Below are 57,671 nucleotides of genomic sequence, written 5' to 3' on the forward strand. Positions count from 1 at the left end.
AGTGTGGAACTGGGTGGAGAACGTCCGCACCGCCGTGCGCCTACTTTTCGCAAACTGCGGTGGTGATGCCTACCAACTGATCAGCGGCCACATGCCCAACCCGATCGACCAGCGCACCCGCGCGGTCTTCCAGCGGGAGACGATCCGCCGCTACAACGGCGGCCGGGAGTTCCAATGGAGCGGCACCACCTGGGAGATCCAGCCGAGTCTGCAGTATCGGACGGCGGACGACCCGGCCTCCGGCCCTAACCGCAACCTGCGCTACCCGAACCAGGTCCTGGCCCACGCCGGCGTCCCGGCCATCACCTACTACACCGACGCCGCGGGTCGCCCGAACGTCGCCGACGGGATCAACACGGTCTACAACCGGCCGGCTGCCTTCACCGCGGCTCACTACGGACCGGAGACGGCATGACCGACGACGGCAACTTCCAGACACAACTGCTCGGCGAGATCGAGGCGCTGCTGTCGCCGATCACCATGGCCGCCACCAGCCAGTGGCGTCGCTCCGGCATCCTCGACTCGCTCGGGTGGGACCTCGCCGCGCTGGCCGGGATGCCGCCCGAGGAGTTCGAGAAGTGGTTGACCGACTGCGCCGAGGCGGTCGACGGCGTCCGCCAGATCATCGAGCACGGGCCACCAGAGACGCTCGACGACCTGACCGCCGCGCTGGACACGGTGTCGTCGGCGGTCGCGGCGGTCAGCGGGCTGCCGCCGGCGCTGAACGCCGGTGCGGCGAACCTGCCGCCCGCCGAGGTGCTGGCCGAGGACCTGATCACCTTCCTCACGGTCAACTACCTGCAACGCCAGCACCCGGTGGCGTACCAGGTGGCGATCCTGTTGACGCTGCTCACCCCGGCCGGTGAGCCGCCGGTGAGCGCGCCGATGCCGACGACCGGCGCCCCGGTACGGCTGCCCCGGTCCCGACCGCAACTGCACCTGGATCGGCTCGGTGACCTGCTAACCGATCCGGTCGGCACGCTCCGGGCCGAGTACTTCCCGGACGGGCTGGCCGCCACGGCGGCGGCGGACGCGGCGGCGGCGAAGCTCTTTCCCCGCATCGCCGCCGTACTCAAGGAACTCGGCGTGCCGGCGCTGTACGGCCTGAACCCGGCCGACGGGCCGGACCTGGGTGCCGTCGGCACCGCACTGGCCGCCCGGATGCTCACCGTGGCCGCCCCGGTCCGAATCGGCGACGCCCAGGTCACCGTGGGGGCGAGCGCGGCGCTGTCCGCCGCCGACCGGGGCGGGCTCGGCCTGGTCCTGGCGCTGCGGGGCGCCCTGGAACTCGACCGGATCGTCGCCGGCTGGGCGTTGCGGTTGGCGGTCCAGGGCGCCGGTGCCGGATTCGCGATCGGACCGGACGGGCTCACCCTGCCGGCCGGCCTGGATTCAATGGTGCGGATCGCACTCACCGCCGACCGGGTGCCGGACGGGACCGGGATGGCCCTGCGCATCGGCAGCGCCACCGGCACCCGCCTGGAGGCCCAGGGCCTGCGGCTGGCCGCCGGCGCGGCGCTGGGCGGCGGGGTGGACGACATCGAGCTGTCGATCTCGGCGGCCCGCGCGGCGCTTGTCGTCGCGGCCGGCGACGGCGACGGGTTCCTCGCCCAGGTGCTGCCGCCGGAGGGGTTGCGCGCCGAGTTCGACCTCGCGCTGACCTGGTCGCTGCGCAAGGGCCTGACGTTCCGGGGCGCCGCCGGGCTCGACGCGGACCTGCCGCTGCACATCTCGGCCGGCCCCGTCGAGATCTTCGGGCTGCACGCGGCGCTCGGCGTACGCGGGGAGGGGCTCTTCGCCGCGCTGGCCGCCTCGGCGACCCTGCGGTTGGGGCCGCTGCGCGCGGTGGCCGAGCGGATCGGTGTCGAGGCGGGCCTGACCTTCCCGCCGGGAGGCGGCAACCTCGGCCCGGCCGAGACGGCGCTGGCGTTCAAACCGCCGTCGGGCATCGGGCTGTCGCTCGCCGCCGGGCCGCTTGTCGGCGGCGGCTACCTCTTCGTGGACGCCGACGCCGGCCAGTACGCCGGTGCGCTGCACCTGCAGTTCGAGTCGATCGCGGTGAGCGCGGTCGGCCTGCTCGCCACGAAGAACCCGGACGGGTCGCCGATCCGGATGCCGGACGGCAGCGACGGATTCTCCCTGCTGGTCATCATCTCGGGCGAGTTCACCCCGATCCAGCTCGGCTTCGGCTTCACCCTCAACGGGGTGGGCGGCATGCTCGGCGTGCACCGGACGGTCAACGTCGAGGCGTTGCGGTCCGGGGTGCGCAACGGGTCGCTGAACTCGCTGATGTTCCCCACGGACCCGGTGGGCCGGGCCGCGGAGACGGTGGCGGCGGTCGGCACGATCTTCCCGGTTGCCGTCGGCAGGTACGTCTTCGGCCCGATGGCCCGGATCGGCTGGGGCACGCCCACCCTGCTCACCTTCGACCTCGGTCTGGTGCTGGAGTTGCCGGCGCCGCTGCGGCTGGTGGTGCTGGGCCGGCTGCGGATGGCCCTGCCCGACGAGAAGAACCCGATCGTGAAGATCAACATGGACGTCCTGGGCATCGTCGACTTCGGCGCCGAACAGGCCTCCATCGACGCCTCGCTCTACGACTCGCAGATCGCCGGCTTCCCGATCAGCGGGGACATGGCGATGCGGATGTCCTGGGGTGCGAAACCGACGTTCGCGCTCGCGGCCGGCGGGTTCAACCCGCGATTCCAGCCGCCGCCGAACTTCCCGCAACTGCGTCGGCTCGCGATCGCCCTGTCCGAGAAGAACAACCCCCGGCTGCGACTGGAGTCGTACCTCGCGCTGACCTCGAACACCGTGCAGTTCGGCGCCCGGCTGGAGGTCTACGCCGAGGCGGCCGGCTTCAACGTCTCCGGGATGCTCTCCTTCGACACCCTTGTGCAGTTGGCGCCGTTGAGCTTCGTCGCCGACATCGGGGCGGCGGTGGCGCTGCGCCGGGGCAAGCGGGAGCTGATGGCCGTCGCGCTCAGCGTGACGCTCAGCGGTCCCCGGCCGTGGCGGGCGCGCGGCAAGGCAAAGTTCAAGGTGCTGTTCGTCAGCGCCTCGGTCTCCTTCGACCTGACGATCGGGTCGCGTACGCCGCCGCCGCTGCCCAGCCCGGTCGACGTGGGCGGGCAACTCGACGCGGCGTTCGCCGACCCCCGCAACTGGACGGCGCAACTGCCGCCGCACGGGGAGGCCCTTGTCACCCTCCGCAAGATCGAACCGGCGCCCGGGCAGCTCCTGGCCCACCCACTGGGCGCGATAGCGGTCACCCAGCAGGTCGCTCCGCTGGGCCTGACCATCGAGCGGTTCGGCAGCGCGCCGGTGACCCAGAAGACCGGGTACTCGATCGCGTCGGTGCGGTTCGGCGGTGTCGACGCCACCGACGCCGGCGCGGTCACCTACGAGCATTTCGCGCGGGCCCAGTTCCAGAAAATGACCGACGACCAGTTGCTCTCCACCCCCTCGTTCGAGCGGATGGAGGCGGGCCGCAGCTTCTCCTCCCCGGAGGTGGAGTACGACCCGGTCGCCCCGCCACCGGTGGCGCTCGGCTACGAAGTGCTGATCATCGACGAGCCGGACGTCGCCGCCCGTACCCCCCGCGGTGCCGGGCGGGCGAAGAGGTGGGCGGTCGACCCGGCACCGGCCATGCGTCCGATGGACGGAGCGACCCTGAAGCGATTGACCCGATCCAGCGCGGCCGCGCTGGCCCCCGCCCGGGCCGCCGGCCCGGCCGCCTACCGCGCCGGGCTGACCCCCCTGGTGCGGTTCACCGAGCCGGTCGCCGGTTCGCGCACCCCCGAGGAGGCACGCCGGTGACGGCGCAACTGCATTTCCTGGCGTACGTCCGGCAAGGGCTGGCCGCCGCCGGAGCCGTGGCCGACCCGCTGGAGACGGACATCCCCGCCCGGCAGCCGGTCACGGTGGGCGTCCGGCTGGCCGGTCGCACCGAGCGCACGTTCGACATCCGCCTGTACGGGCCGGGCGACATCCGGGGCATCGACACCCGGCAGGTCATCCGCACCGACCCGCCGGAGCGGGCCAGTGACTTCGAGCCGAACAACCTGGTCACCATCGAGTTCGATCGGCCGGACTTCCCGTGGCTGTTCACCCCGGCCGCGCCCGGCAGCCGGCAGCGGCTGCGTCCCTGGCTGTTCCTCGTCGTGGTGCCGGTGGCGAACTCCGAGCTGCGTACCGACACGGGCGCCCCGCTGCCGGTGTTGCAGTGCGCGCTGTCGGACCTGCCCGACCTCGCCGAGTCGTGGGCCTGGGCACATGCCCAGGTCGCCACCACCGGGACGGGCGAGCCGGTCGCCGACGTGCTGGCCGGTGACCCGCGACGCACCCTGTCCCGGCTGATCAGCCCGCGCCGGCTGGCCGCCGGCATCACCTACCGGGCCTGCCTGGTGCCGGCGTTCGAGGCCGGCCGGCGGGCCGGGTTGGGGCTGCCCGTCCACGACGACTCAGCCCTCGCGCCGGCCTGGGCGCCCGGTCTGGGCGCCGCGCCGCCGCTGCCCGTCTACCACAGCTGGGAGTTCTCCACCGGCGCCGACGGCGACTTCGAGTCCCTGGTCCGGCGGCTGCAGGCCCGGGCTCTGCCCGCCGACGCGGGGCTGCGCCCGATGCTGCTCGGCCCGTCCGGCGTTCCCGGGCTCGACCTGTCGGTGCCCACCGTGACCCTGGGCGCCGAGGGCGCGTTGCGCGGGGCGCTCACCATGCCGACCCTCTGGCCCGCGCAGTCCCGGGAGGCGTTCGAGGAGCTGCTGCGCGCGCTGATCGCCGACACCGGCACCCGCCTCGGCCCGCCGCTCTACGGCGGCCGGTACGCCGGGGTCGACCGGGTACCCGGCGACGCGGCCCACCCGCACTGGCTGCGGGAGCTGAACCTCGACCCCCGGCACCGGATCGCCGCCGCGCTGGGCACCCGCGTGGTGCGCGAGCAGCAGGAGGAGCTGATGGCGGCGGCCTGGGAGCAGGCGGCCGAGGTGCAGCGGGCAAACGAGGCGATCCGCCAGGCCCAGCTCGCCGCCGAGGTCAGCCGCTCGACGTACGAGCGCCGAATCGCCGGTCCGGCGGCGGCCGCCCTCGCCCGGTCCGGCACGGACGCGGCGTCCGCCGGCCGGCTCGCCCTCGGCGGTCCGCTGCCGCCCGGCCGGCTGTTGCAGGTCTCCGGGGCGGTGCTGGACGCCGTGACGGTCACCCCCCGCGCCAAGCGGCTGATCAGCGGCGAGCTGCTCCGCAACCCGACCGCGACGGCGGCCCTGTCGGCGGCGTTCCGCCGGATGACCCGGCCGGACGGTCCGCTGGCCCGGCGAGCCGGCGCCGACGCGCTGGATTCGGTGGTCGAGGCGGCGGCGAGCAACGAGGTGACCGCGACGCCGCCGGAGCAGCCGCCGGCGGGCACGGTGCTGTTCGACGACGTCGCGGGCGACGACATCGCCTTCCACCTGATCAACCGGACCCGCATCGACCGCGCCGACCCCTGGTGGCGGGGCCGCACCGCAGCCGCAGCCACCGGGGCGAGCCCCGCCCCGGTGCCGACCGCAGCAGGGGATGCGCCGGCCCCGGTGCCGGATGACGCCCGGCCGACTGCGCTGCCGGAGGTCACGCTGGCTGCGCCGACGGACGGCAGCGCCGCGGCGCTGCCTGGCCCCCTCGACACCCCGGTCGGCAAGGCCACCGCCGAGCAGTTCGGCGAGACGTGGATACCGGCGCCGATGCGACCCATCGAGCCGAGGCTGCCTCCGGACGACCCGAACTGGCCGCCGCGGGACCCCTACCCGGAGCCCGATCCGGAGCCGACCCCGGAACCGCCACAGCCGTCGCCGGTGGTGTACCCGGACGCCGGCCCGCTGAGAGTGGGCTACCCCGCTGCCCCGACCGGCCAGCCAGGCATGGTGCTCAGCCCGCCCGGCTGGGCGTTCAACGACCGGCAGGCCTTCGTCACCACCAGCGACGGCCGGTTGTTCGAACGCTCCTACGACGGCACCCGGTGGCTCTGGCTCGACCACGGCGCACCGACCAGCACCCAGGCCGCCGGGGTCGAGCCCGGCGGGATCATGGACGGCGGCCGGCGAATCTTCATCGCCTCCGTGCACGGCAGACTCTTCGAGCACTACCGCGAGGAGGATCGCTGGTACTGGCGCCAGCACCCGGACCCCCCCGGCAGCTACGGGCTCGGCAGCTCACCGTTCCTGGTGCTCAACAACCAGAGCATCTTCCTGACCACCGCCACCAACGACAACGGCAACCGGCTCTGGGAACGGCGCCGCGACGGCAACCAGTGGAGTTGGGTCGACCACGGCAACCCCAGCCACTACAGTGGCGAGAGGATCGTCAGCACCCCGGGCAGCGCTCGGGGCAACACGAGCTTCTTCGTTACCAGCAGCGCCGGCCGGCTCTGGGAGCGCTACTGGACCGGCAGCCGCTGGCAGTGGCGCTGGCACGGGCACCCGACCGGCGCCCCGCTGCGGCACGTCGCGCCGCGGACCGCCCCGGCCAGCGTATTTGCCGTGTCCTATGACGGGCGGTTGATCGAACGGGTCCTGGCCAACAGCACCTGGGGCGACCACGGCACCCCGCCGGGGACCGTGCTCACCAACGCCCCCGGCGACATCATCGTCAGCGGCAACGAAGTAATGATCTTCTGCGGGGCCGCCGACGGGCGGCTGTACATCCGGCTGTGGAATGGTTCGGCCTGGTCGTGGCAGAACCTGGGGTTCCCGCCCGATACGAGGGTCATGCAGGTGCCCGGCGCGGCTATGCAGAGCCGACTGGCGATCTTCGTGACCGGCAGCGATGGCCGCCTCTTCACGGTGAGCCGCACCAGCAGCGGATGGAGCTGGACCGACAACGGCCTGCCGGTGGACTCCCGGGGCACCGGCCCGATCGGCGCGTTCGCGGCCAGTGACGCCCGGTGGCAACTGCCGCTGGGCTTCATGTCCAATCTGGTCGCCGCACACGTCGACAACGGCGCGACCGACAACGTCGTCTACCACCGGGTGGGCCGCGACCTCGGGTTCGAGGCCGAGGTACGGGGCGGCTGGACCGCGCAGATCGACAAGCCGGGTCCGATCGGCTGGGAGACCCAGGGTCTGGGTATCGCGGTCGCCGACGTCAACGGCAACGGCCAACCCGACCTGATCCTGATGTGGGTGGACAACCCGGCTGGCGCCAACGCCGTCTCCTACCAGATCGGCTGGAATCTCGACGCCAACGGCGAGGTGACCGGCGGATGGAGCCCGGTGCACCGGCTGCCCGACGAGGTCGCCGCCGAGATCCAGGGCGCCGACCTCGCCGTGGCGGACCTCGACGGCGACGGCCATCCCGAGCTGATCCTGGCGTACGCCACCGGCGGCGCCACACCAGGACTGTATTACCGGGTCGGCTGGCGGCTGGATGCCCAGGGGGCGATCAGCCGGGGATGGTCCGACTCGGTGTCGGTGCCCTGGACGCCAGGACCGGTACAGGGCGTCGGAGTGGCGGTCGCCGACCTCGACGACAACCTGGTACCGGACATCATCGTGCTCACCATCGAGCCGGCCGGCGACACCAACCGGGCGGTCTACCGGATCGGATGGCAGTTCAACGCCCGGGGCCGGGTCAGCGCCGGCTGGACGCCGGCCAGAGTGGTCGGCGGCGACCCGCTGCCGGCGGCGCACCAGGGGGCCGGCATCGCCGTCATGGACGTCACCGGCACCCGCCGGGCCGACCTGGTGCTGTTCCACGTGGCCAACCCGGCCCAGTCCAACCGCGGCTACTACCGGGTCGGCTGGGACCTGGACCGGCACGGGGTGGCCCGGCGCTGGAGCGCCGACGCCGAGGTCCCCGGATGGTTCGGATGGGAGGGGCAGGGGGCGGCGATCGCCCTCGCCGACCTCGACCCGGCGTTGACCGCCACCCGCACCGCGATGGGTGACCGGTTCACCGCCGCCGCCGGCCGCCACCAGGACCGGGTCCTGGCGGCCCAGGAGCTGGTCGACACGAAGCGCCGGGTTTCGGTCGACACCGCCACCCTGGCGGCCCGGATGACCACCGCCCTGGAGCCGGTCGGCGGGATCACCGACCAGACCGCCGGTCGGATGAAGTTGGCGGGCGTCGAGTCGGTGCAGGAGCTGCGCGAACTGGTGGTGGTACCCCGGTTCACCCGCCCGATGTACGAGGCGCTGCGGGACCTGTCCCAGGAGTTGCTCTTCCCCGGGGTGTCCGCGATCCCGCCGGAGACGGTCACCCTGTTGCGGGTCAACGCGTCCTTCGTGGAGGCGTTCATGGTGGGTCTCAACTCCGAGTTGGGCCGGGAGATGCTGTGGCGGCGCTACCCGACGGACCTGGGTGCCACCTTCTTCTCCCAGTTCTGGGACGTGCGGTCCGCGCAGCCGTCCGTCGGCCCGCTCTCCGACATCCCACCGATCCAGGGCTGGAAGCCCGGCAACGGGCTGGGCGAGAACGCCACAGCGGTCGGTGCCGGCGACCTGCTGGTGGTGCTGGTCCGCGGCGAGCTGCTGCGCCGGTATCCGGGCACGGCGATCTACGTGCAGAGGGCCTTCTTCGCCGAGGACGGCAGCCGGCAGTTGGCCGACGAGACGCGCGAGCCGCAGTTCGCCGGCCGGCTCGACCCGGACATCCAGTTCTTCGGCCTGCCGCTGGGGGTGTCCGAGGCCCGGGGCAGTGACACTGACGCCGGCTGGTTCATCGTGCTGCGGCAGCCGCCGACCGATGCCCGGTTCGGGTTGGACGCCCCGCCCGACGGGGCGAGCTACGGCGGTGCCCCGACCCACTGGTCGGACGTGCACTGGCGGCACCTGACGGGCGACGCGTCCGAGGAGGAACGACTGCGGCACGCCCAGGCCTCCGGACGGCTGAGCAGCCTGCGGCTCGGTGGCCTGGAGTGGGGCTACAACAGCGCCCACCAGGCGCAGATCACTCTCCAACGGCCGGTCCTGGTGGCGATCCATGCCAGCGACATGATCCCAGCCATCGACGACACCTGGCAGATCGAGGCCGTCGCCCGGCACGCCGCCGGGGTGCCCCAGCACCGGATCGTCGCCGTCGGCGGGCGCCGTGCCGACGGCACGCCGTGGCGGATGAGTACCGAGGAGGTGATCGCCGCGATCGGCCGGCACGAACGGTTCTTCGTCGAACGCCCCGTCGGCGACCAGGTCCAGGTGCTGGTGTCCCGGACCGCCACCGGTCGGCCGTACCTCACCACCGAGGCCGACGGCGACCTGCCCAACAACCTGCTATTCCTGCCCGAACTGGCCGAGGACGCGTGATGAGTACACCCAACCCGCCGTGGCACCTGCCCACCCAGTGGCCGGTGGCCCTGCTGCCGGTGCGCGTGGAAACCCGATTCGTCGACACCGGACCGACAGGCACCGAGCTGTGGCTGCGGGTGCTGCCGGACGTGCTGCACGTCGACACCCACCAGCCCGCGCTGACCGACGACGAGGTGGCCTGGGGCAAGCAGTACTGGATCGACGTGTGGCGGGCCGGGCGGGTCTCCGCCGACGAGGTCATCGCCTGGCGACGGCTCTGCCAGCTCGTCGACCCGCAACGGGCCGCCTGGATCGCCCGAGCGCTGGAGCCGGCGCCGGACGGCCGCCCCGGCAAGCCGGTCCCACCCGGCCGGCCACTGCTCCGGGAGCCGAACTTCCCGCCGGTTACCGGCGGCGCCGAGGCCTGGGACCGTGCGCCGGTCGCCCGCGCACTGCCGAGCCAATGGCACGCCACCCTGTGGCGGGCCGGCGTCGCACCGGTGTACGCACAGTCCGCGCCGGTACGCCGCCCGCTGGTCGTCGGCCCGTCACCCGTGGCCGACCTGACCTCCCTCGGCGACGACCAGCCGCCGGTCGACGAGGCGAGCCGGTGGCTGGTCGACTTCCAGGCCGCCGTCGACGCCGGTATGGCGATGCGAATTCCGCTGCCCCTGCAGATGGCCCAGGGTGGCATCGACCGGCTGGTGGTGTTCGGCGTGGACACCGACGAGACGGTCGCGCCGGAAACCCCGGCCGGGCGGGGCGCCCGGATCCTCGGTGAACTCTTCGACGCCCACTTCCACACCCACGGCCTCGGTTTCGTGCCGCCGGGCACCCCGACCAACAACACGGCCGGGGCCCGTTCCGGCCACGACCCCGACGACCCCGAGCGGATCGACAGGCTGCGGATCCTGCCCGGCCAGGAACCGCCGACCGGGGTGGACGGCGACGCGCCGGTCACCGCCCGGGCGCTGGGCGTCCCGCTCGTCGCGCAGCCGGGCGACCCGCTGCACCTCGTCCGAGGCGGCGCAGCCACCGGGTCACCCCGGGCGCTGGCCCGCGCCGCGCTGGGAGGACAGGGGCCATCCGACACCCCGGAGCGCGCCGCGGTGTCCCAATCCGCCGGCGCCCGCCACATGAACACCGTCACCTGGGCCGCTACCTGGGGATACCTCCTCAGCGACATGATGACCGGGGTGGTCACCGAGGACGACATCCGGCACGGGCGGCGGCACTACATCGACCATGTGCGGGCCGCCGGGCCGGTGCCGGCGCTACGGGTGGCGGAGCAACCGTACGGCGTGCTGCCGGTGACCGCGCTGGACACGTGGACCAGCACCAACGCCCGGGACAACGCCCTGGTCGGATTCCTTCGGCTACTGCGTGACCGGGTCTGGCGTCCGTCGGCCACCGAGATCGAGCCGGAGACCGGCCTGCCGGGCGTACCCCGGCTCGGTGGTGCCGGTGACCAGCGGCAGGTGCTGCTGCGGATCCTGGCCCAGGGGCCGCTGGGGTCGCAGTGGCAGGCCCGCAGTCTGCTCGGCATGGACTACCTGACGCACCTGTGGCGGTTCATGCGACTGGACATGGACGAGAACTGGCGGGTGTGGCAGGCCTTCGAACCCAGCCAATTGATGACGTTGCTCGAACTCGACTGGGAGACCCGCCTCTCCCAGGCCACCTACGCGAAACGGGCCTTCACGATCGGTGGACCCCTGGTCGCGCCGCCCGAGGGCGCGGGACCGGCGGACTACCTGCCCTGGTTCGCCGCCCTGGAGCGCACCTGGACCAACCTGCGGGACCAGGCGGAAACCGACGGCACGCAAACTCCGCTGCTCTACCGGCTGCTGCGCCAGTCCGCCCTGGCTGAGTACGCCACCGCCGCCCGCCGACTCCAGCAGACGGTTGCGCCGCTGCCCGCCGAGGCGTACCGGGAGGCGGAACTGATCGACATCCGCCCCGACCGGACGAGCTGGACGCTCTGGCGTCAGCTGGCCCGCCAGATCCCGCTGCCGGGTGGGTCGACCGCCGAGGTCGGCGAGCACCTGCGTACCGCCCCCGGCACGGACCTGTTCGCGTTCCGGGAGAGCGCGCTGGCGCTGGCCGCGTACCCGGCCGCCGACCTGGAACGGTTGCTCGCCGAGTCGTTGGACCTCTGCGCGTACCGGCTCGACGCCTGGATCACCTCGTTCGCGACCAAACGACTCGCCACCGTGCGCAAGACCCAGCCGACCGGGGTGCACCTGGGCGGGTACGGCTGGGTGGAGAACCTGCGTCGCAGCCGCACCGCCACCGCGCCCGTGCTCTTCCCGCCGCCCGGCGAGCCGGGTCCGCTGCGGGAGGGCGCCGCCGACGCCGGATACGTGCACGCCCCCTCACTCGGCCAGGCGGCCACGGCCGCGGTCCTGCGCGCCGGCTACCGCGCCCACCGTTCCAGCGGTGACAACCCGCTGGCCGTGGACCTCAGCTCCGACCGGGTCCGGCTGGCCAACTGGCTCCTCGACGGGGTACGTCAGGGGCAGCCGCTCACCGAACTGCTCGGCTACCGGTTCGAACGCCAACTGCAGGACCACCCCCGGGTGCTGGAGCAGTACCTGCCCCGGCTGCGGGAGATCGCGCCGATCCGGGCACTGCGGGTGCAGCACGACGCCGACGTCGAGCCGGTCGTCGCCTCCGCCGCCGTCGTGGACGGCCTCGACCTGTACCAGCGGTGGCGCGACGGCGGGGTCGACTGGAACGGCGACCCGGAGTTGCCCAACGCCGGCCACGCCGACCAGGTGGCCCTCGCCGAGGTGCTGACCTCGCTGGGCGAGGCGATCGACGCGGTGGCCGACGCGTTGATGGCCGAGAGCGTGCACCAGGCGGCGCAGGGCAACCCGATGCGGACCGGGGCGACTCTGGACGCCGCGTCCCGGGGCGACGTACCCGCCAGCGAGTTGGAGTTCGCCCGGACCCCGCGTACCGGCCTCGCGATCACCCACCGGGTGGTGCTGCTCGGCAACGACTGGCCGGCGGCGACGCCGGACTGGCCGACCACGGGACCCACCCCCCGGGCGGCGGCCGAGCCCCGGCTCGACGCGCTGGTCGGCGGGCTGCTGCCCCGTCCGGCGTCGGTGCGTGCCCGGGTGGAGTGGGCCGGGCCGGGCGCCCCGCTCATCGGAGAGGTCAGCCTCGACCGGATCGGCCGGTCGCCACTGGACCTGCTCGCGCTCACCGACGCTGAGGAGATCTCCGCCGACGGCGAGCTGGTGGCCCGGGTCCTGGACGCCGCGACCCCGCCCGCAGGCGCGACCGGGTCCCGGCCGCAGCGGGTGCTGCCGGGCCGGGGCGGGGACTGGGCGGCCGACGTGCTGGCGCTGGACGAGTTCGTCGAGGTCGCCCGCGCCGTCCGTACCCTGGTCGCCTCGGCCCGCCCGCTGACCGCCGCCGACCTCACCCCCGGCGGTGCCGAGGCGGACACCGAAGGCACCGGACCGGACGCGGACCCGACTCTGCCCGACCGCGCCGACGACGCGGCGGACCTGCTGGGACGGCTCGTCACCGACCTGGCCAGCGAGGACCCGGCCGTACTCGGTCCGGCGCTGGCGACCGCCGCCGGCATCGGCGTGCTGGGCGCGTACGTCGGTCCGGACGCGACGCCGCCGGCGCTGCTGGCCCGCGCCCGCGCGGTCGGCGCGGAGGTCGGCGCCCGGCACGCGGCCCTGCTCGGGTTGACCACCGGGTTCGACCGGGCCAGGGCGACCGCTGAGCAGCGCCGGGACCACGACGTGGCCCGGTTGCAGGCGGTCTTCGGGGCGGACTTCCGGGTCCTGCCGGCGTTCACCCTCGCCGACCCGGCGGGCCTGACCGCGGCGCTGGCCGCGAGCACCGACCTGCAGGGCGGGTCGCCGCACGAGGCCGGCGACTGGCTTGCCGATTCGGCGCCGGTCCGGGCCGGCGCCGACCGGCTGGAGACGGTACGCGGCTACGCCCAGGCGGTCCGCCCCGACCGGTACCAGGACCTGCGGGTGGCGCAGCTGCCGTACGCGCCCGGCGACCGGTGGGTGGGGCTTCGCTTCGGTGCCGACCGGCCCGCCGGGTCCCGGTTGTCGATGGTCGTCGACGCCCCGGCCACTGTCGATGCGGCTGCGTCGCTGTGCGGCCTGCTGGTCGACGAGTGGGTCGAGGTGGTGCCGAACGAGGCCGAGACCACCGGTGTCGCCTTTCACGCCGAGACGCCCGGCCAGGCGGCACCGCAGGCCATCCTGCTGGCCGTACCGGCGGACGACGCGGCGCTGTGGACGCGGGACGCACTGGAACGCACCCTCGTGGAAACCCTCGAACTCGCCCCGCTGCGCGCCATCGACGTGGCGACCCTCGGCGAGGTCGGCCAGTTCCTGCCCGCCCTCTACTTCCCGTTCAACACCGACGGGGAGACCGCCGCGACCGACTTCACCCGCACCGTTCCCGCCGGCTAAGGACTCACGATGTCTTCTGTCACCTCATGGACCCGGCTCGAACCGGGCGCTCGTAGCGACGATCTCGCCCCCGGCCTGCAGGCCCGGATCCACGACCCGCTCTGGATGCTGGCCCGGCAGTGGCAGCTGGGGGAGTTCACCGGCGAGGACGCCGGCTCCCCGGTGTCGGTACGCCTGCGGGCGGAAGTCGCGCCGGTGGCCCGCTACCGCCCGCACGGCGGGACCGCGCGGCCCTACGACCGAAACCGTCCACTGGAGACGGCCGTGGAGGCGGGCTCCTCCGGTCGCCTCACCGACCTGCGGATCGCGGCCCGGGCCGGGCAGCACTTCCTGCGGCTGCTCGGGGGAGACCCGGCACTGGCCGCCTACCGTGACCGCTTCGCGGCGGCGTACCCGCTGAACCTCGACGACGGCGGTGACGGCCCGCTCGACCCGCAGAGCCGGCGCTGGCTGTCGGTGCTGGGGCCGAGGACGCCGAGCGGTGCCCAACTGCTGCCGGATCTGCGCGCCCTGGCCGAAAACGGCACGCCACCGACCCGAGTGACGGTGGCCTTCGCGGACCAGCGCGCGATGCGGTCCAGGGCCCGGTCCTGGCTCACCTGGCTGGACTCGCTCGGGCTCACCCCGGACGGCACGGACACGGCGCCGCCGGCCTGGGACCCGTCCAGGATGGAGTACCGGTTCGAGGTGGCGGCCCACTCCGGCGGTGTCGACACGGTGTTCTCCGCACCCGAGTACGACGGCGGCAGGCTCGACTGGTACTCGTTCAACGTGGACACCGGTGCCACATTGCCGGCGGCCGATCCGATTGAGGAGCCGGTCGAGGAGATCGTCCGGACCGTGTTGCCGGCTCCGGCCGGCTACCCGGGTATGCCGGCGGCGCGCTGGTGGGAGTTCGAGGACGCGCGGGTGGATTACGGGCGGGTCGAGGCGGAGCCGACCGACCTGTCCCGGCTGCTGCTCATGGAGTACGCCACCGTCTACAGCAACGACTGGTACCTGCTGCCGCTGACCCTGCCGGTGGCCTCCGTGGTGCGGATCGGGTCGCTCGTGGTCACCGACACCTTCGGGTTCCGGACCCTGATCCGCCCCGCCGGTGCGCTGCCCGGCGACGGCCAGGACTGGAGCCTGTTCCGGCACACCGTCACCGGCCCGCGGGCGGCGGCAGGTGCGCGCTCGGACCGCTTCCTGGTGGCACCGGCGATCGCCGACAGCCTGGAGGCCGAGCCGGTGGAGGAGGTCCGGCTCTTCCGGGACGAGATGGCGAACGTCGCGTGGGCGGTGGAGACCATTGTGGCGGGGGCGACCGGCCGCCGGGTACGCCGGCACGAGACGACGGAACTGACAGGCGCCGGCGCTCCGACGGGCTCCGGCGGCTCAGCGGTGGGGCCCGGCGCGGCGGGAGCCGACCACTACCGGCTGGCCACCAGCGTGCCGGAGCACTGGTTCCCGCTGCTGCCTGTGGAACCGGTGCGGGGCGCCTACCTGTTGCGCCGGGGCAGCGTCCCCCGACACGACGCGGGCCACACCGTCGACCCCCGGCCGCGGGGCGAACTGCTGGAACCGGGGCGCGACCTGACGATCCACTCGGAGGAGGTGCCGCGCGAAGGGCTGCACGTCACACGCGTACACCAGCGGGCACGCTGGTCGGACGGGTCGACGCACACCTGGATCGGCCGCCGGAAGCGGCCGGGGCGCGGCGAGGGTTCGAGTGGCCTGGTCTTCGACGTCGTCGAGCAGGGCCCGGCGGGATAGGCGCGGTGGGCCGCCACCGGCTCCGGCCGGTGGCGGCTACCTCTCGACGGCCGAGAATCCCCTGAAGAAGCCGCCGGTGGGCCCGCCGTCGGGGAGGGTTGCCAGCCACACCGCCGCCGAGGCGAGTGGCGTGGGGGGAACAGCCCGCCCGGTCAGGATGCCCGCCCGTTCCGGAGTGCAGGCGTTGACCAGGATGCCGTCGTCGGCGAGCTCGGCGGCGAGCATGCGGGTCAACGTGTTGACCGCGGCCTTTGACAGTCGGTACGCCGGCAGACCGCGCCCCGGCGGTGGAACGCCGTCACCGTCGCTGGACATGTTGACGATCCGGCCGTACCCACAGGCCCGCATCAGGGGCACGACGGCCTGGGTGAGTCGCCACGTGCCGAGCAGGTTGGTGTTCAGGGTGCTGACCACCACGTCCAGGTCGACGGCGGTGGCGTCGATGTCGTCGTCGTCGAGGAGCACTGCAGCGTTGTTGACAAGCACGTCGCAGCGACCGAGCCGCCGGTCCAACCAGGACGTGAGCGCCGCGACACTGTCCGGGTTGGTGATGTCCAGCTGGCGGACCGCGACCCGGTCCGCGAGGTCACCCAGGGACTCGATCGCGTGACGGCCGCTCTCCACCGAGCGGCTGCCCAGCACCACGCGCATGCCGCGCTCGGCGAGCATTCGGACGACCTGAAGCCCCAGCCCGCGGTTGCCTCCGCTGACGAGCGCGACCCTGCCGTCCTCCGGCTCTGGCGACGAGGGCGGTGACTCGGCCGGCCAGGCGACGTACAACGCTGGGGATCCTGCGGGTGCCCGCTTCCGTGCTCTCGGGGTGCGGCGCGCCATCGCGCGGCCGCTGTCCTCGCCGTCACTCGGGGCGGGCTGGTCACCCCTGGGCCTACTCTGGCGCGTAGCGTCGTCCAGTGAAGTTCCACGGGTCATCGGATGTGGTGCGGCTGCCTGACCGTCATGCAGCCCCCTTCGGTGTTCGGCGTACTGGAAGAGTCTAGGTGGCAGGTTGGATAGCAGCCTGTTATCGCGACACTACCATCCGGATTCGCCTATTTGTTAAGTCAATTGAATCAAGCCAAGGCCTGCTCGTGCACGGGAAATCGGTCGGTGCCCCTGCAGCTCTGGTCGTCGTCGGCTTGGCTGACGAGGGCATGGGCGTGTCGTCGGAATAGACATGCGCGGCGCGTCGTCGAACCTGCGCGCGGTGCCGTGAGCTCGGCGCGACACGTCACGTGGTAATGAGTCGTGGCGTAATGCTCGCATACGCTCGCCGCGTCGCGCCGCCCGGCCGCAGCCCGCGGTGAGGTCGCCCGCGAGCGTGGGCAGCAGGGCGTCGAGCAGGGCCGGCTCGGTGCGGACGGCGGTCGGAAGGCCGCCCATCTCAGCGCCGGTGGGATGCCACCGCCGGACGCTCTGCTCGACGAGATCGTCCACAACGGTGTCATCGTAGGTGCCGCTCCCGGCTGTTCGGCCGGCCCTCAGCTTGTGCTGGGGCGCCCGTCGCCGCCGCGCCAGATCGAGCCGATGGCGCTGGCCTCACAGGCAGCGCCCTGATAACCAGTCGGAGCGCGGACCGCGCCGTGATGGCTGCGGATGCCGGGCCGCGAAGCCCAATCGAACCGAATAGGGTTCTGTCTATCTGGTCACACTCCATACCGTTGTCCATGACAGTTGCGCGAGCAAAGGTGGTGATGACGCGCACCGCGGGCCTGAGAACGTTCTTCGACAGGCAACTCAGCGCGGACAGCAATTCAGGAGGCATCTCGGCATAGGTAAGAGAATTCACACCGTCACCGGCTTGACTACGGCCAGTATCACGGCATCGGTCCAACCCGCGAAGCCATCGTCACTCGGAGTACGGAAAGGATGCCGTTGCGGTCGTGCCGGCCCGAGGATGGACACTGTGACGATGCGAAAGGGCCTGACCATCGGCGAGTTCGCCACCGTGAGCCACCTCAGCGTGCGGACCCTGCGCCGCTACCACGAGGCGGGCCTGTTGGAGCCCGCGACGGTGGACCCGCACACGAACTACCGGTACTACCTGCCCGACCAGATCGCGACCGCACAGGTCATCCACCGGCTCCGCCAGCTCGATGTGCCGCTGGCCGAGGTCAGGTCGATCCTCGCGACGGACGACACCGCACAGCGCGCCGAGCTCATATCGGGTCACCTGCGGCGACTCGAGGCCGAACTCGACCGCACCCGCGCCGCCGTCGTGTCGCTGCGCCAACTGCTGCACCCCGACGCCGCGGCGCTCGACGTCGACCTGCGGTCCGTGCCCGCCCGGACCGTGGCCGCCATCCGCGAGCAGGTTCGGCAGGAGGACGCGCTCGCCTGGTTCGACACGGCAATGGACGAGCTGGACGAGGCGTTCCCGCCCGCCGAGCGCAGCGGGCCTCCCGGCGGGCAGTACACAAACGAACTGTTCACCGACGGAGTCGGCGTCATGACGGTCTTCCGGCCGGTGCGCGAGCCCTGCGGTGGGGGCCGGATCGAGGTGGTCGAGCTGCCGTCGGTCGATCTCGCCGTGACCGTCCACCCGGGGTCACATGACGACATCGACGTCACCTACGGCCGCCTCGGCGCGTGGGTGGTCTCCCACGCGCTGGGCGTCGCCGGGCCGGTCCACGAGACGTACCTCGCCGGCCCCCGGGACACCGGCGACCCCACGCGGTGGCGCACCGAACTGGGCTGGCCGGTCTTCCGCGTAACCCCGCCTGACGCCTGACGGGCCGAGTCGACAGGGTGGCGCGGCGGTAGCACCTACGCTCGAAGCGTGATCGGACGCCGGCGTGAACTCGCCGCCGTGCACCGGATGCTGGACCGCGCGGTCGCCGGTGCGGGGGGTCGCCTGATCGTGGTGGGACCTCCCGGGTCGGGGAAATCCGTGCTCGGCGACGCGGCGGCGGACCTTGCCCGGCAGCGTGGCCTGCCGGTCGAGCGTACGACCGCGGCTGGCCGCACGGGTGCCCGGCTGGTGCTTCTGGACGACCTCGACCAGGAGAGTGAAGCGGCTCACGCCCTTGACTCTCCCGCTGGGGGAGACCTGACGGTGGGGACATGGAAACGAACGCAGGCCGAGGCAGCGTCATCTCCTGGGACGAACTTCCGGCCCCGATCGCGGCGTACCTTCCGGCGCACCAGGCCCGTGACACGGAGACCGCGATCAGCGCCTTCGCCGCCGACGCCGAGGTGACCGACGAGGGCCGCACCCACCGGGGCCGCGACGAGATCCGGTTCTGGCTGGACAACGGGGCCAGCGAGTACACGTACACCACGGAGTTCGTCGGCGCTTCCCGGACGGGGGAGGGGCATGTCGACGTGCTGCAGCACCTGGAGGGGGACTTCCCGGGTGGGTCGGCCGACCTGCACTACCGGTTCGACCTGGAGGGCGCCCTGATCCGCCGGCTGGTGATCGAACCGTAGCGGCGACGCCGCAACCTTCCCTTGACCCTCTCCCGAGGAGAGGGTCGACGATTCGTGGGTGCCGCGGGCTGGTCAGCCGGCCACCGGTGCCTCTTCTCAGGCGAGGAACACACCAAGAATGAAGACCTGGTTCATCACTGGCGGCACCCCGGGCGGGTTCGGCATGGCGTACGCCGAGGCCGCGCTGGACAACGGTGACCGTGTGGCGTTGACGGTGCGCCGGCCCGAAGAGCTGCGTCAGTGGGCGCAGCGGTACGGCGAGCGCGTCCTGATCCTGCCCCTGGACGTCACCGATCCGACGGCCGTCGAGCAGGCCGTGGGTGCGGCCGAGGAGCACTTCGGCGGCATCGACGTGCTGGTGAACAACGCGGGCCGAGGCTGGTACGGGTCGATCGAGGGCATGGCCGACGCCGACGTCCGACGCATGTTCGAGCTGAACTTCTTCGCCGTACTGTCGGTCATCCGGGCCGTCCTTCCCGGGATGCGTGCCCGAGGCAGCGGCTGGATCATCAACATGTCCTCGGTGGCGGGGCTGTGCGGCATCGACGGGTTCGGGTACTACAGCGCCTCCAAGTTCGCGCTCGAAGCCGTCACCGAGGTCCTTCGCGCGGAGGTCGCGCCGCTGGGCATCCGGGTGCTGGCGGTGGAGCCCGGCGCCTTCCGCACCCGCGCCTACGCCGGCTTCGCCGACGATGCCCTTCAGGAGACCATCACGGAGTACCTGCCGATGCTCGACAACGTCCGCAAGGCCATGATCGACGAGGACGGTAAGCAGCCCGGTGACCCGCAGCGTGGCGTACGAGCGGTGCTGGCCGTCATGGCCCAGGACGCGCCTCCGCACCGGCTCGTCCTCGGCAGCGCCGGATTCGACGCGGTCGTCACCACGCTCGAGAGCGCCCTCGCCGACGTCCGCGCCTCCGAAACGCTCGCCCGGAACGCTGACTTTCCCGGCGCCTGAAGGGGCCAGCGAAATGGTGTACGCGCCGTCGGGACGGCGAAACCAAGTCGCGCCGCTTGATTGACGCTGTTGAGTAGTGGCGATCCCCTCGTTGACGGTTGGTTCCACGCGGTGTGGAATATGTTGCATGCCGATCCCCGAGCGTCAGGGTGTCATCCCGCGTGCCCTACTGCGGGAAAATGCGTTCCGGACCATCCGTGACGCGATAGTCGACGGCACCCTGGCGCCGGGGGAGCGGCTCAACGACGCGGAGTTGGCGCAGTGGCTCGGGGTGAGCCGCACCCCGGTGCGCGAGGCGCTGGCCCGGCTGGAGGAGGCAGGCCTGGTCCAGACCAAGCCCGGCCGCTACACGATGGTCACTCCACTGGACGTCCAGGCCGCCCGGGCGGCGCAGTCGGTCACCGCGGCGATGCACGAGCTTGCCGTACGTCAGTCGGTGCCCAATCTGTCGCCCGAGGAGATCGAGACGATGCGGGCGGCCAACCGGCGGTTCGCGGAAGCACTGCACACGGGCGATGTCGACGCGGCGATCGCCTCGGACGACGAATTCCACTGCGTCACGGTGACGGCCTCCGCCAATTCGGCGATCTCCTCGGTGCTGGAGCAGTTCACGCCGATTCTGCGCCGGCTCGAACGGCTCCGATTCTCCTCGCTGAACGCGCGCGACTCGGTTGCCCTGCACGACCGCATCATCGATTTCTGTGCGGCCGGCGACGCCGAGCGGGCAGCGTTGGCCGCCCGCGACAACTGGTTGAGCCTGGATCCGCTCTTCGATGTCGAGTGCCCGGACGACCCGCCCGCGCAGTGAGCGCATCGGGCCCGTCGTCTGTTCCGCCCCTGGAAGGGGCGGAACAGACTCGGCCGCGGTGCCGTCAGTCCCGGGCTGTCCTCACAGGATGCGGAGGTCGTTGACGGTGTAGGACAGCGAGCCGCGGAATCCCACGCCGACCCGCCTCGGCGTGAGGTCCGCGAGTTCTTCCCGGGGCGCCGGCAGGAATCGCAGTTCGCCTGTGCCGATCCAGGTGTTCGCGAACTTCAGGTTGGCGAGCACCGACATGGTCAGCTCGTGTACGGCCGGGTTGTCGTGCTGCCCGGCGGAGAGTCGCGGGAAGTGACGCAGGTTGACAAGGGGGCGCGTCAGCGCGGGCAGCCGGTCCGTGGTCCGGTCGAGAGTCACTGTGGTCTCGGCCAGACGCCGGCCACCGGCGGACATGACCGCCGCGAAGCGGCCACCCTTACCGACCGTGGGCGCGGCAGGACTGTCGATGGCGAAGGCTCGGGTCTGACGGATGGAGCCCATCTTCTTGGGGAATCCCTGCACCCAGCCGCGCGCGAGCGAGGCGTCGTTGTCCACCCAGATGAAGGGGCACCAGGCCACCGGGGTGCCCTGCCACTGCGCGTCGAGCAGCACCAGGAACTCCGAGTACTGGCTGAACGGCGGGTCGAGGTAGTCGTCGGTGGCACCGTTGAACTGCCAGTCGATGAACACGGCGTAACCGTGGCCGGGGTTGGCCGGATCCGGGTCGAGGCCGGTGGGCAGGGATGCGGCGGCCGCCTCCGGGCTGGTCCAGAACTCCACGCCGACGGCGTCGCCAACGTAGTGCCACGGTGGCTTGCCGGCAAGGTTGGCCACGCCACGCGGGCTCAGCGGATAGGTGTAGCCCTTCAGTCGCTCGGGCGTCGCCGGGGTGGCGTTCGCGCCGGCCGGTGTCGACGCCGCGATACCGACAGTGGTGCCCGCCATCGCGGCAAGCACGGCGCGCCGCTGAAGATTCTTTTCCATCCTGGTCCTTCCGTGGGTCAACTTCCACCTACCTGACGCCACGGAGGGCCAGTGGTTCATCGTTGTCTCTCCCGGATCCTTGACAGGCCCCGAGTGGCACGCAATATATTGCATGCCGGAGCGCCCGTGACGCTGGCGGAGCGGCGGCCAATCCGCGTCGTCTCGCCTGATCTGACTCTCCGTCTCGTGAGCCGCTCCAGCTCCGGATCCTGTGGAAGGAACGACATGCCCCTCGACGCGTTCGAGCGTTACCCGCTGCTGTTCGGCCCCAGCCCCATCCACCCGCTGGACCGGCTCAGCGCGCACCTTGGTGGCGCGCGGATCTGGGCGAAGCGCGAGGACTGCAACAGTGGCCTTGCCTTCGGTGGCAACAAGACCCGCAAGCTGGAGTACCTGCTTCCGGACGCGCTGAAGCAGGGTGCCGACACGCTCGTCAGCATCGGTGGAGTGCAGTCCAACCACACCCGTCAGGTGGCCGCTGTCGCCGCCCGGGCGGGGCTCAAAGCCGTCCTCGTCCAGGAGAGGTGGGTGGACTGGCCGGACCCGGTAAACGACAAGGTCGGCAACATCCTGCTGTCACGGATCATGGGCGCCGACGTACGCCTCGCGCCGGCCGGTTTCGGCATCGGCTTCAAGCAGAGCTGGCACGAGGCTCTCGACGACGTCCGTGTCGCAGGCGGCACACCGTACGCGATCCCGGCCGGCGCGTCCGACCATCCGCTCGGCGGCCTCGGTTTCGCGAACTGGGCCTACGAGGTGCAGCAGCAGGAGCGTGAGCTCGGCGTCTTCTTCGACACGATCATCGTGTGCAGCGTGACCGGCAGCACCCACGCCGGCATGATCGCCGGGTTCGCCGGTCAGGACCGGCCGAGGCGGGTGCTCGGCATCGACGCCTCCGCCACGATCGACGAGACCCGGTCCCAGGTGGCGAAGATCGCCCGCAACACCGCCGAACTCATCGGACTCGGCCGTGACCTGCGCGACGACGAGATCACCGTGCTGGAGGGCTGGGCCGGCGACCTTTACGGCATCCCCGTGCAGTCCACTCTGGATGCCATCCGGCTCACCGGCCAGCTCGAAGGCGTGATCATCGACCCGGTGTACGAGGGGAAGTCGATGGCCGGGCTGATCGACCTCGTCCGCAACGGCGACATCCCCCGGAACTCGAACGTCCTGTACGCGCACCTCGGCGGACAGCCGGCCATAAACGCCTACAGCAGTGTGTTCGAGCAGCACCTGACGTGACGCCCCGCCGATTCGAACGGGACCACCGCCGCCCCGGCTAGGAGGGCTGCTTCGCCCGCTTCGCGGCGCCCCAGAGCGAGCCGGGGTTGAGCCGCCGTGGATACCTGTCGAGCATCGCGGCGTACAACTCCTCGGCCGTCGCGGTGCGGGCGTCGAGCGCGTCGAACTCGCGCAGATAGGCTGCCGTCTCGGCGAGAATTCCCGGGTCGTCGGGCAGGTCCGGATTCCCGTGCCCGGCCACCACTGCGGCCGGGTCGAGGTCACGCAGCCGATCGAGCGTCGCGGCCCACTCCCGCCGTGTCGCGGCAGTGGATTCGGACTGGTACGGGTGGGTGTCGTTGTAGGCAACGTCGCCGGCCGCAATCAACCGAAGCTCGGGCACCCAGACGACAGTGCTGCCCGGCGTGTCGGTGAAGCCGGTCTCGACGATCTCCAACCGCTGACCGTCGAGTTCGAGGTGATCGTCGGCAAGTGGTTGCGGAGTGGTCAGCCGGGCCGGGATCTGACCGGGGAACAGCCGTTCCCAGAACGAACCCACCATGTCGGTCCCGGCCTGGACCTCCGCCGCGGCAGCGGTCGCCTCGGTGGCCACGGCCCGCACACCCGGGAACGCTTCAGTTATCTGGCTCAGGCCGAAGAAGTGGTCGCCGTGGCCGTGAGTGACGTAGACGTGGGTGAGCCTACGGTCAAACGACCGTATCCAGTCAATCAACTGCTGGTTCTGCTCCACCGTGACGTAGGTGTCGATCAGCACCGCGTCGCTGGCACCCAGCACGAGCGTGGCGGCGTTGCTGACCCACAGAAGGTCCTGCGGGCCGTACGGCAGGTCCCGGGTCAGACCGGGCCGGCGTACGTGGTGAACGGCGTACTCCATGGCAGCTCCCCGGTTCGTGATCAGGACCCGTCGGCACTTCCCCACCCGGCCGCACCTTATGCGTGCGGATCCCGCGCGAGCGCGCCGGCCGCCGGCGCGGAGGGCGCGCTCTCCGCGCCGGCGGCTGCGGTGACGCGACAAGGGTCAGCAGTCAAATGGCAGATGCCCGCTGGCGTCCTCGGCCGGCAGTCTCGTCGGAAAGATCCGACTGAGGAGGTCCGATGGCCACGATCGACGCTTTCGACGGCACGCCGATTTTCTACAAGGACTGGGGATCGGGCCGGCCGGTCGTGTTCAGCCACGGCTGGCCGTTGAACGCCGACGCCTGGGACGCTCAACTCCGGCTCGTCGCGGACAACGGCTTCCGCGGCATCGCCCACGACCGCCGTGGTCACGGCCGGTCCGGGCAGCCCTGGAACGGCAACGACATGGACACGTACGCCGACGACCTCGCGGCGCTGATCCAGGAGCTCGACCTCAGGGATGCCGTGCTCGTGGGTCACTCGACAGGCGGTGGCGAGGTGGTCCGGTACCTCGGTCGGCACGGTACCGGCCGAGTGTCAAAGGCCGTGCTGCTGGGTGCGGTGCCGCCGTTCCTCCTGCAAACCGCTGACAACCCGGAGGGCGCGCCCATCGAGACCTTCGACAGCATCCGGAACGGCGTGGAGAGCGACCGCTCGCAGTTTTACAAGGACCTGCCCACCGCGTTCTACAACGCCAATCGCGAGGGCGTCACGATCTCGGACGGCACGCGCGACGCCTTCTGGCTGGCCGGCATGCAGGTGGGCCTGAAGGCCGCGTACGACTGCGTCGCGGCGTTCTCGGAGAGCGACTTCCGCTCCGACCTCCCCACGATCGACATCCCGGTCCTGGTGGTGCACGGCGACGACGACCAGATCGTGCCGGTCGCCATCTCCGGCGTGAAGACCGCCGAGCTGCTCAAGGACGCGACCCTGAAGGTGTACGAGGGTGCGCCGCACGGCATCGTCGGCAGCCCCTACCAGGCGAGGTTCCACGCCGACCTGCTGGACTTCATCACCTCGTAGCGGCGGTCGCGAGCGCAGCCGTACGCCGCGTGGCGTTTCTCAGGGGGTGGAGCTGACCCCGGCCGGGTTTGTGGGGATCTGGCCGGGGTCGGTCTCCGTGGACCGCCGTTCGCCGCACCGAGGGTGCTCCTCGACCGATATCGTGCCGACCGCCTACCGTGCGTGGATCCACGACTCGGACAGCCGATGGACAAGGTCGAGAGGATTGCGGATCATCTATTTCATGACAACCCGGTCGACCGGCGCCCCACCAACAGACGAGCACGCGAAACCCGAGCAGGCCTCCGATGACCGGAGACCTGGCGATCGGGGTCGATGGCGCTGGCCCCGCCTGGAATGGACAGTGGCGACGCTTGGCAGTCTGCTGTTGGCGGTGGTGCTGACCTGGCCGACGCTGCGACACCCGGCGACCACGATCCCCGGCGACCTCGGCGACCCGACATTGCAGGCCTGGCAGGTCGCCTGGTCCGGGCACGCTCTGCTCAGCGACCCCACCAACCTCTGGAACTCCAACACGTTCTATCCGGAGAGATACACGTACGCCTACAGCGACACCCTGCTCGGGTACGCCCCGTTCGGGATGCTCGGCTCCGGCTTCGAGGCCGCCGTCATCAGGTACAACGTGCTCTACGTGCTGCTGCACGCGCTTGCCTTCCTTGGCGCGTACGCGCTGGCCCGGCAGCTCGGGGCCAACCGGTGGGGCGGGGCGTTCGCGGGCATCGCGTGGGCGTACGCGCCGTGGCGGCTGGCGCACTCCGGCCACCTGAACATCCTGTCCAGCGGGGGGATCGCGCTGGCCCTGGCGATGCTGGCCCGTGGCCACGGTTGGTCGCTGCGCCACGGATACCGGCCGGAGCGACGACGTCCCGGCTGGGCACTTGCCGGGTGGCTCGTCGCCGCCTGGCAGATCAGCCTCGGCTTCGGTATCGGGCTGCCGCTCGTCTACTTCCTGCTGGCCGCCGTGCTCGTGGCGGCCGGCTGCTACGGCTGGTCGTGGTGGCGCAAGCGGGAACGCCCGCCGTTCGGCCGGCGACTGCTGCTCGCGGACCTGGGCGGTGGGGCCGTCTTCGGCGCGGTGACGCTGCTGCTCGGCCTCGTCTACCTGCGGGTGGTCGACCTCAATCCCCAGGCCGAGCGAACGCTGGACTGGACGAAGATGTTCTCGCCTCCGCTCATCGGTTTCGTCACCGCGCCAGCGGACTCGTGGCTGTGGGGCGAGCGCCACGCCGCCGCACGGGAGCAGTTGTCCTGGCCACCGGAGATGGCGCTGCTGCCGGGGATGACCGTCATCGGGTTGGCGGCGGCGGGGCTGTTCGTCTCGGCGTTCCCGTTCCGGCACCGGATCGCGCTGGGGCTCGGCGTGCTCGGCACCGTGCTGCTGGGCCTGGGCGCGACCCTCGGCGGCGACGGGGATCCCGGCTACCTGACCCTGTCCACGCTCCTGCCCGGCTGGGACGCGCTGCGTACGCCGGGCCGGATGATGCACTGGACGAGCCTGCTGCTGGCGGTGCTGGCCGCCGGGCTGGTGACCGCGCTGGCCCCGTCGTCGGACAAGGCGTCGGACAAGGCGTCGGAGCAGCCCTCGGACCAGTCGTCCGACTCGCCATCGGACCCGCTGCCGGACCAGTCGTCGCCCCGGCGCTGGACGCGGATGCTCATGCCGGTGCTCCTGCTGGTGCCGCTGGCCCTTGTCACCCTGGAGGGCGTCAACCGGACACCTCACCCGACGGTGCCACGGCCGCCGGCCGCGATGCAGGCGGCGCCGGAGCCGATGCTCGTGCTCCCTGCCGGCGGTGTGGGCGACCTGACGGTCATGCTGTGGACGACCGACGGGTTTCCCCGGGTGACGAACGGGCTGGGGGGCTTCGAGCCGGTCACCCAGGCGCAGACCCGGATCGCTGTGGCGTCGTTCCCCGACGCGGGCAGTGTGGCGTACCTGCGGGGGATCGGCGTCCGGTCGGTGCTGGCCGTGCCGAGCCGCGCCGCGGGGACGCCGTGGGAGGGTATCGAGGCCCGGCCCGTGGACGGGCTCGGCATCACCCGGGAGGATCATGATGGTGCGCTTGTCTACCGCCTCTGACCGACCGCGTGCCGACGGAGGCCCGCGCGCGGGCCGGGCGGGGTGACGACGATGCGTCTGTCAGTGGTGGTGCCCTGCTTCAACGAGGAAGAGTCGGTGGAGCGGCTGCACGAGAGCGTGACCGCCGCGCTCGCCGACCTGTCCGACGTGGAGATCGAGGTGGTGTACGTCGACGACGGCAGCGAGGACGGCACCCTCGCGGCGCTGCGCCGGCTCGCCGCCGCCGACCCCACCGTCTGCTACACGTCGCTGAGCCGCAACTTCGGCAAGGAGGCGGCGATGCTCGCCGGCCTGCAACGGGCCACCGGCGACGCGGTCGTCATCATGGACGCCGACCTCCAACACCCGCCCCGGCTGCTGCCCGAGATGGTCGCGCTGTACCGGCAGGGCTTCGACCAGGTGATCGCCCGCCGGGACCGGCGCGGTGACCGGTTCATCCGGATGGTCGCCTCCCGGTCCTTCTACCGGGTGGTCAACTGGTGGATCGACGTACGCCTCCAGGACGGCGCGGGTGACTTCCGGCTGCTGTCGCGGCTCGCGGTGGACGCGATCCTGGCGATGCCGGAATACAACAGGTTCTCCAAGGGCCTGTTCTCCTGGATCGGGTTCCGGACGGTGGTGGTGGCGCATCAGAACGAGACCCGCCAGACGGGAAAGAGCAGGTGGACGCTCAGCAAACTGTTCAACTACGCGTTCGACGGCCTGCTGTCGTTCAACAACCGGCCGCTGCGCCTGGCGATCTACGGCGGCCTGTTCCTCACCCTCATCGCGGTGGCCTACATGGCCTGGGTGGTCGCCGACGCCATCGAGAAGGGCATCGACGTTCCGGGCTACACCACGATCATCGTCAGCGTGATCGGGCTCGGCGGCATCCAGATGATGATCCTGGGTGTGATCGGTGAGTACATCGGCCGGATCTATTACGAGACCAAGCGCCGACCGCACTACCTGGTGCAGGAAACCGAGCGGCTGGCCGCCGAGGCAGGCGAGGGGCCACGGCTGCCGACCCAGCACGCGGCGCGGTCGACGGAGGCGGGCAGGCGGGCGGTTCCGGTCCCGGAGGATCCGGCCCGACGCGACCCCGAGGGCGGCCGGCCGGCCGGTCCCTGACCGGCGTCCTGCCCGCAGGGCACGGCTGACGGCCACAGGTGGAGGGGAGGTTTCACTTTCGCGTCCTGGGTACTCATGCGGACCGCCGCGGCCGGCGGGTGGACCAGCCACGACGTGAGGAGCGCACGCCATGACCGATCCGCAGCCCACAATTGTCCTCGTCCACGGCGCGTTCGCCGAGTCGGCGAGCTGGAACGGCGTGATCGATCACCTAGGTGCCGCGTACGACGTGGTGGCCCTCGCCAACCCGCTGCGGAGCGTCCCGTCCGACGCCGCGTACCTGCGGGACGTGATGGGCTGGATCGGCGGCCCGGTCATCCTCGTCGGTCATTCCTACGGCGGCATGGTGATCACGCAGGCCGCAGCCGACGATCCGTCGGTGCGAGCCCTCGTGTACGTCAACGCCCTCGCACCGGACACCGGCGATTCGGCGCTGTCGCTGTCCGGGAAGTTCCCCGGCAGCACGCTTGCCGACACGCTCGTGCAGTATCCGGTGTCCACTGGCGGTAACGAGGTGGCGATCGGCCAGGACCGCTACCATGCGCAGTTCGCCGCGGACGTGTCGGACGACATGGCCGCGCTGATGGCCCGGACCCAGCGGCCGATCACCGAGCAGGCACTGGGTGACGGGCTCTCCGGCGACCCCGCCTGGCGATCGCTGCCCAGTTGGTTCGTGTTCGGCGACGCCGACATGAACATCCCGGTCGCCGCGCACCGGTTCATGGCCGAACGCGCGGCAGCTCGGGGTCAGCGTGAGGTCGCCGGCGCCTCCCACGCGATGGCGGTGTCCCAACCGAGCGAGGTCGCCGAGACGATCATCGACGCGGTCCGTGGCGTGGGTGGCTGACGAGCCCCACGAGCGGTGGCACCGGCCTCTCAGCGGTCGAGACAGCCGAGCTGGTCGCCGAGTTCCGGCGGGATGCCGAAGGGGCTGCACTCCAGCGCGCTGCCCTCACCGAGCTTCTTCCACCCGCCGTCGGCGTACGTGAAGAGCAGCACCCCGTCGCCCTGTTGCGCGGGGTCGACGGCGATCACGCCAGCCGTGGCCCATTGCCCGGCGCACCTGATGTGATCGGGGTCGATCCGGTGGGTGGTGCTCGCAAGCCCCGACGCCCGCTGCAGGGTCGCCGCGCTGACCGGACAGATCTTCGTGCCGGCACCAGGCGACGCGGCGGCGGGCGTAGGCGACGCGGCGCCGCGGGTCGGTGCCGCGTCGCCGGTGGCCGAGGGCAGCGCCACACCAGAGGTGGGTGTGGCGCTCGCCCCGGCAGTGGGGGAGGAGGCGCTGGTGCAGGCCGCCAGGCCGGCCAGGCCCGCCAGTAGGGCGAGGGGCGCGAGGGCGCGGAGCGCGGTCGGGGTCATTGTTCCTCCGGGATCGGCAGGGGCGGCGATTTCCCACAACACGTCCACAGGTCCACAGAGGTTGCGATCGACGCGCTGTGCGTCCGATCTCCGACTCGGTGACGCCGCCCCTACGCCGCGGCCGCGTGGGGATCGCCGGCGGCGTCATGCGCTGCCATGGTGTCCTGCCGGCGTGGTTCCTCGCGCAGCATCGTGCAGTGCAGCCACGCGTCCGGGATGGCGAAACCGTCCACGAGCGTGCGCATGTACGGGCGCAAATCCTTGAGCAGACTGTTCACCACCGCGGTGATCGCCTTGGCGCGGGCCGGGGTGAGCCGGCCGTGCTCCAGGAACCAGCCCTTGTTGGCCTCGATGACGCTGAGGGCGTACAGGTCGCAGACCCGGGAGAGCAGCGCCTGGACCGCCGGGTCCGCGGTGTCCTCGATGCCGGCGACGAACGCCTCCAGGGTGACGCGGTCGATGTGCGCGGCGGCGACGGTGAGGACGTGGTCCTGGACGTCGTTGAAGATGTCGAAGGGGCGGTCCTTCTTCGTGGTCGCGCCACCGCGCAGGCGGCGGACCGCGCCGTCCAGGAGGTGCTTCTCGCGGTCCTCGAACGCCTTGAGTTGCCAGCCCCGGTCGGTGACGGCGACCTCCTCGTCGCGGCCGGGCACGGCGCCGATGAGCCGTTCGATGAGCGACCGCGCGGCGGTGCGCTCCAGCACCATCTCGCGGACCTGCTCGGCGACGAACGAGGCGCGCCCCCAGCCGTCCAGCGAGCCGAACTCGTCCCGGTAGCCGGTGAGCAGCCCTTTGGCGACCAGTTGCAGCAGCACCGTGTTGTCGCCCTCGAACGTCGTGAAGACGTCGGTGTCGGCCTTCAGGCTGGGCAGCCGGTTCTCGGCCAGGTAGCCGGCGCCGCCGCACGCCTCGCGACACGTCTGGATCGTGCGGGTCGCGTGCCAGGTCTGTGCGGCCTTGAGACCCGCCGCCCGGGACTCCAGCTCCCGTTGCCGGTGCTCGTCGACCGGCCCGTCGCTGCCCTGCACCTCGTGCAACGCGGCTACCAGCTCGGCCTGCGCGAAGTGCAGCGCGTACGTGGTGGCCAGGGCGGGCAGCAGTTTGCGCTGGTGGGCAAGGTAGTCGTTGAGCAGCACCTCGCGGTCGGAGTCGGGCGTGCCGAACTGGCGGCGGATGTCGCCGTAGCGCACCGCGATGGCAAGCGCCGACTTGGTGGCCGCCGCCGCGGCACCGCCCACGCTGACCCGTCCACGGACCAGGGTGCCGAGCATCGTGAAGAAACGGCGGGAGTCGTTCTCGATGGGGCTGGAGTACGTCCCGTCCTCGGCGACCTGACCGTAGCGGTCCAGCAGCATGTCGCGGGGCACCCGCACGTGGTCGAAGCTCAACCGGCCGTTGTCGACACCGAGCAGACCGGCCTTGGGGCCGGCGTCGCCGATCGTCACGCCGGGCAGCGGGTTGCCCTCGGCGTCGCGGATCGGGACCAGCCACGCGTGTACGCCGTGCCCCTCACCGTTCGTGATCAGCTGTGCGAAGACCACAGCCATCCGTCCGTCGCGGGCGGCGTTGCCGATGTAGTCCTTGCGGGCCGCCTCGTGCGGGGTGTGCAGGTCGAAGGTCTGCGTCTGCGGGTCGTACGTGCAGGTGGTGCGCAGCTGCTGGACGTCGGAGCCGTGGCCGGTCTCGGTCATCGCGAAGCAGCCGAAGATCGTGCCCGAGATGATGTCCCGGAGGTAGGCGTCGTGGTGCCGACGGGTGCCCAGGGCGGCGACCGCGCCGCCGAACAGGCCCCACTGCACGCCGGCCTTGACCATCAGCGACAGGTCGACCTGGGCCAGCATCTCGGTGGCGACGATCGAGCCGCCCACGTCGGATCCGCCGCCGTACTCGGCGGGAAAGGCCGACGCGATGCCCAGCTCGACGGGGAGTTCGCCGAGTAGCCGGGTGATCCGCTCACGTGCCTGATCGCCTGTCTCGCCGTACACCGGAAGGAAGCGCTCGTCGAGGTGCTCCCGATGCGCGTGGCGGACCTTTGCCCACGGCCCGTCGAGCGTCTCCTGCAGGCGTGTGACGTCGATGCGATCGGGCATGGTCACCCCTCCGGTGCGGGACATATACGTACAGTCTGGACCCGATCAAGACTACCGGGTGGTCACAGCGGCCTACCGGAGAAGACCACGGTGAAACATGACACCATCCTGCGATGTTTGACCCGGCCTGCGTGCGGGATCGCCCCGTTCAGTCGGCCAGCCCCGTCTCGTACGCCACCGACCAGGCCTGAGCGACGAGACGGTCGACGACGGCACGGTCCGGCAGGGAGCCCGGCAGCGCGGCGTTCGCCGGTTCGTCGAGCGCGCGGCGGTACACGCCCTCCAGGATGATGGCGACCTTCCACAGGCCGAGCACGTGCCAGAACGGCAGCGCGGCCAGGTCACGGCCGGACCGTTCGGCGTACGCGGCGCTCACCTCGGCTCTTGACGGGAACCCGGGCAGGCGGGAGGCGTTGAACAGGCCCAGGGGCGGGTCGTCCGGCTCCTGCCAGTAGGCGAGCAGGCTGCCGAGGTCGGCCAGCGGGTCGCCGAGAGTGGAGAGTTCCCAGTCCAGCACCGCGCGGACGGCACCGGACGACGGATCGACGATCTGGTTGACCAGGTGGAAGTCGCCGTGCACGAGCACCAGGTCGCCGGGTTCGGGAATCCGATCGTGCAGCAGGGCTGTCAGCTTCTCCACTTCGGGCAGTTCACGGGTACGGCTGGCGGCCCACTGCCGGGACCACCGTTTCAACTGCCGTGGCGCGTACGGGGAGTGGCTGGCCAGGTCGTGCAGGCCCACCTCGGCCGGGTCGACGGCGTGCAGGTCGGCGAGCACCCGGCCCAGTTCCAGGCCGACGGCGCTGCGCAACTCGGGCGTCATGGCCGCCGCGGTCTCCACCCTGTCCACGACGAGGCCCTCGACGTGCTCGACGATCAGCACCGGGACATCGGCCACCTGCTCGTCGCGGCACAGACCCAGGACGCGGGGGACCGGCACGTCGGTCCGGCCCAGCGCGGCGAGGATGCGGTGCTCGCGGGCGACGTCGTGCGCCGAGGCGAGGAGGTGCCCGAGCGGCGGCCGGCGGGCCACGGCACGCCAGCCCGCCGCGTCGGTCAGCAGATAGGTGAGGTTGGACTGGCCGAGGCCGATCCGGGTCGCGGTCAGCGGCTCGACCACGGGCTGCCCCGACTGCCGTAGCCAGCGCCCGAGCGCAACGACATCCACTGCCATCTCAGGCGCCGACCGGCTCGACAGCGGAGCCGGTGAGCAGTTGCCCACCGTCGACGAGGACCGTCTCACCGGTGATCCAGGACGCCGAGCGGGAGGCCAGGAAGACCACCAGCTCGGCCACGTCGAGGGGCTCGCCGATCCGCCCCAGCGGTGTCACAGCGTTCACGTCGGCCTCGTTCTCCTTCCACAGCGCCTCGGCCAGCCGGGTCCGGACCACTCCCGGCGCGACGGCGTTGACCCGTACCCCGGGTGCCAGTTCCAGAGCCAACTGCCGGGTCAGGTGGATCAGTGCCGCCTTGGAGACGTGGTACAGACCGAGATCGGGGCTCACCGCCAGCCCGCCCAGCGACGCCACGTTGACGACCGCGCCACCGTTGTCCCGCATCCACAGCCGCCAGGCCAGCGAGGTCCACAGCAGCGGACCCCACAGGTTGACGTCCATCAGCTTCGCGAAGCGCCCGTGGTCCTGTTCGACCACCGGCCCGAACGCCGGGTTGGTGCCGGCGTTGTTCACCAGCAGGTCGATGCGTCCGAAGCGTTCCAGTGTGGTCTCCAGGCACGCCTGGGCGCGGTCCTGGTTGGTGACGTGCGCGCCGAAGCCGAGCGCCCGCTCGCCGAGCGTCGCGGCGGCGGCTTCGGCGGCCTCGGCGGTGCGGGCGGTGAGCACCACGTTCCCGCCCTGCTCGTGCCAGTGGCGGGCCACGGCGAGACCGATCCCGCGCGACGCGCCGGTGACCACAGCGGTCCGGCCCTCGAAAGAATTCTGCACGCGATTCGCTCCTGTTTCTGAGTTGCGGATCAGGGGACGAGCAGCGAGATGGCGGCGACCACACATGCCGGCGGTCCGCCCGTCTCCAGGTCGATCTGGATGTCCGAGGTGACCTGGAAACCGCGACGGGCCTCGTGCACACCGGTGAGGGTGATCCCGGCACGGATCCGCGACCCGACGGGCACCGGCGCGGGGAACCGCAGCCGGTCCGAGCCGTAGTTCACGCCCATGCTCATCCCGTCCACCCGGTACACATGTGCGGCCAGCGTCGGAATCAGGGAGAGGGTGAGGAAACCGTGCGCGATTGTCGCACCGAACGGCCCGGTGGCTGCCCGCTCCGGATCGACGTGGATCCACTGGTGGTCACCGGTGGCCTCGGCGAACGTGTCCACCTGCTGCTGCGTGACGAGGTGCCAGTCGCTGTGCCCCAGGTGCTCGCCGACGGCCGCGCGCAACTCCTCGATGCCCGTGAAGACCCTCATCGCTGCGGCCCGCCCGCCACGTCGAGCACCTGACCGCTGATGTAGCCGGCCCGTTCCCCGAGGAAGAACGAGACCGCCTCGGCGATGTCCTCCGGCTGCCCCACCCGGCGTACCGGGATCCCGGCGGCCGCCTCGGCGATCAGCTCGTCGAACGGGCGGCCGATCCGCCGCGCGGTAGCGGCGGTCATCTCGGTCTGCACGAAGCCGGGCGCCACCGCGTTCGCGGTGATGCCGAACGGGCCCAGCTCGACGGCGAGCGTCTTGGTCAGGCCCTGAAGCGCCGCCTTCGCCGCCGAGTAGTTCGCCTGGCCACGGTTGCCGTACGCCGAGGTGCTGGACAACGACACGATCCGTCCCCACCGCTGCTGGACCATGTGTGCCTGCACCGCCCGGCTCATGAGGAAGGCGCCCCGGACGTGCACTCCGAGGACCGTGTCCCAGTCCGCTGAGGACATCTTGAACAGCAGGTTGTCACGCAGGACGCCAGCGTTGTTCACAAGCGCCACTGGCGGGCCCAGCCGCTGCGCGATCTGCTCGACACCGGCCACGACTGCCGCCTCGTCGGACACGTCGGCGACCACCGCGTACGCCGGAACGCCCTTCTCGCCCAGGTCGGCCACCATCTTGTCGCACCCGTCGGCGTCCAGGTCCCACACGGCCACGGCGAAACCGTCAGCGCCGAGCCGGGTGGCCGCCGCCGCCCCGATTCCGCGTGCCGCGCCGGTCACGACAGCTACCTTGCGCTCAGCCATTGTGGGTCACCGCCGCGTCGTCGAAGCGCTTCTGGAGCTTGCGCATGCCGGTCAGCCAGGCGTCGGTCCGGCCCGCGCGGGTCTCGTAGTACCGCTGGACCTCGGGGTGCGGCAGGATCAGGAACCGGTCGTCGTGCAGCGCCTCCCAGACCACCTCGGCGACCTGCTCGGGCTCCAACGCGACGTCATGGCTCAGCAGATCCCGGAACTCGCCCGAGTCGTCGAGCATCTTCGTCCGTACCCCCTGCGGGCAGAGCGCCTGGACGGTGATGCCGCGATGCCCGTAGGTGACCGAGAGCCACTCCGCGAACGCGACGGCCGCGTGCTTCGACACCGAGTACGGCGCGCTGCCGAGCATGGTGAGCAGTCCCGCCGCGGAGGCGGTCACCACGAACCGGCCGCCGCCGGACTCCAGCCAGTCGGGGATCAGCGCGCGGGCCGCACGGACGTGCGCCAGGACGTTCACCTCGATGGCGGTGTGCCAGTCGGCGTCGGGGGTGTCGATGCCCTTTCCGACACCCACTCCGGCGTTGGCGAAGAAGATGTCGACGCGTCCGGCGGCGGCGCTCAGCAACCGCCCCACGCCCTCGTCGGTCGACACGTCGCCGCCCACGGCGACGCCGCCGACCTCGGCCGCGACCCGCTCGGCTGCGGCGGAGTCCAGGTCGCCGACGACGACGCGGGCACCCTGGGCTGCCATTTTCCGGGCGATCGCCCGGCCGATACCGTTGCCGCCGCCGGTGACCACCACGCACCGGTCGCGGACCAGATCCTGTTCACTCATAGGTACGTCCTCAGATGGGGTTGTTGACGAGCACGACCTTGCCGACGGTGCGACGGTCGCCGAGGTTGGCCAGGGCAGACGGTGCGGCGCTCATCGGGAGCACTTCACTGACCAGGGGATCGACGAGGCCCTGGTGCCACAGCTCGACAAGCCGCTCGTGGGTGCTGGCGATCACTGCCGGGTTCTTGACGTGGTACAGCCCCCAGTACAGGCCGACAACGCTGTAGTTCTTGATCAGGGCGTGGTTCGTGGGCGCCTGGGCGATCCGGCCGCCCGCGAAGCCGACAACGACGATCCGGCCCTCGAAGGCGACGCACCGGCGGCTCTTGTCGAAGACGTCGCCGCCTACCGAGTCGTAGATGACGTCTGCCCCGGCCCCGCCGGTGACCTCCTTGACCACCGGCACGAAGTCCTCCGACAGGTAGTCGACGACCACCTCCGCGCCGAGGTCCCGGCACACCTTCACCTTGTCCGGTCCGCCCGCCGTGGCGATCACCCGGGCACCGGCGGCCTTGCCGATCTGGATCGCCGCCGACCCGACGCCGCCGGCCCCGGCATGCACAAGCAGCCACTCGCCGGGTTGCAGGCGGGCGCGGGTGTGCAGGCCGACGTACCCCGTCTGGTAGGTGATCAGCATGGAGGCCGCCTTCTCGGCGGGCATGTCGTCAGGGATGGCGAACACCCGGTGCGGCGCGACGACCACCTGCTCGGCGAGCCCGCCGTACGGCAACTCGGGCGCGGCGAGCACCCGTTCGCCGGCCCGCGGCCCGTCCACGATGCGCCCGCACACCTCAGCGCCGGGCGTGAACGGGAGCGCCGGCTTGTCCTGGTACTCGCCCCGACACAGCAGCACGTCGGGGAAGTTCAGCGCCACCGCCTCGACAGCCACCCGAAGGGCGCCGTCGGGTGCCGGGGGCTGCGGCACGTCGGTCCACTCCAGAACGTCCGTGGGCTCGCCCAACCGGGTCACCTGCCACGCCTTCATCCGACCTCCTCCTCGTCGTGCCGGCCCGGTCACCATGCGGGGACCAGGGGTCGCTTCTTCCCGGACCGGGGTGCTGGCGGCGGAGCCGCTTCCAGCACGCCGACGATCCGGTTGCGGGTCTGCGCCGGGTCGATCACGTCGTCCACCTCGAACACGCTCGCGATGTTGAGCGCGCTGCCGCGCTCGTACATCTGCGCCACCAGCCGCTGGTAGAGCGCCTCGCGCTCGTCCGGGTCGGTGACCGCGTCCAGCTCCTTGCGGTAGCCGAGCCGTACCGCGCCCTCCAGGCCCATTCCGCCGAACTCGCCGGTAGGCCAGGACACTGTCAGCTCCGGCTCGTAGAAGCCGCCGCGAGCCATTGCCTGCGCGCCCAGCCCGTACCCCTTGCGCAGCACCACCGTCACCATCGGCACGGTCAGGCTGGCGCCGGCGAGGAACATCCGGCCGAAGTGCCGCACCTGCGCGCTCTCCTCGGCCGCCGGGCCGACCATGAAGCCCGGTGTGTCGCACAGCGAGACGATCGGCAGGTCGAACGCGTCGCACAGCTCCATGAACCGGGCCGCCTTGCTGCCGCCCTCGGCGTCGATGGCACCGCCGAGGTGGCGCGGGTTGTTGGCGATGAGCCCCACCGGGCGGCCCGCCACCCGGATCAGCGCGGTGATCATGCCGACGCCGTGCTCGCGCCGGAGTTCCAGCACCGAGTCCCGGTCGGCCAGCGTGTCGATCACGGTACGCACGTCGTACGTGCGCCGCCGGTTCTCCGGCACCGCGTGGCGCAGCGCCCGCTGGTCCGGCTCCTCCCAGGTGTCGAGCCGACCCTGGAAGTAGGAGAGGTACTGACGGGTGGCGCGCACAGCCGCCGCGTCGTCGGGGACCACAAGGTCGACAACGCCGTTGACGGCGTGTACCGCTGTCGGCCCGATCTCCTCCGGGCGGTACACGCCGAGGCCGCCGCCCTCGATCATCGCCGGTCCGGCCATCCCGATGTTGGCGTCCGGGGTGGCCACGATGAAGTCGCTGCACGCTACGAGGGCGGCGTTGCCGGCGAAACACTTGCCGGTCACCACCGACACCGTCGGCACGAGCCCGCTGAGCCGGGCGAGCAGGGCGAACGCGCGGGTGTCCAGGTTGGCCACGCCCGGGTTCTCGGTGTCGCCGGGGCGCCCGCCGCCGCCCTCGGCGAACATGACGACCGGCCACCTGTTGCGTTCGGCAAGCTCGAAGAGCCTGTCCTTCTTGCGGTGCCCGTTGTAGCCCTGGGTGCCGGCCAGCACCGTGTAGTCGTAGGCCATCGCCACGCAGCCGGTGCGGTTGATCTGGCCGACACCGGCCACCAGGCCGTCGGCGGGGGTCCGGTCGATCAGGTCGTCGAGGCTGCGCCGCGCCCGCTGGCCGGCAAGGACCAGCGAGCCGTACTCGGAGAAGGTGCCCGCGTCGCAGAGGTCGTCGAGGTTCTCCCGGGCGGTGCGGTGCCCTCGGCCGTGCCGCTTCGCCACGGCGTCCGGCCGCGCCTCGTCCCGGGTCTTGTGCTGCCGGTCCAGGACGCGCCGCAGGTCGGGGCGGATCAGGTCCGGGTCGGCCTCGGCCACCGTGTCGACAGTCGTCGCCGCGACCTCGCCGGCCAGCAGTGAGGCGAGCAGCGTGCCGGGGTGCACGGTCTGGCCGACGGTCACCGGCAGACGGTCCACCACGCCGCTCGCGCCAGCCACGACCTGGTGCTCCATCTTCATCGCCTCGAGCACCACCAGGACGGACGTCGCTGTCACCTGGTCGCCCTCGGCAGCCGGGACCGCGATGACAGTGGCCTCCATGGGTGCCCGGACCGCGATGCCGTCCGTTCCCTCCTCCGGCTCGGGTGCGGCGGCCGGATCGACGTCGGCGCCGGGGAACCACAGCGGCTCCCGAGCCGGCGCGGTGGCCAGCCCGGCGGCGTGCTCGTCGAGGAAGGCGGTCGTCGCGGTCCCGTCGGTCACCTCCGGATGCTCCAGAAGCCGCCCCAGTACGCCCAGATTCGTGTCCACGCCCTCGACGCGGAACTCCGCGAGCGCCCGGGACGCCTTGCGCCGCAGCACCGACGGGTCACCGCCGGGCTCGTGCACGACCACCTTGGCCAGCAGCGAGTCGTACCCGGTGCCGACCCGGTAGCCGGCGTAGCCGTGGGTGTCGGTGCGTACGCCCCGGCCAGCGGGCGGGTCGAAGGCGGTGAGTACGCCGGTGGCGGGCAGGCTGCCGCCGTCGGGGCGGACCGTCTCGGTGGTGACCCGCAGCTGGATCGCCGTTCCGGCAGGCTTCGGCGAGGGCCCGTCCAGACCGATGTCGGCGAGGCTCGCTCCAGCTGCCAGGCGCAGCTGGATCTCCACGAGGTCGACGTCGAACACCTGCTCGGTGACCGTGTGCTCGACCTGCAGGCGCGGGTTGGCCTCCAGGAAGACGAAGTCGTCAGTGCCGACGAGGAACTCGACGGTGCCGACCCCGCGGTAGCCGAGTCCGGCGGCCAGGCGTACCGCCGCGTCGTGCACCGCGTCGCGCAGTCCAGCGGTCAGTCCGGGCGCCGGGGCGAGTTCCACCACCTTCTGCCGGCGCCGCTGGAGGCTGCAGTCCCGGTCGCCGAGGGCGACGGCCGCGCCGGTGCCGTCGCCGACGATCTGCACCTCGATGTGCCGGCGGCCGGTGAGCAGATGCTCGGCGTAGAGGGTGCCGTCGCCGAACGCGCCGAGCGCCTCGGACCGGCAGCGCTCGAACGCGGCGGCCAGGTCGGCCGGGTCGGTGACCGGCCGCATCCCGCGCCCGCCGCCACCGGCAACGGCCTTGATCATGATGCCCTCCGGCGCGCCGGCCAGGAACTTCGCCGCTTCGTCGAACGTCGCCGGCCCGGTCGCCGGCACCACAGGGATACCTGCCGACTCCGCCGCCGCGCGGGCTGCGGTCTTGTCGCCAAGCACCCGCAGCACCTGCGGCGCCGGACCGACGAACACCAACCCGGCCTCGGCGCAGCGGCGCGCGAACTCGGCGTTCTCACTCAGGAACCCCCAGCCGGGATGCACGGCCGTGGCTCCGGCCGCGTGGGCGGCCTCGATCAGCGCGTTGTGATCGAGGTACGCCCCGACTCCGGCGCCGGGCAGCGGCACCGCCTGGTCCGCCCGGCGTACGTGCAGGCAGCGGTCGTCGTCGGCGGCGTACACCGTCACCGACGGCACGGCGAGGTCGGCGAGCGTCCGCAGCACACGGACGGCCACCTCGCCCCGGTTGGCCACCAGCACGCGGTCCGGGTAGATCCCCACGGTCAGCTCCTCTGCCTTGTCGCCCACGCCGCCATCGTTCCGGTCAGGCTGATGTCTGAGCGTTCAGCTCCGCACGGGCGATCGAGCGCCGGTGCACCTCGTCCGGGCCGTCGGCGAAGCGCAGCGTGCGCTGGTGGGCGTACATGCTGGGCAGTGGGGTGTCCGGTCCGAGGCCGGCGGCGCCGAACGCCTGGATGGCGTGGTCGAGCACGCGGAGCGCGACGTTGGGGGCGATGACCTTGATCCCGGAGATCTGGGTCCGGGCGGCCTTGTTGCCCTGGGTGTCCATCAGCCAGGCGGTGTAGAGCGTGTAGAGCCGCGCCTGGTCGATCTCGATCCGCGCGTCGGCGATCCAGCGCTGGATCTGACCCTGCTCGGACAGCGGGCCGCCGAACGCCACGCGGGACGTCACCCGCTGGCAGAGCAGCTCCAGGGCGCGCTCGGCCGCCCCGAGGGACCGCATGCAGTGGTGGATCCGGCCCGGTCCGAGCCGCGCCTGGGCGATCGCGAAGCCGCCGCCCTCCTCGCCCAGCAGGTTCGTCACCGGCACCCGGACGTTCTCGAACGTGATCTCGCAGTGCCCCTCCTGGTCCTGGTAGCCCATGACGGTGAGGCTGCGGACGAGCGTGACGCCCGGGGTGTCCAGCGGCACGAGGACCATGCTCTGCTGCCGGTAGGTGGGGCCGTCGGGGTCGGTCTTGCCCATCACGATGGCGATCTTGCACCGGGCGTCGCCGGCACCGGAGATCCACCACTTGTGGCCGTTGATGACGTACTCGTCGCCGTCGCGGACGATCGAGCACTGGATGTTGCGGGCGTCGGAGCTGGCCACCGCCGGCTCGGTCATCGCGAAGCAGGAACGGATCTCGCCTTCCAGCAGGGGCTGGAGCCACTGCTTCTGCTGCTCCTCGGTGCCGAACATGGTGAGCAGTTCCATGTTCCCGGTGTCCGGGGCGGAGCAGTTCAGCGCCTGGGAGGCGATGTGCGAGCGGCCCAGGATCTCGGCAAGCGGCGCGTAGTCGAGGTTGGACAGGCCCTCGGTCCACTGGGTCTTGTGCGGCAGGAACAGGTTCCAGAGGCCACGGGCGCGTGCCTCGCGCTTGAGCTCCTCCATCACCGGAGGAAAGAAGTGCGGGTCACCGCTGTCGGCGAGTTGCTGCCGATAGACCGGCTCGGCCGGGTAGACGCACTCGTCCATGAACGTCAGCAGGGTTTCGCGCAGGGCGGCGGAGGTGGGCGAGTAGGCGAAGTCCACGGAGAGCTCCAAGCGTCGTCGATCGGACCGGGGTCGGAAGCGGAGGTGAGTCCGGGTCTCCGACGATCCGGATGGTTGCGTCGGCCCGGTACCGGTGCTCAAATTAGAGCCGACGTCGACGTCGGCGTCAAGAAATCGGACAGGTCCGTTGGTGGACCTTTTCGCGACGAATGGAGACGACGTGGCGCCAGCCCGCGAAGCAGTCATCGTGGCCACCGCACGGACGCCGATCGGTCGTGCGCACAAGGGGTCGCTCCGCCAGGCGCGGCCGGACGATCTGGCCGGATTCGCCATCGCGCAGGCCCTGGGAAAGGTCCCCGCTGTCACCCCTGACCAGATCGGCGACGTGATCGTCGGTACCGCAAATCCGGCGGGGGAGCAGGGCCTGAACGTCGGACGGTTGGCCGCGCTGCTGGCCGGGCTGCCCGACACCGTCACCGGGACCACAGTCAGCCGGGGATGCGCCTCCTCGCTCGACGCGATCCGGATCGCGGCGAACGCCATCGTGGCCGGCGAGGGCGACGTGTACGTCGCGGGCGGCGTCGAGAGCGTCTCCCGGACCTCAAGCGCACACATCGACGACGCCGCCATGAACCCGCGGTTCGGCACCGACCCCCTGCCGGACGCCTACGTCACCATGGGGCGCACGGCCGAGAACGTGGCCGACCAGTTCGACATCTCCCGCGCCCGGATGGACGAGTACGCCAAGCTCTCCCAGGACCGCGCGGTCGCCGCCCGGGACCGTGGTTTCTTCGCCCGGGAGATCAGCCCGTACCGGCTGGACGACGGCACGCTCGTGGAACAGGACGACTGCCCGCGCGCCAACGTCGACCTCGACGTGCTGGCCGGGCTTCCCACCCCGTTCAAGGTCGACGGACGGGTCACACCCGGCAACTCCTGCCCACTCAACGACGGCGCGGCCGCGGTCGTCGTGATGTCCGCCGAGCGCGCCCGCGACCTGGGGATCCAACCCCTGGCGCGGATCCTGGGCTGCGCCACCACCGGCCTGGCACCGGAGATCATGGGGGTCGGGCCGATCGAGGCGGTACGCCGGCTGCTCGACCGCACCGGGCTGGCCATCAGAGACGTCGACGTGCTGGAACTCAACGAGGCGTTCGCGGCGCAGGTGCTGGCGGTCGTGGACGCCCTGAAGATCTCGGTGGAGGACCAGCTCAACCCGCACGGCGGCGGGATCGCCCTCGGTCACCCCTTCGGCATGACCGGCGCCCGGATCATGACGACGCTGCTCAACGGGCTGGAGGCCACCGGCGGTACGGTCGGCGTCGAGACCATGTGCGTCGGCGGCGGGCAGGGGATGGCCATGGCTGTCGAGCGGATGGCGTGACGCGATGACGTACCCCACGGCGCACGCGCTCCGGTGGCCGGACCGGCCGGCGGTGGTGATCGCCGAGACCGGCGAAACCCTCACCTACGGTCAGCTGGACGACGCCTCCCGCCGACTGGCGCGGGCGATGTGGAACGCCGGCCTGCGCCCCGGAGACCACGTCGCCCTGATGATGGCCAACCACCTGAGCTTCCTGGAGGTGTACTGGGCGGCCATGCGGTCCGGGTTGGTCCTCACCCCGATCGGCACCTCGCTGACCGCCGACGAGGCGGCCTGGATCGTCGACAGTTGCGGGGCCAGAGCCCTTGTGGTGGACGCGGCGGCACCCGCTGCGGGCGCCCTCGCCGCCGTACCCGCAATGGTGTTGAGGCTTGCCGTCGGTGGCCCGCTGGCGGGCTTCGACGACTACGCCGAGACGCTCGCGGCGTCGTCGGCCGAGCCGCTGGAGCACGAGCCGCTGGGCGTCGCGATGGTCTACAGCTCCGGCAGCACCGGGCGGCCCAAGGGGGTACGCCGCGAGCTGTCCGGCCGCACCGTGCAGGAGGGACACCCGCATTTCCTGCGCTGGCTCAGGGAGCTGTGGAGGTTCACCGACGACTCGGTGTTCCTGACTCCGGCCCCGCTGTACCACGCCGCGCCCCTCTCGTTCTCCAGCACCGTCACGGCGGCCGGCGGCACCGTCGTGCTGATGCGCAGGTTCGACGCGGACGCGGCGCTCACGGCGATCGAGCGGTACGGCATCACCCACGCGCTGATGGTGCCCACGATGTTCGTCCGGCTGCTGCGGCTGCCCGCCGAGCGGCGTAAGGCCGCTGTGCTCGACTCGCTGTCCGTCGTGATCCACGGTGCCGGACCGTGCGCCGTCGACGTCAAACGCCAGATGATCGACTGGCTGGGGCCGATCCTGCTGGAGTACTACGCCGGCAGCGAGGACAACGGCACCACATTCATCGATTCGCAGGAGTGGCTGACGCACCCGGGGTCGGTGGGCCGCGCCATCGCCGGCTGCCGCGTGCACATCTGCGGCCCCGAGGGGGACGAGCTGCCGGCCGGGCAGGACGGCCTTGTGTACTTCGAGGCCGAGGGCGGTCGGTCCGACTTCGAGTACGTCGGCGGGGCCGACAGCTCGGCGGCCCGCCACCCGATACGCCCGGACTGGTCCACGCTCGGCGACATCGGCCACCTCGACGACGAGGGCTACCTCTACCTCACCGACCGACGGGACTATCTGATCATCTCGGGGGGCGTCAACATCTCGCCCCAGGAGATCGAGAACGCGGTGATCGGCTACGAGCCGGTGGTCGACGTCGCCGTGTTCGGCGTTCCGGACGAGGAACTCGGCGAGCAGGTCGTGGCGGTCATCCAGCCCGTCGACCCGGCCGCCGACCGGGACGAGCTCGTGGCCGGGCTGCTCGCGTACCTGGCCGGTCGGCTGGCCCGGCACAAGATTCCGCGGTCGGTGTTCGTGGTGGAGGCCCTGCCGCGACTGCCCACCGGCAAGCTCGCCAAGAACCGCCTGCGGGAGCGGTACCTGCCGGCCCGCACCCTGGACACGACCGCCGGGCCGCAGGAGTTCCGGGCCTCCGTACGCGCGCTGTTGGAAAGGGAACTTCCGCCCGGCTGGAGCGGGCTCGGGGCGCTCGGGGAGGACGAACTGCACAAGTGGATAGCGCGCTGGCGAGCGGTGCTGGCCCGGCACCGCCTGCTCGCCCCCGGCTGGCCGGTCGAGCACGGCGGGCTCGGTCTCGCCCCGGACCAGCAGGTGGTGCTCCAGGAGGAGTTCGCAAGGGCCGGAGTGCCAAGCGGCAGCGGCAACGACCCGTTCGGCATCGACATGCTGGGCAACACCCTGCTCGCCCTCGGTACGCCCGAACAGCAGGCCCACTACCTGCCCCGGATCCTCGACGGCACCGACGTGTGGTGCCAGGGCTTCTCCGAGCCGGGTGCCGGATCCGACCTGGCAGCGGTGCAGACCCGTGCGGTGCTCGGCGCCGACGGGCGCTGGCGGCTCACCGGGCAGAAGATCTGGACGTCGAACGCGCACCTGGCGTCCTGGATCTTCGTGCTGGCCCGTACCGGCACCCGCGCCGAACGGCACCGTGGCCTGACCTTCCTGCTCGTGCCGCTGGACCAGCCGGGCGTCGAGGTACGCCCGATCCGGCAGCTCTCCGGCGCCTCCCACTTCAACGAGGTGTTCTTCACCGACGCGGTGGCCGCCGACGTGGTGGGCGCCGTCGGTGGGGGCTGGGCGGTGGCCATGGCGCTGCTCGGCCATGAGCGCGGGCAGTCCGCCACGACCCAGGCGATCCGGTACCGCGCGGAGTGGGAGCGGCTGGTCCGTACCGCCCGGGAGCACGGCATGCTGGAGCGGGCCTGGGTACGCGACGGCCTTGCCGCCGCGTACGTCCGGATCGAGGTGATGGACGCGCTCGGCCGGCGGCTGGCCGGCGGCGGCCTCACCGGTGCCGACGCGGCGGGGGACGCCGCCCTGTTCAAGTTGCAGTGGAGCGCGCACCACCAGGCGGTGACCGAGCTGGCCCTGGAGATCCTCGGGCCGGAGGCCACCACGCCGACCGGGCGTGTGCTGGAGCTGGGCTACGGCGGCCCGGACGCGGCCGGCGCGCCGATCAGCTCGGCCTCCTGGGTCGACATCTTCTACAACGCGCGACCCGGAACCATCTACGCCGGCACCACCCAGGTGCTGCGCAACGTGGTGGCCGAGCGCCTACTCGGGATGCCGAAGGAGGTGCGACCGGCAGGCCCCGGCTGAGGTCAGTCCTTCTTGAGCCCGATCGCGTTGGCCCACAGGCGGGTCAGGCCGTCGACGGCGGCGTCGAGGTCGAACTCGTAGTCGGGGCCGGCGTCGGCGCCCATCCACAGGTACGCGAAGCGGCTGAGCATCGAGGTGAGGGCCACGGCGCTCAGGTGCGGGTCGAGGTCCGGGTCGGCGAAGCCGTCGGCCTGGAGCCTGCGGATCGAGCGTTCGGTCCGGCTCATGGTCTGCTGCGCCCGGGACTCACGGATCTTGTGGATGTCGTCGTTGAACGTGGACACCTGCTCGATGATCGCCATGATCCGGCTGTGCCGGCGGTAGGACTCCAGGTAGCGGCGGTTGGCGGCCTCGATCCGTTGGTACGGGGTGAGGTCGGCCGACCCGCCGCGCTGGCCGTCGAACATCTCGGCCTGGATCTGCTCCGCGACGACCCGGAAGATCTCCTCTTTGGAGGAGAAGTAGGTGTAGAACGAGCCGTGCGCGAGGCCGACCTCCTTCGCGATGTCGGTGATCCGGGCATCGATGAACCCGTCCCGCTCGAAGACCCGGTGGGCGCCCTCCACCAGCTTGGCGCGACGCTCGAGATAGCGCTTCGACTGCGTCGCCGCGCCGTCCGGACTCGCCGGCGTGGTGGTCCTGTTTGTCACTCGTCGCCCCATTCGATCTCGTGTCGCCCGGTCGGTCGCTGTCGACCGGCCGTGTGAACCGAATCATAGAAAATCCTGGACACCGGGTAGTGCCTCGTCTTACCGTCCTGTGCAGCGAATCTGACCCCGACGTCAGAGTCAACCCTAACTCCCCTGCTGGACGCGCGTCGCGGGTCTCCCAGGATTAACGCGAGAGAGGTGACGGGATGCGTGCCTTCCTGATTCGCAGACTGGCCACCTTCGTGCCCACGCTGCTGCTGATCACCCTGATGGTGTTCGGGCTGCAACAGATCGTGCCGGGCGGCCCCGCCGAGGCGATCGCCGGCGCGGGATCGACCCAGGAGTCGATCGACGAGATCAACAGGCAGCTCGGGCTGGACCGCCCGCTGATCGAGCAGTACACCTCCTGGATCGGCAACCTGGTACGCGGCGATCTCGGCACGTCGTACTTCAGCCGGGAGCCGGTGGACACGCTGCTCGCCCGCCGGCTCGAACCGACAATGCTGATCGTGGTGTCGGCCCTTGTGTTGGCCCTGGTGATCGGCGGCGGGGCCGGACTGTGGGCGGCGGCCCGCCGTCGCCACCTGGACGGCCGCTCGGTGCTCGCGGTGTCCGGCATCGGCCTGGCTGTTCCGGACTTCTGGCTGGCGACGATCGCGGCCGGCTTCATCGGCCTCGACCTGGCACTGTTGCCGGCTGTCGGCTACACGCCGCTCGGCGACGACTGGGTGCAGACGATCCGCTCGATCATCCTCCCCGTCCTGGTGCTCTCCTTCGCCACCGGCGCGCTCGTCTGCCGGCACGTACGCAGCGCCGTCGGTCAGGCGCTGGACAGCCCGCACATCCGGACGGCCTGGGCCATGGGCCTCACGCCCCGGCAGGTGTACCTCGGCGACGCGCTGCGCTCGGCGGCGCCCGCCGTGGTGACCCTGTTGCCGCTGCTCGTGGCCACACTTGTGGGCGCTTCCGTGGTCGTCGAGAACGTGTTCGCGATCCCCGGCCTGGGCGGTCTCATCGTGCAGTCGGTGGACAACCGGGACTACGCGACTTTGCAGGGCACTGTGCTGCTGATGGCGCTGCTGGTGCTCATCCTCAACTTTGTCGCCGACCTCGTGCTCGCCCGGCTCGATCGGCGGGTGGCGGCATGAGCACGGCAGCCGGTGGTGGCAGCGGCGTGAGCGCGGCAGACGGCGGCGGCGTGAGCACGGCAGCCGGTGCGTTGGCCGGCGTCCGGGTGATCGAGCTCGGCCACGCGATCGCCGGCCCGCACTGCGCGCAGATTCTCGCCGACCACGGCGCGGACGTCGTCAAGGTCGAGCCGCCGGTGGGGGAGATGTCCCGCGACGCCCTGCCCGTCGTGGACGGTGTGAGCGTCTACTTCGCCTCGCACAACCGCGGCAAGCGCAGCGTCTGCCTGGACCTCAAGACCCCACACGGCCTGGAGCTGCTGCTCCGGCTGTGCGACACCGCGGACGTCGTGCTCACCAACTACGGCGCCGACGTGCCGCAGCGACTGGGCTGGTCCTACGACGTGCTCCGGGCCCGCAATCCGCGGCTGGTGATGGTGCACGTCACAGGCTTCGGCTCCGGAGCGTCCGACGCGCCCCGGGCCGCGTACGACGGCGTCATCCAGGCGATGAGCGGGATCGCCGACCTCACCGGGCAACCCGGCGGAGAGCCGACGTTCGTCGGTGCCTTCGTGGCCGACCACGTGGCCGCGTACCACGCGACGATCGCCGTGCTCATGGCGCTGCGCGAGCGCGAGATCACTGGCGTCGGAACGTCCGTCGACGTGAGCATGCTCGACTCGTACACCGCCATGCTGGCCCACGAGGTCGGCCTGGCGGCCGCCGGCGTCCCCCGTGGACGCTGGGGCAACCAGGTCCAGACCGCCTTCGCGAACGTCTTTGCGGCGCGGGACGGGCAGGTCTTCCTGGCACCCTTGGGCGACGCCGCCTGGCAGCGGTTCTGGGCGGTGCTGGGCGGCACCGACGTCAGCTACGACGAGTCCACCGGAGAGGCGCGGGAGCGCCTGGAACAGGTGGTCGGCGACTGGACCTCCAGCCGCACCGTCGCGGAGGTGCTCGGCGCGATGCACGCCGCGGGCGTGGCGGCGGGACCGATGCGCCCGGTCGGGGAGGCCGTCGCGGCGATGGCCGGAACGGGCATGGTGCTGACGGTGGACGGCCCCGACGGCCGCCCGGTGCGGGTGCCCGGCCGGCCGGTGCGCGTGGGCCTCACCGACCGCCCGGGCGCGCTCACCGTGCCGCGGACCGGCGAACACACGGCGGAAATCCTCACCGAACTCGGGCTCGCCCCGCACCAGCAGCAGGACCCGGCCGAGCGCGGGCCGGCCGCCCCGGTAGCGCGATCGCAGGAGGAAGACCGATGACCACGTCGATGGACCCCCGCACCGCGGCCACGCCGCTGCGCGTCCGTGTCGGGCTGGGCGCCCGACGGCCGCGGTCGGCAAGCGGCCCGCGCGCGGTCGCCTTCTGGATCGGTTCCGCGGTCGTCGTGCTGGTGCTGCTGGCCGGTCTGCTCGCGCCCTGGCTGGCGCCGTACGACCCGCTGGCCATCGACCCGGCCGACCCGTACGCCGGGCCGTTCGCCGCGCACTGGCTCGGCACCGACGCGAACGGCCGCGACGTGCTGTCCCGACTGATGCACGGTTCGGCCTCCAGCTTCCGCGGAATCGCCATCACCGTCGGTGTGGCCGGCGTGTTCGGCAGCCTGTGGGGCCTCGTCGCCGGCTACGTCGGCGGGCCCGTCGACGAGGTGTTGATGCGCCTCGCCGACGCCGTGATCTCCTTCCCGGGCATCGTGCTGGCCATCGCGATCACCGGCGCGCTCGGCCCGAGCCTGCTCACCGCGATGCTCTCCGTCGGTGTCGTCTTCGCCCCGATCGTCGCCCGGCTGCTGCGCGCGCAGGTGCTGGCGCTGCGGCAGGCGGAGTTCGTGCTTGTGGCCCGCTCGCTCGGCGTACGCGGCTGGCGGATCGCGTTGCGGCACGTGCTGCCCAATGCCATGGGACCTGTCGTCGTCCAGCTCTGCGGCCTGGCCAGCACCGCGCTGATCATCGAGGCCGCGCTCGGATTCCTCGGCCTGGGCGTGCAACCGCCGGCACCCAGTTGGGGCCCGGACCTGGCCCGCGCCTACGCCGACTTCTACGTCAACCCGTTGCTCACCGTCGCCCCCGGCCTGCTGATCACCGCAACCGCGTTCGCGATCAGCCAGGTCGGTGACGGCCTGCGCGACCGCCTACGGATCGGATGAGCCGTCCCGTCATCCGCTCCTTTCTTCTCACCAATTCCCTCGATGAGGAGCAGCAATGTCCACCTTCGGCCCACGCCGCCTACCCACCACCGCCCTCGCCGTCAGCATCCTCGTTCTCGCGACCGGCTCCGCCTGCGGATCCGGCGACTCCGGAACCGACTCGACAGCCGCCGCACCCCTGAAGATCGGCACGGTGAACTTCCCGACCTCGCTGGACCCGACAGTGAGTTCCTCGGGGTACGACTACCCGCACCTCAACCTGGTCTACGACCGCCTCCTGGTCGGCGATCCCAAGACCGGTGAGCTCGGCCCCGGTCTGGCCACCTCGTGGAAGGTCGCCGACGACGGCTCCTCGATCACCCTGGAACTGCGCGAGGGCGTCAAGTTCTCCGACGGTACGACGATGGACGCTGCCGCCGTGAAGGCCAGCATGGACCGGTTCAAGGCGTCCGCGAACGGCCAGGACATCGCCAGTGTCTCCGCGATCACCGCCGAGGGCGCCAACACAGTGGTGCTCACGATGAGCAAGCCGGACTCCTCGATCCCGACGGCGTTGAGTGACCGGGCCGGGATGATCGTCTCGCCGGCCGCTGTCGAGAAGGAGGGCAAGGACTTCGCCGCCCGTCCGGTCGGCACCGGGAAGTACACGCTGGAGAGCCTGCAGACCGGGGCTGCCGTCAACTACAAGCGCAACGACGCGTACTGGGGTGACAAGGGCAAGGCGCCCACCCTCAACTGGCAGGTGTTCAAGGACCCACAGGCCATGGTGACGGCGTTCCAGAGCAACGTCGTCGATGTGGCGATCTCGGTGCCGCCGCTGAGTGTCGAGAAGCTCAAGACGGTGCCGGGCAAGCAGGTGGTGGTCGGTCCCGCGTACTCCGAGACCATGATCAACTTTAACGCGAAGCTGGCGCCCACCGACAAGGTGGAGATCCGGCAGGCCATCAACTACGCGCTAGACCGCGAGGTCATCCGTAAGGCGGCAAGCGGTGACGCCGCCGAGGTGACCTGGACGGCGCTGCCGCCGACGCACCCGTACCACGACGCGTCGATCACACCCACCTACGCGTACGACGAGGCGAAGGCCAAGGCGCTCGTCGCCCAGGCCACCGGTGGCAAGCGGGTCGCCATGAAGTGCCTGACCTTCCCGGGCCTCAACTACGAGACCAGCGGCCCGATCATCATCGACTCGCTGAAGAAGATCGGCATCGACGTCACCATCCAGTCCGAGACCGCCGCCGCGGCCACCGAGGCCTTCTGGGCCAAGAGCCAGGCACCCTGCTTCCTGTCCGGCTGGACCGGCCACGCCGACCCGGCGATCACCTACGGCCGGTTGCTCAACCCGGACTCCTTCTACAACGCCGGCAAGACCGACTTCGGCACCGCGCAACTGCAGGACAAGCTGCTGACCACGTACGACTTCGCGCCGCGCAAGGCGGCGGCCACCGACCTCGCCAAGAAGGTGGCCGAGGTCGCGCCGTTCGCGCCGCTGTTCACCGTACCGATGATCGTCGGTCTGTCCGACCAGGTCGACGGCTACGAGCCGAACGCCAGCGGCCGGCCGGACATGTCGACGGTGGCCCGGAAGTGACAAGCGCGGAGCAGGCGGCCCTGGAGATCCGCGACCTGGGAATCAGGTTCGCGGGGAGCCCCGAGCCCGCGGTGCGGAACGTCTCGTTCACTGTCGGACGCGGTGAGGTCCTCGGCGTGGCGGGGGAGTCCGGCAGCGGCAAATCCTCTATCGCCCTCGCCGCGCTGGGACTGCTGCCGCCGGACGCCGAGGTGACCGGAAGCATCCGCCTCGGCGACCAGGAGCTGGTCGGGCTCCGGGGCCGCCGGCTCCGCGCGATTCGCGGTCGGAGGATCGCGATGATCTTCCAGGAGAGCGTTTCGGCGCTGCATCCGATGCGCCGGGTGGGTGACCAGATCGTCCGGGTGATCCGGGCGCACCTGCCCGGCAGTCGGGCCGAGGCCGGTGCGCGCGCGGTGGCGGCGCTGCACGACGTCCGGCTCGACCCTGATCGGGTCATGGGCAGCTACCCGCACCAGCTCTCCGGCGGCATGTGCCAGCGAGTGATGATCGCGATGGCGCTCAGCTGCGAGGCCGACGTGGTCCTCGCCGACGAGCCCACCACGGCGCTTGACGTCTCGTTGCAGAAGGACATCCTCGTCCTGCTGCGGGAACTGGTCGCCTCGCGCGGCCTGAGTGCCGTGTTCATCAGCCACGACCTGGGTGTTCTCGGCGACGTGAGCGACCGGGTGATGGTGCTCTACCGCGGCGAGGTGAAGGAGGTCGGTGCGGTGGACGCGATGCTGAGCCGGCCGCAGCACCCCTATTCGCAGGCGCTGCTGGACTGCGTGCCGCGGCTCGGGGGCGACCGGCTGCGGACCTTCCCGGAGATCGCCGCCGACCAGGCGGGCGGTTGGACCGGCGGTGGGTGCAACTACGCGGCCCGCTGCCCCCGTGCCGCCGACGACTGTCGGGAGCATCCCGACCTGCGGGTTGTCCAGGAGAGCCTGGTGCGCTGCCGGCATCCGCTGGGTGAGGCGGCTCCCGCCGGCAGTGCCGGCCGAACGGAGGTGCTGCGGTGAGCGACGTCCTGCGGGTGTCGAAGGTGTCGAAGGACTACGGCTCCCGCGGCCGCGTCCACCGCGTTCTCTCCGACGTCAGCCTGGAGCTGGCGCGCGGCGAGGTGCTCGGCGTCGTCGGTGAGTCCGGCTCGGGCAAGTCGACGCTGGGCCGGATCGTCGCCGGCTTCCTGCCGCCGAGCGGAGGCAGCGTCGAGCACCTCGCCGGCGGGCCACGGTCGGTGCAGATGATCGTCCAGGAGTCGGCCGGGGCGTTGAACCCCCGGCTGCCGGTCTGGCGTTCGATGGCCGAGGTCACGGCCGTCAACCGGCGGCTGACCCGCCGGTTCCGCGAGCCGTCGATGGAGTACGTCCGGTACGTCGGGCTCAGCGACGCCGACGCCGACCGCCGTCCGACACAGCTGTCCGGCGGTCAGCGCCAGCGCGTCTCGATCGCCCGGGCGCTTGCCGCCAAGCCCGCCGTGCTGGTCTGCGACGAGGCGGTGTCCTCGCTCGACGTCTCGGTACGCGCCACGGTCCTCAACCTGCTCAACCGGGTCCGCGTGGACTTCGGCATCGCGATGATCTTCATCTCGCACGACATCGCCGTCGTGAGCCATCTGGCCGACCGGGTACTGGTGCTGAGCAACGGAAAGGTGATGGAACACGGGCCGACCGAGCAGGTGCTCACCCGACCCGAGTCGGACTACACCCGCGCCCTGATCGCGGCGACCCCCAGCCTGGAACGTCGCCTGATGCATTCCGCCGAAGGAGCCTGAGCAATGGACGTCTTCGAGGCGATCCGGACGACGCGCGCGATGCGGCGGCTGGATCCCACGGTGCCGGTCACCGACGAACAACTGTGGACCATCCTGGGCGCTGCCCACTGCGCGCCCTCCGGCGGCAACGCGCAGTGGCTGCGCTGGGTGGTGGTCACCGACGCCGAACGACGCGCCCGACTCGGCGAGATTTACCGGGCCTGCTGGGCGCCGGTCCGCCGGCGCTACGACGACCGCGTGCCCACCGACCCGGAGGCGGCCGAGAAGCAGGCACGGATGCTGCGGTCGGCGGACCACCTGGCCGAGCACATGGGTGAGGCGCCGGTCCTCATCGTTCCGGTGACGACCGTGGACGAGCCGTCGTCGGTGTTCCCGGCGGTGCAGAACCTCATGCTGGCGGCGCGGGCGCTGGGCCTGGGCACGACGCTGACCACCACGCACCGGCACGCCGCCGACGAGGTGCGGGAGGTGCTCGGCCTGCCACCGGACGCGATCACCTGGGCGCTGATCCCGGTCGGCGTCCCGACCGGCCGCTGGGGCGAGGCCCGCAGACGTCCGCTGGAGTCGGTCGTCTACTGGGACACCTGGGAGGCGACCCGGTGAGCGACGACCAAGCCGACTTCCGCCAGTCGCTGCGCGGCTTCCTGGCGAAGGCGTCACCGGAATCCGAGGTACGGCGGCTCATGGAGGCCCCGGTCGGCTTCGATCCCGCTGTCTGGCAACGGATGGCGGTCGAGCTGGGGCTGCCCGGTGTGGCCATCCCCGAGGCGTACGGCGGGCAGGGCTTCGGGGGAGCGGAGCTGCGGCTCGTGGTCGAGGAACTCGGCCGGGTCCTCTACGGCGGCCCGTACTTCGCTACCGTGGCCCTCGGGGCCGAGCTGCTGCTGCGGCTCGACGACGAGCAGGCACGCGCCGACGTGTTGCCCCGGATCGCCGACGGGTCCGTGCGGACTGCCGTCTCGCTGCGGGGCGACCTGCGTGCGCGGGCCGGCGAGGACGGGACCTGGGTGGTCGACGGCACAGCGACGCACGTCGTCGACGCCGAGGCGGCGACGCTCCTGCTCGTGGTCGCCGAAACCGTGGACGGTGTCGACGTCCTGGCGGTGGACCCGGCCGAGGCGGGGGTGACAGTGCAGCCGTCGCCAGTGCTGGACCCGACCCGCCGCCAGGCGGTGGTGCGCTTCGGGTCAGCCCCGGCACGGCGGCTCGGACGACCCGGCCAGGCCGCGGCGGTGGTGGCCCGCGTGCGGGACCAGGCGATGGTCGCGCTCGCCGCGGAGCAGACCGGCGGCGCGGCCCGCGCGCTGGAGTTGATGGTCGAGCACGCGCTGACCCGGGAGCAGTTCGGCCGCCCGGTGGGCGGCTTCCAGGCGATCAAGCACCTGTGTGCCGAACGTCTGCTCGACGTGGAGTCGATGCGGTCGCTCGTCCACGCGGTCGACGACACCCTCGACGACGACGCCTTCGCGGTCCAGGCCCGGACCGTGCGGTCGTTCTGCTCCGAGGCGTACTTCCGGGTCACCGCCACGGCTGTCCAGGTGCACGGCGGCATCGGTTTCACCTGGGAGCATCCGATCGGCCTCTACTTCAAGCGGGCCAAGAGCAGCGAGCTGCTGTTCGACGGGCCGGCGACGCAGCGGGAGGAACTCATCGACCACCTGCTCGCCGCCCGATGAGCGTCCACGCGCCGCTGAACTTCCGGGACCTCGGTGGCCTGCCGACCGTGGACGGCGGGCGGGTGCGCCCCGGCGCGGTGTACCGCAGCGCCACCCCCGTGTTCCTCGACCCGGACGAGGCGGAGACCTTCCGCGAGGTGACAGGCATCCGGGTCCGTGTCGACCTGCGGGGCCGCCGGGAGATCGCCGAGACCAGCGAACGGGACCGGCTCACAGGCGGTCTGCGGATCATGCACCTGCCGTTCGGCCGATCGACCCTGCGACCGGTGCATCCGGACCCCGGTGTGCGCCTGGCCGAGCACTACGCCGACATGCTCGTCGTGTCCGCCGCGACGATCACCACGGCGGTGCGGCACGCTGTGGACGCCCGCGAGAACCCTCTTCTCGTGCACTGCACAGCGGGCAAGGACCGCACCGGCGTTGTCGTCGCCGTGCTGCTCGCCGCGCTCGGCGTCCCCGCGCGCAACGTGGTCGAGGACTACGCGCGGACCCGTGAGCACCTGGTGGCGATCTGGAACCAGGCGCGGCTCCTGCCGGAGTGGGAGAAGCGGATCGCGAGCCTGCCCGAGGAGGCGCACACCGCGGAACCAGCCAGCATGGAGCATTTCCTGACGCTTGTGCAGGAGCGTCACGGCGGCGTCGCCGCCTGGCTGGCGTCGCAGGGCTTCGGCGCCGACGACCTCGACGCCCTGCGGGCCGCCCTGGTGGAGTAGTGGCCGGGCCGTAGCGGGCGTCCGACACCAGCGGTCCCACCGCGTCGCCATCACCGTCTCGGAACTTCGGGTCCCTGATTGCTACCGTGATGCAAGGCGCGCGTCAACGTATCTCACGAGAGGGCAACGATGGCCCGGACCGTTTCCGCGAACGCAGCAATCCCCGGTATGTCCGAGGCGGCCCACGACCGGCCTGTAGCGGCACCGCCGGGGGCCGCGCCCCGCTCGGAGTCGCTGCTGGAACGCGCCTTCACCGAGGCGCTCGAGCCCTCCGAGGACAACGACGAGACCACCACGCGGCTTCTCGACGCCGCCTACGAGCAGTTCCGCCGCATGGGCGTCCGTCGGTCCACAATGGAAGATGTGGCGCGGCGGGCCGGCGTCTCACGGATCACCGCGTACCGCCGGTTCGCCACGAAGGACCGGCTGGTGGAGCAGGTGGTCCGCCGGGAGTTCCGGCGCTACTTCGACCAGTTCCTCGTCGATATCCAGCGGGCCGCGACCGTCGGCGACCGGGTGGTGCTGGGCTTCGTCAGCGCCTTGCAGGCCATCCGCAGCAACCCGCTGATCGGGGGGCTGATGGACGCCGAACCGGACATGCTCGTCCCTTCGATGATCAGCGACGGCGGGCGGACGTTGGCCACTGTGCAGCGGTTCGTCGCCGGCCAGCTCCGTCGCGAACAGCGCGCCGGCACCATCTCCGACGCGGTGGACGTCGAGGTCGTCGCCGAGCTGATGACCCGGCTGTCCTGCTCCTTCCTGCTCATCCCCAGCCACGTCATCGACCTCGATGACACCGAAGAGCTGCGCGCCGTGGCCCGGCGGTTCCTCGTACCGATGCTGGAGCACGGTTCACAGGCCGAGTGACCGGCCGATCACCTCCTTCATGATCTCCGTGGTGCCGCCGTAGATGGTCTGCACGCGAGCGTCCAGGTACGCCCGGGCCACCGGGTATTCGCGCATGTAGCCGTAACCGCCGTGCAACTGGAGGCAGCGGTCGACGGTGCGGTGCTGTAGCTCGGTGCACCACCACTTCGCCATCGCCGCCGTCTCCGCCGTGAGATCCGGCGCGACAAGGCACTGGTCGATGAAGACCCGGCCGAGGCGCAGTTCGGTGGCGAGTTCGGCAAGCAGGAACCGGTTGTGCTGGAAGCTGCCGATGGGGCGGCCGAATGCCTGGCGTTCCTTGCAGTACGCGAGGGTCTGCTCGAACACCGTCTCGGCGCCGGCGAGCGCCGCCACGGCGATCGACAGCCGTTCGAAGGGGAGGTTGCGCATCAGGTAGCCGAAGCCCTTGTCCTCCTCGCCGAGGAGATTTGCCGCAGGCACCCGTACGTCGGCGAAGAACAGCTCGGCGGTGTCCTGCGCCTTCTGCCCGATCTTGTCGAGGTTGCGGCCCCGCTCGAAGCCGGCCATGCCCCGTTCGACCACCAGCAGGCTGATGCCCCGGTGCCCCGCTGCCGGGTCGGTGCGGGCCACGACGATGACCAGGTCGGCCAGGATGCCGTTGCTGATGAAGGTCTTCTGACCGTTGAGGACGTAGCAGTCTCCGTCGCGTACCGCGGTGGTCGTGATGCCCTGGAGGTCGCTGCCGGCGCCGGGTTCGGACATGGCGATCGCGGTGATGAGGTCCCCGGAGCAGAAGCCCGGCAGCCAGCGCTGTTTCTGCTCGTCGTTCGTCAGGTCGGTGAGGTACGGCCCGATGATGTCGTTGTGCAGGCCGAACGCCGGGCCACTCGCGCCCGCCCGGGCAAGCTCCTCGGTCAGGACGGCGCTGAACAGCCGGTCCGTCACGCCGCCTCCGCCGTACCGTTCGTCGACGGAGAAGCCCAGCAGGCCTGTCGCGCCGGCGGCCCGCCACAGGCCGCGGTCGACGATGCCGTCGGCCTCCCAGCGGTCGTGGTGCGGTGCGATCTCCTTGTCGATGAAGGCGCGCACCAGTTCGGCGAACGCGAGGTGGTCGGCGGTGAGGATGGGACGGTTCACCATTGGTGTCAGCTCCTTGCCGCACGGGCCCTACCGGGCCATGTCCTTCACTGTGGCGATCAGACGCCGCGGGTCGGGTCCCAGCGGTGTGACGTTGAGGATCGTGACTCCGGCGTCGCGGTAGGCCTGGACGCGATCCCGTACGTAGCTCTCCGGCCCGATCAGGCTGGTGTGCTCCAGCAGCTCGGCCGGGACGGCGGCGGCGGCCTCCGTCTTGCGCCCCGCCAGGTACAGCTCCTGGATACGGTCGGCGTCGTCGGCGTACCCGTAGCGGCACAGCAGGTCGTGGTAGAAGTTGCGACCCTTTGCGCCCATACCGCCGACGTACAGGGCGATCAGCGGTCGGGCCAGGTCGCGCAGGCCTGTCACGTCGGCACCGATGGCCAGTGGACCACCTGCCACGACCTCCAGCGGCGGGAGATCGGCGGATCGTTTGCGCTGCCCGGCGGCCAGCGCCGCGCCCCAGATGTCGGCCGCGCGCTCCGGGTCGTAGAGGAACGGGAGCCACCCGTCGGCCACTTCGGCGGTCATCCGTACGTTCTTGTCGCCCAGGCTCGCCACGTAGATCGGAATGCTGTCGCGGACCGGCCGGGTGAGGATCTTCAGCGGCTTGCCGAGCCCGGTGCCTTCCTCGGCGGGCAGCGGCAGCCGGTAGATGCCCTCGTTGACAAGCGTCTCGCGTCGCCACACCTGCCGGCAGATCCGGATCACCTCGCGCGTGCGGGTGAGCGGCCGGTCGTAGGCGACGCCGTGCCATCCCTCGATCACCTGCGGCCCGGACGCGCCCAAGCCGAGGATGGCGCGACCACCCGATACCGCGTCCAGCCCCGCCGCGGTCTGGGCCAGCAGCGCCGGGGTACGGGAGTAGATGGGCAGGATGGCGGAGCCGACCTGCAACCGTGTGGTCTTCGCGGCGAGGTAGCCCATGATGGTCGGCGCGTCGAATCCGTAGGCCTCCGACACCCAGACCACGTCGAGGCCATCCTGCT

At 71.5% G+C, this 57,671-nt stretch carries 43 protein-coding genes (2 of these 43 cut by a window edge); 27 read left to right on the plus strand and 16 right to left on the minus strand.

The window, feature by feature from the left end; translation table 11 throughout:
- The 5 genes in view from ADK66_RS17360 to ADK66_RS17380 are tightly spaced (at most 9 nt apart) and all read left to right on the plus strand, a layout consistent with a single transcriptional unit that may run on beyond the window.
- Positions 1-415, plus strand: partial view of a hypothetical protein gene (locus ADK66_RS17360; RefSeq protein ID WP_053656541.1) — the 3' end only. 4,538 nt of this gene lie to the left of the window's left edge; 415 of the gene's 4,953 nt are visible here — the last part of the coding sequence; its start codon lies beyond the left edge, outside the window; the stop codon is at positions 413-415.
- Entirely contained in the window at positions 412-3,816 is a 3,405-nt protein-coding gene (locus ADK66_RS17365) for a DUF6603 domain-containing protein (protein WP_053656543.1), read from the plus strand. The genes ADK66_RS17360 and ADK66_RS17365 overlap by 4 nt, the downstream gene beginning before the upstream one ends.
- The gene (locus tag ADK66_RS17370; RefSeq protein WP_053656545.1) at positions 3,813-9,269 is read left to right on the plus strand and encodes a DUF3892 domain-containing protein; all 5,457 of its coding nucleotides are present in this window, start codon (positions 3,813-3,815) and stop codon (positions 9,267-9,269) included. Before ADK66_RS17365 ends, ADK66_RS17370 begins: the two co-directional genes overlap by 4 nt.
- Entirely contained in the window at positions 9,269-13,708 is a 4,440-nt protein-coding gene (locus ADK66_RS17375) for a hypothetical protein (protein ID WP_053656547.1), read from the plus strand. The genes ADK66_RS17370 and ADK66_RS17375 overlap by 1 nt, the downstream gene beginning before the upstream one ends.
- A 9-nt stretch (positions 13,709-13,717) precedes the next feature.
- The gene (locus ADK66_RS17380; RefSeq protein ID WP_053656549.1) at positions 13,718-15,463 is read left to right on the plus strand and encodes a hypothetical protein; all 1,746 of its coding nucleotides are present in this window, start codon (positions 13,718-13,720) and stop codon (positions 15,461-15,463) included.
- A 36-nt stretch (positions 15,464-15,499) separates the two neighbouring features.
- Here the strand turns inward: ADK66_RS17380 and ADK66_RS17385 are convergent, their stop codons facing one another.
- Positions 15,500-16,243, minus strand: a complete 744-nt coding sequence (locus ADK66_RS17385) for an SDR family NAD(P)-dependent oxidoreductase (RefSeq protein WP_053656551.1) — start codon at positions 16,241-16,243, stop codon at positions 15,500-15,502.
- 1,129 nt (positions 16,244-17,372) lie between these two features.
- Here ADK66_RS17385 and ADK66_RS17390 point away from each other — a divergent pair.
- The 5 genes from ADK66_RS17390 to ADK66_RS17405 all read left to right on the plus strand — a co-directional run bounded on the left by ADK66_RS17390 (position 17,373) and on the right by ADK66_RS17405 (position 20,655).
- Positions 17,373-18,191, plus strand: a complete 819-nt coding sequence (locus ADK66_RS17390) for a MerR family transcriptional regulator (protein ID WP_053656918.1) — start codon at positions 17,373-17,375, stop codon at positions 18,189-18,191.
- Positions 18,192-18,278: 87 nt separating this feature from the next.
- Positions 18,279-18,659: a hypothetical protein gene (locus ADK66_RS32730; RefSeq protein ID WP_369814806.1), complete on the plus strand. Its 381-nt coding sequence runs from the start codon at positions 18,279-18,281 to the stop codon at positions 18,657-18,659.
- A complete protein-coding gene (locus ADK66_RS17395) occupies positions 18,581-18,889 on the plus strand; it encodes a nuclear transport factor 2 family protein (RefSeq protein WP_369814807.1) in 309 nt (102 codons plus the stop codon). Before ADK66_RS32730 ends, ADK66_RS17395 begins: the two co-directional genes overlap by 79 nt.
- A 118-nt stretch (positions 18,890-19,007) precedes the next feature.
- Positions 19,008-19,847 carry an SDR family NAD(P)-dependent oxidoreductase gene (locus ADK66_RS17400; protein WP_053656554.1) on the plus strand — a complete coding sequence of 280 codons (840 nt, stop codon included), beginning with the start codon at positions 19,008-19,010 and terminating at the stop codon, positions 19,845-19,847.
- Between the two features lie 127 nt (positions 19,848-19,974).
- Complete coding sequence (locus ADK66_RS17405; RefSeq protein ID WP_053656556.1) at positions 19,975-20,655, plus strand: GntR family transcriptional regulator; 681 nt, start codon at positions 19,975-19,977, stop codon at positions 20,653-20,655.
- An 81-nt stretch (positions 20,656-20,736) separates the two neighbouring features.
- Here the strand turns inward: ADK66_RS17405 and ADK66_RS17410 are convergent, their stop codons facing one another.
- Positions 20,737-21,630 (minus strand): acetoacetate decarboxylase family protein, encoded by an 894-nt coding sequence (locus ADK66_RS17410; RefSeq protein ID WP_197281555.1) that lies wholly within the window; start codon positions 21,628-21,630, stop codon positions 20,737-20,739.
- 225 nt (positions 21,631-21,855) lie between these two features.
- Here ADK66_RS17410 and ADK66_RS17415 point away from each other — a divergent pair, with 225 nt between their 5' ends.
- The gene (locus tag ADK66_RS17415; RefSeq protein WP_053656558.1) at positions 21,856-22,875 is read left to right on the plus strand and encodes a 1-aminocyclopropane-1-carboxylate deaminase; all 1,020 of its coding nucleotides are present in this window, start codon (positions 21,856-21,858) and stop codon (positions 22,873-22,875) included.
- A gap of 37 nt (positions 22,876-22,912) precedes the next feature.
- Here the strand turns inward: ADK66_RS17415 and ADK66_RS17420 are convergent, their stop codons facing one another.
- Positions 22,913-23,749: an MBL fold metallo-hydrolase gene (locus tag ADK66_RS17420; RefSeq protein ID WP_082377510.1), complete on the minus strand. Its 837-nt coding sequence runs from the start codon at positions 23,747-23,749 to the stop codon at positions 22,913-22,915.
- Positions 23,750-23,970: 221 nt separating this feature from the next.
- Between ADK66_RS17420 and ADK66_RS17425 the strand changes: the two genes are divergently transcribed.
- The 4 genes from ADK66_RS17425 to ADK66_RS17440 all read left to right on the plus strand — a co-directional run bounded on the left by ADK66_RS17425 (position 23,971) and on the right by ADK66_RS17440 (position 28,832).
- Positions 23,971-24,795: an alpha/beta fold hydrolase gene (locus ADK66_RS17425; protein ID WP_053656560.1), complete on the plus strand. Its 825-nt coding sequence runs from the start codon at positions 23,971-23,973 to the stop codon at positions 24,793-24,795.
- Between the two features lie 223 nt (positions 24,796-25,018).
- On the plus strand, positions 25,019-26,875 hold the full coding sequence (locus ADK66_RS17430) for a hypothetical protein (RefSeq protein WP_053656932.1): 1,857 nt from the start codon (positions 25,019-25,021) through the stop codon (positions 26,873-26,875).
- A gap of 42 nt (positions 26,876-26,917) precedes the next feature.
- Positions 26,918-27,985: a glycosyltransferase family 2 protein gene (locus tag ADK66_RS17435; RefSeq protein ID WP_157552622.1), complete on the plus strand. Its 1,068-nt coding sequence runs from the start codon at positions 26,918-26,920 to the stop codon at positions 27,983-27,985.
- A gap of 130 nt (positions 27,986-28,115) precedes the next feature.
- Entirely contained in the window at positions 28,116-28,832 is a 717-nt protein-coding gene (locus ADK66_RS17440) for an alpha/beta fold hydrolase (RefSeq protein ID WP_053656564.1), read from the plus strand.
- A gap of 29 nt (positions 28,833-28,861) precedes the next feature.
- Here ADK66_RS17440 and ADK66_RS17445 read toward each other — a convergent pair whose 3' ends face one another.
- The 10 genes from ADK66_RS17445 to ADK66_RS17490 all read right to left on the minus strand — a co-directional run bounded on the left by ADK66_RS17445 (position 28,862) and on the right by ADK66_RS17490 (position 40,919).
- Positions 28,862-29,347: a hypothetical protein gene (locus tag ADK66_RS17445; protein ID WP_053656566.1), complete on the minus strand. Its 486-nt coding sequence runs from the start codon at positions 29,345-29,347 to the stop codon at positions 28,862-28,864.
- 110 nt (positions 29,348-29,457) lie between these two features.
- Positions 29,458-31,437: an acyl-CoA dehydrogenase gene (locus ADK66_RS17450; protein ID WP_053656934.1), complete on the minus strand. Its 1,980-nt coding sequence runs from the start codon at positions 31,435-31,437 to the stop codon at positions 29,458-29,460.
- A 148-nt stretch (positions 31,438-31,585) separates the two neighbouring features.
- Positions 31,586-32,611 (minus strand): phosphotransferase family protein, encoded by a 1,026-nt coding sequence (locus tag ADK66_RS17455; RefSeq protein WP_053656568.1) that lies wholly within the window; start codon positions 32,609-32,611, stop codon positions 31,586-31,588.
- Between the two features lies 1 nt (position 32,612).
- Positions 32,613-33,380: an SDR family oxidoreductase gene (locus ADK66_RS17460; RefSeq protein WP_053656570.1), complete on the minus strand. Its 768-nt coding sequence runs from the start codon at positions 33,378-33,380 to the stop codon at positions 32,613-32,615.
- A gap of 29 nt (positions 33,381-33,409) precedes the next feature.
- Positions 33,410-33,862, minus strand: a complete 453-nt coding sequence (locus tag ADK66_RS17465) for a MaoC family dehydratase (RefSeq protein ID WP_053656572.1) — start codon at positions 33,860-33,862, stop codon at positions 33,410-33,412.
- The gene (locus ADK66_RS17470; RefSeq protein ID WP_053656574.1) at positions 33,859-34,614 is read right to left on the minus strand and encodes an SDR family oxidoreductase; all 756 of its coding nucleotides are present in this window, start codon (positions 34,612-34,614) and stop codon (positions 33,859-33,861) included. Before ADK66_RS17470 ends, ADK66_RS17465 begins: the two co-directional genes overlap by 4 nt.
- Positions 34,607-35,398, minus strand: coding sequence for an SDR family oxidoreductase (locus ADK66_RS17475; protein WP_053656576.1), 792 nt, complete (start codon positions 35,396-35,398; stop codon positions 34,607-34,609). Before ADK66_RS17475 ends, ADK66_RS17470 begins: the two co-directional genes overlap by 8 nt.
- Before the next feature lie 10 nt (positions 35,399-35,408).
- The gene (locus ADK66_RS17480) at positions 35,409-36,383 is read right to left on the minus strand and encodes an NADPH:quinone oxidoreductase family protein (RefSeq protein WP_053656578.1); all 975 of its coding nucleotides are present in this window, start codon (positions 36,381-36,383) and stop codon (positions 35,409-35,411) included.
- 29 nt (positions 36,384-36,412) lie between these two features.
- A complete protein-coding gene (locus ADK66_RS17485) occupies positions 36,413-39,691 on the minus strand; it encodes a carboxyl transferase domain-containing protein (RefSeq protein ID WP_231640077.1) in 3,279 nt (1,092 codons plus the stop codon).
- A 16-nt stretch (positions 39,692-39,707) separates the two neighbouring features.
- Positions 39,708-40,919 carry an acyl-CoA dehydrogenase family protein gene (locus ADK66_RS17490; RefSeq protein WP_053656580.1) on the minus strand — a complete coding sequence of 404 codons (1,212 nt, stop codon included), beginning with the start codon at positions 40,917-40,919 and terminating at the stop codon, positions 39,708-39,710.
- 181 nt (positions 40,920-41,100) lie between these two features.
- Here ADK66_RS17490 and ADK66_RS17495 point away from each other — a divergent pair, with 181 nt between their 5' ends.
- Positions 41,101-42,264 (plus strand): acetyl-CoA C-acyltransferase, encoded by a 1,164-nt coding sequence (locus ADK66_RS17495; RefSeq protein ID WP_053656582.1) that lies wholly within the window; start codon positions 41,101-41,103, stop codon positions 42,262-42,264.
- A gap of 4 nt (positions 42,265-42,268) precedes the next feature.
- Entirely contained in the window at positions 42,269-45,034 is a 2,766-nt protein-coding gene (locus ADK66_RS30805; protein WP_082377513.1) for an AMP-binding protein, read from the plus strand.
- A gap of 2 nt (positions 45,035-45,036) precedes the next feature.
- On the opposite strand, the gene ADK66_RS17505 is transcribed toward ADK66_RS30805, so the two are convergent.
- Positions 45,037-45,684: a TetR/AcrR family transcriptional regulator gene (locus ADK66_RS17505; RefSeq protein WP_053656584.1), complete on the minus strand. Its 648-nt coding sequence runs from the start codon at positions 45,682-45,684 to the stop codon at positions 45,037-45,039.
- A gap of 206 nt (positions 45,685-45,890) precedes the next feature.
- On the opposite strand from ADK66_RS17505, the gene ADK66_RS17510 reads away from it, so the two are divergent.
- From ADK66_RS17510 to ADK66_RS17555, 10 genes are all read left to right on the plus strand, one after another.
- Positions 45,891-46,832, plus strand: coding sequence for an ABC transporter permease (locus tag ADK66_RS17510; protein ID WP_053656586.1), 942 nt, complete (start codon positions 45,891-45,893; stop codon positions 46,830-46,832).
- Positions 46,829-48,076, plus strand: a complete 1,248-nt coding sequence (locus ADK66_RS17515; RefSeq protein ID WP_053656587.1) for a CaiB/BaiF CoA-transferase family protein — start codon at positions 46,829-46,831, stop codon at positions 48,074-48,076. The genes ADK66_RS17510 and ADK66_RS17515 overlap by 4 nt, the downstream gene beginning before the upstream one ends.
- Positions 48,073-48,960 carry an ABC transporter permease gene (locus ADK66_RS17520; protein ID WP_053656589.1) on the plus strand — a complete coding sequence of 296 codons (888 nt, stop codon included), beginning with the start codon at positions 48,073-48,075 and terminating at the stop codon, positions 48,958-48,960. The genes ADK66_RS17515 and ADK66_RS17520 overlap by 4 nt, the downstream gene beginning before the upstream one ends.
- 55 nt (positions 48,961-49,015) lie before the next feature.
- On the plus strand, positions 49,016-50,551 hold the full coding sequence (locus tag ADK66_RS17525; RefSeq protein WP_053656591.1) for an ABC transporter substrate-binding protein: 1,536 nt from the start codon (positions 49,016-49,018) through the stop codon (positions 50,549-50,551).
- Positions 50,548-51,552, plus strand: coding sequence for an ABC transporter ATP-binding protein (locus ADK66_RS31900; RefSeq protein WP_053656593.1), 1,005 nt, complete (start codon positions 50,548-50,550; stop codon positions 51,550-51,552). The genes ADK66_RS17525 and ADK66_RS31900 overlap by 4 nt, the downstream gene beginning before the upstream one ends.
- Entirely contained in the window at positions 51,549-52,307 is a 759-nt protein-coding gene (locus ADK66_RS17535; protein WP_053656594.1) for an ABC transporter ATP-binding protein, read from the plus strand. Before ADK66_RS31900 ends, ADK66_RS17535 begins: the two co-directional genes overlap by 4 nt.
- 3 nt (positions 52,308-52,310) lie before the next feature.
- A complete protein-coding gene (locus ADK66_RS17540) occupies positions 52,311-52,910 on the plus strand; it encodes a nitroreductase family protein (protein WP_053656596.1) in 600 nt (199 codons plus the stop codon).
- On the plus strand, positions 52,907-53,983 hold the full coding sequence (locus ADK66_RS17545) for an acyl-CoA dehydrogenase family protein (protein ID WP_197281556.1): 1,077 nt from the start codon (positions 52,907-52,909) through the stop codon (positions 53,981-53,983). The genes ADK66_RS17540 and ADK66_RS17545 overlap by 4 nt, the downstream gene beginning before the upstream one ends.
- Positions 53,980-54,696, plus strand: coding sequence for a tyrosine-protein phosphatase (locus ADK66_RS17550; protein WP_053656600.1), 717 nt, complete (start codon positions 53,980-53,982; stop codon positions 54,694-54,696). Before ADK66_RS17545 ends, ADK66_RS17550 begins: the two co-directional genes overlap by 4 nt.
- 168 nt (positions 54,697-54,864) lie before the next feature.
- On the plus strand, positions 54,865-55,563 hold the full coding sequence (locus ADK66_RS17555; protein ID WP_231640078.1) for a TetR/AcrR family transcriptional regulator: 699 nt from the start codon (positions 54,865-54,867) through the stop codon (positions 55,561-55,563).
- Here ADK66_RS17555 and ADK66_RS17560 read toward each other — a convergent pair.
- Together ADK66_RS17560 and ADK66_RS17565 are read right to left on the minus strand one after the other, a co-directional pair.
- Entirely contained in the window at positions 55,549-56,685 is a 1,137-nt protein-coding gene (locus tag ADK66_RS17560; protein ID WP_053656603.1) for an acyl-CoA dehydrogenase family protein, read from the minus strand. The two genes, ADK66_RS17555 and ADK66_RS17560, sit on opposite strands and share 15 nt — an antisense overlap.
- A gap of 27 nt (positions 56,686-56,712) precedes the next feature.
- Positions 56,713-57,671 carry the 3' portion of an LLM class F420-dependent oxidoreductase gene (locus tag ADK66_RS17565; protein WP_053656605.1) on the minus strand. It continues 70 nt past the right edge of the window, so 959 of the gene's 1,029 nt are visible here — the last part of the coding sequence; its start codon lies off the right edge, out of view; the stop codon is at positions 56,713-56,715.

Origin of the sequence: Micromonospora sp. NRRL B-16802 (assembly GCF_001279555.1) — a bacterium.
Taxonomy (GTDB): Bacteria; Actinomycetota; Actinomycetes; order Mycobacteriales; family Micromonosporaceae; genus Micromonospora; species Micromonospora profundi.

What these genes read in the sequence shown, in the direction of transcription:
- ADK66_RS17365 (WP_053656543.1), top strand. Translation starts at nt 412, where the DNA reads ATGACCGACGACGGCAACTTCCAGACACAACTGCTCGGCGAGATCGAG.
- ADK66_RS17375 (WP_053656547.1), top strand. Translation starts at nt 9,269, where the DNA reads ATGAGTACACCCAACCCGCCGTGGCACCTGCCCACCCAGTGGCCGGTG.
- ADK66_RS17380 (WP_053656549.1), top strand. Translation starts at nt 13,718, where the DNA reads ATGTCTTCTGTCACCTCATGGACCCGGCTCGAACCGGGCGCTCGTAGC.
- ADK66_RS17390 (WP_053656918.1), top strand. Translation starts at nt 17,373, where the DNA reads ATGCGAAAGGGCCTGACCATCGGCGAGTTCGCCACCGTGAGCCACCTC.
- ADK66_RS32730 (WP_369814806.1), top strand. Translation starts at nt 18,279, where the DNA reads ATGCTGGACCGCGCGGTCGCCGGTGCGGGGGGTCGCCTGATCGTGGTG.
- ADK66_RS17400 (WP_053656554.1), top strand. Translation starts at nt 19,008, where the DNA reads ATGAAGACCTGGTTCATCACTGGCGGCACCCCGGGCGGGTTCGGCATG.
- ADK66_RS17405 (WP_053656556.1), top strand. Translation starts at nt 19,975, where the DNA reads ATGCCGATCCCCGAGCGTCAGGGTGTCATCCCGCGTGCCCTACTGCGG.
- ADK66_RS17410 (WP_197281555.1), bottom strand. Translation starts at nt 21,630, where the DNA reads ATGGAAAAGAATCTTCAGCGGCGCGCCGTGCTTGCCGCGATGGCGGGC.
- ADK66_RS17415 (WP_053656558.1), top strand. Translation starts at nt 21,856, where the DNA reads ATGCCCCTCGACGCGTTCGAGCGTTACCCGCTGCTGTTCGGCCCCAGC.
- ADK66_RS17420 (WP_082377510.1), bottom strand. Translation starts at nt 23,749, where the DNA reads ATGGAGTACGCCGTTCACCACGTACGCCGGCCCGGTCTGACCCGGGAC.
- ADK66_RS17425 (WP_053656560.1), top strand. Translation starts at nt 23,971, where the DNA reads ATGGCCACGATCGACGCTTTCGACGGCACGCCGATTTTCTACAAGGAC.
- ADK66_RS17430 (WP_053656932.1), top strand. Translation starts at nt 25,019, where the DNA reads ATGACAACCCGGTCGACCGGCGCCCCACCAACAGACGAGCACGCGAAA.
- ADK66_RS17440 (WP_053656564.1), top strand. Translation starts at nt 28,116, where the DNA reads ATGACCGATCCGCAGCCCACAATTGTCCTCGTCCACGGCGCGTTCGCC.
- ADK66_RS17445 (WP_053656566.1), bottom strand. Translation starts at nt 29,347, where the DNA reads ATGACCCCGACCGCGCTCCGCGCCCTCGCGCCCCTCGCCCTACTGGCG.
- ADK66_RS17450 (WP_053656934.1), bottom strand. Translation starts at nt 31,437, where the DNA reads ATGCCCGATCGCATCGACGTCACACGCCTGCAGGAGACGCTCGACGGG.
- ADK66_RS17455 (WP_053656568.1), bottom strand. Translation starts at nt 32,611, where the DNA reads ATGGCAGTGGATGTCGTTGCGCTCGGGCGCTGGCTACGGCAGTCGGGG.
- ADK66_RS17465 (WP_053656572.1), bottom strand. Translation starts at nt 33,862, where the DNA reads ATGAGGGTCTTCACGGGCATCGAGGAGTTGCGCGCGGCCGTCGGCGAG.
- ADK66_RS17470 (WP_053656574.1), bottom strand. Translation starts at nt 34,614, where the DNA reads ATGGCTGAGCGCAAGGTAGCTGTCGTGACCGGCGCGGCACGCGGAATC.
- ADK66_RS17475 (WP_053656576.1), bottom strand. Translation starts at nt 35,398, where the DNA reads ATGAGTGAACAGGATCTGGTCCGCGACCGGTGCGTGGTGGTCACCGGC.
- ADK66_RS17480 (WP_053656578.1), bottom strand. Translation starts at nt 36,383, where the DNA reads ATGAAGGCGTGGCAGGTGACCCGGTTGGGCGAGCCCACGGACGTTCTG.
- ADK66_RS30805 (WP_082377513.1), top strand. Translation starts at nt 42,269, where the DNA reads ATGACGTACCCCACGGCGCACGCGCTCCGGTGGCCGGACCGGCCGGCG.
- ADK66_RS17510 (WP_053656586.1), top strand. Translation starts at nt 45,891, where the DNA reads ATGCGTGCCTTCCTGATTCGCAGACTGGCCACCTTCGTGCCCACGCTG.
- ADK66_RS17515 (WP_053656587.1), top strand. Translation starts at nt 46,829, where the DNA reads ATGAGCACGGCAGCCGGTGGTGGCAGCGGCGTGAGCGCGGCAGACGGC.
- ADK66_RS17520 (WP_053656589.1), top strand. Translation starts at nt 48,073, where the DNA reads ATGACCACGTCGATGGACCCCCGCACCGCGGCCACGCCGCTGCGCGTC.
- ADK66_RS17525 (WP_053656591.1), top strand. Translation starts at nt 49,016, where the DNA reads ATGTCCACCTTCGGCCCACGCCGCCTACCCACCACCGCCCTCGCCGTC.
- ADK66_RS17540 (WP_053656596.1), top strand. Translation starts at nt 52,311, where the DNA reads ATGGACGTCTTCGAGGCGATCCGGACGACGCGCGCGATGCGGCGGCTG.
- ADK66_RS17550 (WP_053656600.1), top strand. Translation starts at nt 53,980, where the DNA reads ATGAGCGTCCACGCGCCGCTGAACTTCCGGGACCTCGGTGGCCTGCCG.
- ADK66_RS17555 (WP_231640078.1), top strand. Translation starts at nt 54,865, where the DNA reads ATGTCCGAGGCGGCCCACGACCGGCCTGTAGCGGCACCGCCGGGGGCC.
- ADK66_RS17560 (WP_053656603.1), bottom strand. Translation starts at nt 56,685, where the DNA reads ATGGTGAACCGTCCCATCCTCACCGCCGACCACCTCGCGTTCGCCGAA.